Genomic DNA, 57,671 nt, shown 5'->3' with positions numbered 1-57,671 from the left:
GCCTACGAGGAGCTGGCCTATACCAGCGAGCACCTGCAGCTGACGCCGCCGCCGAAGCCCGGCGCGGTGACGGTCCCGGCCAGCGCCACCCCCGAGACCACGGGCGGCGTGGTGAAGGCCGTGCCGGACATGGCGCCGTAAGCACCACCGCGCTCTCCTCCCCACGGATCTCGGGCTTGCCCGAGATCCGTCTCTTACTTGCCCAGATCGGGCAGGCCCGATCTGGGTGGGGAGGAGTTGGAGGTGGGGGTGGTTCAGGATGGAGCGCCGAGCTTCATCCGGCACCACCCCCACCCCTGACCCCTCCCGCAAGGGGGAGGGGAAAGGTCGGCGTCTCATCATAAATCAGCCGCGTTGTGCGCCGCATGATCGGCGCTTCGGGCGTTTGAGGCCCGCTCGCTCCGGGTTCCCGCGCAGGCTCGATGAACGCCATCCTGATCAAGCTGTTTGCGACCGCGCTGACGCTGAGCCAGGTCACGACGCGGCCTGATGCCATGCGCACCCAGTTCGACCCGGGCAAGGACGGGCCGGAGGTGGTTCGCATCCTGCGCGACGGCTGCGCGCATATGCGCAAAAGCTTCGACATCGAGGACATCAACCTCGACGAGCTGATCTCCACGGCGATGGAGGACCCGAGCGCCGTCGCGGGCGACAACGCGCCGAAAATCCTGCACGGGCTCGATCTGTCCGAGCTGAACACGAGCTACAAGCAGTTCTGCAAGGGCGAGAACCCGGCCAATTCCCCGTTCGAGCCGGGCGCGGTGATCGCGTTCTACAACAACGCCGTGAAGGACCTGCCCTCGGCGGAGGCGCTCCGCGACATCAAGCTCGCCAGCGCCAGCGTGATCCTCGATGCCGCCGGAAAACCCTATTCCGAGACCTTCGAGCCGAACGGGCGCCGCCTCGTCGTGCCGATCGAGGGCGTGCCGGACCTCGTCCAAAAGGCGTTCGTCGCGGCCGAGGACAAGCGCTTCTACCAGCACCACGGCATCGACGAGCGCGGCGTGATCCGCGCCTTCGTCGGCAACCTCGCCTCGCCGGGGCGGCCCGCGGGCGGCTCGACCATCACGCAGCAGGTGGTGAAGAACCTGTCGGTCGGCGACGACGTCACCTACGAGCGCAAGATCCGCGAGATGATCGTGGCCTCGCGCCTGGAGCGGCTCCAGACCAAGCCCAAGATCCTCGGGCTCTACCTCAACGGCATCTATCTCGGGCGCGGCGCCTACGGCATCGAGATGGCGGCGCGCTCGTGGTTCGGGAAGTCGGTGGGCCAACTCACCGTGCCGGAGGCCGCCCTGCTCGCAGGGCTCCCCAAGGGCCCGAACTACTACAGCCCCGACAAGTACCCCGACCGCGCCCGCGAGCGCCGCGCCTACGTGCTGACCCGCATGAAGGAGGACGGCGCGATCACCGAGGAGCAGATGAACGCGGCGCTCAGGAGCGACCTCGGCATCAAGCCTCCGGACACGGCGCGGCGCGATTCCGGCTTCTACCTCGTCGATCATCTGGCGCGGGAATCGCGCACCTTCGCCGGGCTGGAATCGCTGACGAACGCCTCCTACACGGTCCACGCCACGGTCAATGCCGGGCTCCAGAGCGCGCTCGAGGGCGCGATTCAGGAAGGGCTCTCAACCTACGAGCGCGGCACCGGCCGCGCCCGCTACGAGGGGCCGGAACTGAATCTGGCCGAGGCCGTGAAGCGCTTCGAGAGCGCCGCGCCCGCGCCCGAGCCGGAAGCGCCGCCCGCGGTGCCGCAGCCCAAGGGCGTGAAGGGCAAGGCCCTGCCGGTGCCGGCCGCGAAGGCGCCGGCCGTGAAGCCGGCGTGGCAGCGCGCCCTGGAGACGGCCCGCGCCCCGCTCTACGATCTGCGCTGGCCGCTCGCCGTCGTGCTCCAGACGGGCAAGAACGGCATCCGGGTCGGCCTGCCGGACGGCCGCATCGCCAGCCTCGACCCCGGCCCGGCGCGGGCGAAGCTTCAACTCTACGATGCCGTGCGGGTGCGCCTGCGCGAGGGCAAGGGCAGCCTGCGCGCCGACCTGCGGGTGCGCCCGTCCGTCCAGGGTGCTGCCATCGTCTTGGAGAACCGTACGGGAAAGATCCTGGCGATGACCGGGGGCTTTTCCTACCCCCTGAGCCAGCTCAACCGGGTGACGCAGACCGTGCGCCAGCCGGGCTCGACCCTGAAGCCGCTCACCTACCTCGCCGCGCTGAACGCGGGCCTCCAGCCCAACACCCTGGTGATGGACGCCCCCGTGACCCTGCCGCCGATCGGCGGCATCGGCGCCTCGTGGTCGCCCAAGAACTACGACGGCGGCGGCGCGGGCGCGACGACGATCCGGCGCGGCCTGGAATTCTCGAAGAACCTCGTCACCGCCCGCCTGCTGGAGGGCGGCATCGCGAAAAGCGCGCCCCAGAGCCTGCAACGGGTCTGCGACATCGCCCTGGAGGCCCAGCTCTACGCCGAGTGCGAGCGCTACTATCCGTTCGTGCTCGGCGCGCAGCCGGTGCGGATGATCGATCTCGCGAGCTTCTACGCGGCCATCGCCAACGAGGGTGCGCGGCCCTCCGCCTACGCCCTCGAATCGATCGAGCGCGACGGCAAGCCGGTCTACACGCGGCCCGCCAAGGCGCCGGTGCGGATCGGCTCGGCGGATCGCGTCGCGTTCTATCAGCTCAAGACCATGCTCCAGGGCGTGACCCAGCACGGCACCGCCGCCGCGCTCTCGGGCGTCTCGGCCTATGTGGCGGGCAAGACCGGCACCTCGGAGAACGAGAACGACGCGTGGTTCGCGGGCTTCTCGAACGAGATCACGGTGGTGGTCTGGGCCGGCTACGACAACGCCGACGGCGTGCGCAAGACGCTCGGGCGCGGCCAGACCGGCGGCCACGTCGCGGTGCCGATCGCGCGGGCGATCTTCCAGGCGGCCTGGGCCAACGGCGTGCCGCGCACGCCGCTCGCGCCGCCGTCTCCGGAAGCGAAAGCCTACATCGCCGACCTGCCGATCGAGCCCCGCAGCGGCCAGCGGGTGGCGGGCGGCGGCTTCATCGAGCATTTCCGCCTCAAGGACGGGCGCGTCGCCGACACGCAATACGCGCTGGTGCCGCGCGAGACGCTCTACGCCATGCGGCCCGATTCCGAGGACGGCGACGGGGCCGGCGCCGAGGACGGGGCGGATGTCGCCGGCGACATCCTCGGCAACCTGATGGGCGGCGGACGGCGCGACAGCTACGACCCGTTCGGCCGCGACCGGCCGGACGCCGACCCGCGCTACGCCGACCCTCGCTCCGTTGATCCTCGCTCTGTAGATCCTTGGGGCCAGCGCCGCGACCGCCGCGAGGGAGAAAACCCCTGGCCCGGCCGCGACCGCTACGGGCAGGCCAACCCCTCGCCGTTCGGCTCGCCCTTCGAGGACGAGCAGCCGCGCGCGCGCCAGCGCCGCCGCGATCCCGACTACCTGTTCGGCGAAGACCCGCGCTACTGACGCGGGCGCTCGCCCCATCCCCCGATCCGAGGTCCGTCGTGCCCAGGCATCTCCCGGCCGCCCTTCTCGTCGCCGTCACAATGGCCGGCCCGGCCCTCGCGCAGGAGGCCAAGGAGCCCGCGAAGCCGGCCGCGGTCTCCGACCGGGTGAAGGACGTGGCGGCGCTCAACCCCACCGACGCCGCGACGCTCAAGCCCGGCACGGTGCTGTTCCGCGATTCCCGCGAGAGCGCCTCGACGAATCCAGAGAACGGCCTGATCGCCTTCGACGCGTGGAAGAAGGCCCGGCCGGCCGAGGCCGCTGCGCTCATGCCCTGGCCCGGCTACACCGAGCCGGATTACGCCCAGACCCTCAACGGCGTGACCAAGCAGCGCCACGAGACCCTGAAGGTCTACGTCGCCGAAGGGCGGTTCGTGGTGGCCAAGCCCCCTTCGGCCATCGATCTCGCGGCCTACGCCAACCTCGACTTCCTGGCCAAGATGGACCCGGTGATCCGCCACAAGCGGCTGGAGCCCGCGGACGCCACCCCGAACAAGGACCCGGCCGCCGCCTTCGCCAAGCGCCCCGACCGGCCCTGGTGCGGCGCGGGCGGTTCCTGCATCGAGTCGCGCTACGATCTCGAAGGCAAGCTGCCGCTCGGCGTGAAGCTCGCCAACAAGCTCGAACTGGGTTCCTCCAAGAAGGTCGCCGAGTTCGTCTCGTTCCAGAGCGAGCTGCGGGTGCTGCCGCCCACGGAGGCCGCGAACCTTGCCGCGCTCACCCGGATCGAGACCCCGGTGGCGGGCGGGCTCGAACAGACGATCTTCTGGGTCAACCAGATCCTGCGTTTCGGCAAGTTCCTGGCGGTGATGCAGCCCGCGCCGAACGATCCGAACCGCACGGTGGTGACCACCTACATGGCGCTCGCCATCAAGGCCGACGTGCTCGACCGCAAGCAGGAATACGCCCGCGTGCCGGTGCTCAAGAACCTGCTGCCGGTGCAGGTGCTGATGGGCAATTCCTCGTTCAACACCGGCACCTCGATCAGCGCGGGCGTGCCGACCTACGCCCGCAACCGCATCGTCGCCTTCGCCGACGCACTGGCCAAGAACTGAGCCGTCCGTGGCGCGCCTGAGCATCCGCGTCGATCTCGGGCCCGACCACCGGCTCGGCCCCGGCAAGGTGCGGCTGTTGGAGGCCATCGCCGAGCACGGGTCGATTTCGGCAGGCGCACGGGCGCTCGGCATGTCCTACCGGCGCGCCTGGATGCTGGTGGAGGCGATGAACCGCGGCTTCGGCGCGGCTTTGGTCGAATCGCAGGCCGGCGGCCGGGCCGGGGGCGGGGCGCGGTTGTCCGAGCTCGGCACCGAGGTCGTCGCCGCCTACCGCGCGCTCGAGCGGGCGGCGGAGGAGGCCGCGGCCCCGGCCCTGCGCCGCCTCGCGGCCCGCTGCCCGGAGGCGGACCCACGCACGAAAACGTGAGAAATCGTGCCGGATGTTACCCGCGGCGGTAGACGCGTACTGGTATATTGCATACCCTGCCCGGACTCGTTCCTGAGACCGCGAGCACCTCGACCGGCGCGCCCGATGATGGGCGCGCCGTTTTTGTTTGTTTCGGTTGAATGGGTTGGCGGTCCCCTGGTTCGGCCTCGCAGCGGGTGCCGGACATGCCGCGCGTTTCCCCTCCCCCTTGCGGGGAGGGGTAGGGGTGGGGGTCGGGCAGAAGGCAAAGCTCCCGTCTCATCCTGCACCACCCCCACCTCCGGCTCCTCCCCGCAAGGGGGAGGAGAGGCGTCCGTTCCGTTCGCGCGCGGGTGTGAGGACGGCCGTTCGCTCGGGTGGGAGCGCCCCCCAAAAGGAATCAATCCGGCTGGAGCCAGGGCAGGCCGGTGCGCACCAGCATGGTCAGCCCGGCGGCGAGCAGGGCCGCGCCAAGGCTGGTCTCGAACGGGTGCGCGTAGCCGACCCGTTCGAGGGCGGTGCCGGCCGAGGCGATGGCAAGGCCGATGCCGAGGGGGAAGAGGGCGGTGGGCAGCGTGCTCATGGGGCGACCCTACGCCAGCTCGCTTGCGCGAGCATGGCGCGGATCGTCGCCCCGTCGTGAGGATCGCAAAAGGTTCCCTGGTGCGATCGAATTTTTTCGCGTGCTATCGGGCCTGCGACGGCACCGCGATGCGCGGCGTCTGCTGGTGCTGCACCACGCGCCATTCCTCGGGTGCGAGGCGGCGATAGGTCGAGGTGCAGTGCGCCTCGTAGGTCTCGTCGCCGCGCGAGGCCTTCACCCCGTAGGCGATGACGATCAGGCCCTCCTGCGGCCGGGCGATGCGACCGTCCTCGATCTGCACGTTCTCCCAGCGCGGGGTGTCGGCCACCGCCTCGATCGCTTCGGCCCCGCCGAGCACGAAGGGCGGGTGCGGCAGGGCCATCAGGCATTCGTCGTCGACGAGTTCGCGGTAGCGGTCGGCGCCGCCCTCCCACAGGCTCTTCTCGAACGACCAGACGCGATTATCGTCCACTTCCACTCTCCCGATCCGGCGGCGTGACGAGAGAAGACCGCTCCGCACCGATCGTTCCGGCCGACGCGACGGGCCGCCTGCGGCACGGGCGCTCGTTGATCGCCGGCCGGATCGCTCCCATCTGAAGGTCTGCCGCCCTATTCCCCATCGCCGCGGTCGAGCCGTCACCGGCTCCCGTGTGCGAGCGCGCCGGCCGCCGTGTTCGCCCCGTTCACGCGCGGCCGGCGCGTCCCCGCCCTTGTCCGGAGAGGCCGCATGTTCACCCACGTCATGATCGGCAGCAACGATCTGGAGCGGGCGAGGGGCTTCTACGACGCCACCTTCGCGGCGCTCGGCGGCCGGCCCGGCCGGATGGATGATCGGGGCCGGCTGATCTACGCCCACGAGGGCGGTCGGCTGATGATCACGACGCCGATCGACGGGCGGCCCGCGACCGCGGCCAATGGCGGGACGATCGGCATCATCGCGCCGAGCCGCGCGCATGTGCTGGCGTGGCACGCGGCGGGCATCGCGCAGGGCGGCGTCGCCATCGAGAGCCCGCCGACCGAGCGGCCGAACGGCGCCTTCGTCGCCTATCTGCGCGATCCGGACGGGAACAAGCTCACCGCCCGGACAGCGCCGACGCGCTGAGGTCTCGGACGTAAAAAAGCCGCCACGCGAGCGTGACGGCTTTTCAATTCGCTTGAGTGGAAGCGTAGAAAACTTACTTGATCTTGGCTTCCTTGAACTCGACGTGCTTGCGGGCGACCGGGTCATACTTCTTCATGACCATCTTCTCGGTCTGCGTGCGCGAGTTCTTCTTGGTGACGTAGAAATAGCCCGTGTCGGCGGTCGAGACGAGGCGGATCTTGACGGTGACGGCCTTGGCCATGGCTGGCGCTCCCAGTGCGGGTTGTCGGACACGATTCGCGATCGTGGCGGCGCCCACGCGAAACGCAAAAGGCCGGGACACCCCGGCCGAATTCCGCGGGGTGAATGCCTGACGGGGGCTGCTTCGTCAAGGTGGAAGCGTGCGGCAGCACCGTGTGGCCGGGCGCGAAGAGCGCCCTGCGGAGCGGCCTCGGCTTGAGCCGAGGCGTCTAGCGGAGCGAGAAGCCTAAGGCCGCGGACGTGGGCGCCGGCGCTTGAGGCCAGGAAGGAAAAGGGGCCATCGCCGCAGGCGTTGGCCCCGACGCGTTGCTTCGGGATACGCGTGCATCCTATAAGCGGCCCTCCCGACACACCCCGCGCGTGGCGTCGAGGATCCCGTAAACGGGAGCCCTCCGCCCCCGGCGAACGAGAAGAAGAGGTCCCGCCATGGCCGGGCATTCCCAGTTCAAGAACATCATGCACCGCAAGGGCCGCGTCGATGCGGTCCGCTCGAAGCTGTTCAGCAAGCTCGCCCGCGAAATCACGGTGGCGGCCAAGCTCGGCACGCCCGATCCGGCGATGAACCCGCGCCTGCGCGCCGCCGTGCTCGCCGCGCGAGCCGAGAACATGCCGAAAGACAACATCGAGCGCGCCATCAAGAAGGCGACCGGCGGCGAGGGCGAGAACTACGAGGAGATCCGCTACGAGGGCTACGGCCCCGGCGGCGCCGCGCTGATCGTCGAGGCGCAGACCGACAACCGCAACCGCACGGCCTCCGACGTGCGCTCGGCCTTCACCAAGTCCGGCGGCAGCCTCGCCGAGACCGGCGCGGTGGCGTTCATGTTCGACCGGGTCGGCGTGATCGCCTATCCGCCGGAGGTCGCCGACGCCGACGCGATGCTGGAGGCCGCCATCGAAGCGGGCGCCGACGACGTGCGCTCGGACGCGGACGGCCACGAGGTCACCTGCGCCCAGGACGCCTACGGCGAGGTCTCGAAGGCGCTGGAGGCCCGCTTCGGCGAGCCGCGCCGCACCGGCCTGATCTGGAAGGCGCAGAACGCCATCGACGTCGACGACGAGACCGGCGAGAAGCTGATCCGCCTCGTCGAGGTGATCGAGGACCAGGACGACGTCCAGAACGTCTACGTCAACTTCGCCCTGTCCGAGGCGCTGATGGAGAAGATGGGCGCCTGAGAGGCCCATCTCGTTTTTTTCAGAACAACCGTCGTCATTCCGGGGCTCGCCGCAGGCGAGAACCCGGAAGCCACCCGTGATGCGACGCTGAACGATGAGTTGCGGCCAGTCGTGGATTCCGGGTTCCGCTCCGCGGCCCCGGAATGACGGCCGCGGGTCTGAAAGCTCCGGTCGTCATCCGCCGTCGAAGCACAACTCCCGAAAAGATGGTGCGCAATTTGTCGCGCGGGCCCCGTTCGTCCCGCGCTCTATCTGCTGCCACCGCCGCAGCCTCGCGGCGCGCGAAGGCCTCCTCTCTCCCACGATGCACGACGATCCGGTCATCATCGGCATCCATGGGCTGGCCAACAAGCCGCCGCGGGAGGAGAAGCAGGCGTGGTGGCGCCAAGCCATCGAAGAGGGCTTGCGGCGCAACCTCGGGCGCGCGCCGCCCGACGTGCCGTTCGAGTTCGTCTACTGGGCCGACCTGCGCTACGACGCGCCGGTGACGCCGGAGCGCAACCGCGAGCCCTATTACCCGGCCCGCGGCCGAAAGCCCTTCCCGAGTCCGAACGGCAAACCGCCCGGGCCGAGCCTGACCGACCGGTTCTACCGCGCGCTGGAATGGATGCAGGAGAAGACCGGCCGCCTCGTCGTGGACGACGCCTTCATCGAGTACCGCCTCGACGACCTGTGGGGCTACTACAAGGACGCCGCCTTCCGCGCGGATGCCCGCGACCGCCTGCGCGCGGTGCTGGCGCGCCACGAGGGCCGCACCCTGATGCTCGCCGCCCACTCCATGGGCGGGCTCATCGCCTACGACGTGCTGCGCCTGACCGAGCGCCAGGGGCCGCGCCCGCGGGTCGCGCATTTCGTCACCATGGGCTCGCCGCTGGGGCTCGCCGAGATCAAGCACCGCATCGGCGCCGAGCACGGCGATGTGCGGGTGCCGAGCGCGGTGGCGCGCTGGACCCATCTCGGCGACCGCGACGACGTGGCGACCGTGGGCACCGATCTGGCCGAGGCCTACGCGCCGAACCCGGACGGGGTCCGCGTGGTCGATTGCCCGGTGATCAACGCCTACCGGCGCCCCCGCGGCGGGCGCAACCCGCACAAATCCTACGGCTACCTGCGCACGCCGGAGTTTTCACGGGCCGTGGCCGATGTCCTCGACGGGGCCACGGCATCCCGAGGCGTCGAGGCCGACGCCTCGGCGTGAGAAAAACCGCTAGCGGTCGGGAAACTTCGCATCCCCCGTCGGTTTCGGGGGCAGACACCGTCGGCGCGATCCGCCGACGCGACCCGTTCTGCCCTTGGCCTGCTTGTGTCGGCTAGTAGACGCTCGCCTGCGATTTTGACGCATCTTGTTTTGAGAAACTCGGTATTCCCTTCGTGGAACGGCGCCTAAGGCCGGCAATCCCGGGACGAAGAACAATTTATTGCGGGAGAATTCGGGAACTTAATTTTCCTTAATCGCTTTCCCCGGTCGAACCGGTCGCGCGACCGGCAAGACAATCCCGGAGGATAGCCACGTGACGCTCACCAAGACCCTTGCCGCCGCCACCGCGCTCGCCTTCATGGCCGGTTCCGCCTTCGCCGCGCCGTGCAACACCGGCAGCACCGCCAAGGCCCCCGACCAGAACTCCAAGGCCGAGAGCAGCACCGCCAAGGGTGCCGACGCCGGCTCGAAGAACCTCGCGGGCGGCCAGCAGCCGGCCTCGCCGGGCACCGTCGGCGCGATGAACAATGTCGGCGCCGGTCAGGGCGTGGGCGACAAGCCCGGCTCGGAGCAGACCGCCATGGCCAAGAACAACGCCGGCGGCAACCAGCCGGCCGCCCCGGGCACCGTCGGCGCGATGAACGCCACCGGCGCCGACCAGAAGCTCGGCGACAAGGGCGGCAACGACTGCTGATTCTTTTGGGTTTCGCGTTCGCGCGAGACCGGTCGAGAGCCCTCGCACCGCATGGTGCGGGGGCTTTCTTATGCTGGCAGGTAACGAAGCGATCCACTTCCCGGCTGATCGCTGCGAAGGCCGCTCCTCCCCTCTCCCCGCACGCGGGGAGAGGGTCGCGACGACCCTGTCGTCGGCGCGACAAGCGGTAGCGGGGGTGAGGGGGACTCGACGGATGAGGCTCGTCCTGAATCGCCCTCTCACCTTCGGCTGCCGCCTCGCTTTATGCCCCGACGAGGGGGCATGAAGCCCTCTCCCCGCACAGCGGGGAGAGGGGATGCACGCTGCCGGCGTGATTCACTGAAAAACGCCCGCTACTTCTCCTCGCCGTTCCCCCGAAACAGCTGGCCCGCCACGTCGTTGACGGTCGGCGGCGTCGCCCGCACGAAGGGCAGGGGGCGGCAGACCGCGATTGCCGCGAGGCCGAAGCGGGCGGTCATCAGGCCGTTGAGCACGCCCTCGCCGAGCTTCGCCGAGACCCGCGCGGCGAGCCCGAGGCCCAGCACCTGATGCAGCATGCCCTCGCCCACCGCCATGCCGCCGGTGACGGTGAGGTGGGCGAACGCGGCGCGGGCCAGCCGCAGGAAGCCGAGGAGGCCGGGGCGTCCGCCGTAGATCGCCGCGATCCGGCGCAGCAGGCGGGCGGCGGAGTAGACCACGAAGGCCACGTCCACGATCGCCCGCGGGCTGAGCGCCGTCACCGCCGAAACCTGGCTCGCCGCCTGGGCGATGGCGGCCTTGGCCTGACGGTCGAGGGGGCTCAGCAGCTCGCCCTCGGCGAGGCCGAGCCGGTCGTCCACGTCGAGGATGGCGTCGCCCACCGCGTCGAGGCGCTTGATGCCGGCGCTCAGCGCCGGACGGTCGGCGTAGAGGCCGCGCAGCTCCTGTACCACGCCCTGCGCCGCGGTGTGGTCGCGGGCGGTGAGCGCTGCCAGCGCCCGCTCGCGGAGGTGCTCGATCTTGCGCTCGCGCCAGACGCCGAGCGCCTCGCGGCCGACGATGGCGAGAAGCGCCACGCCCGCGATGGCCACGAGGGCGAGCGCGACCCAGCCGAGCCAGGGCGCGGTGGCGAACAGGTCGGAGATCAGCCGCTCCAGCGACAGCCCGACGCCGATGGCGACGAGGCTGCCGAGCGCACTGAAGAAGATCGACAGCCAGGGCGGGCCGCGCCGGGTCGCGACCGGCACCGGCACGCGGTCGGCGGCCTCGACGATCTCGAACGGCTCGTCGACGAAGCGGATGTCGGGGGCCGGCTTGGGCGGCGCCTCGGTCCGAGTCTCTTGCCGCGGCTCGGCGGACGCCGCGGGGGCGGGCTCGGTGCCGGGGAGGCGGAAGGCGCGGGGGCGCGGGCCTTGGGGGCCGGGAGGCGTCGTCACGTCAGCTTGTCCCCGATGAGGAACTGCATCGCCCGGTCGAGCCGGATCTGCGGGAGATGGCCGGGCCGGCCGATGGCGTCGGGCTTCGCCACCGGCGGGCGGAAGCGCGGGAAGCGGAACGCGCCCGGCGGGATCGCCCCGTCGAGCACGCTCTGCACGTCGGTCGGCAATTCGCCGGGAAAGATCGCGGCCTCGACGAGCCCGTCGAAGGTGTCGTCGCCGATGGTCTCGCCGGCCTCGGGCGTCCCCGACACCGCGCGCAGAATCTCGCCGCCGTCGTGGACGGTGGTCTCGCGGGTCGCCCGCACCGAGGCCAGCGCCACGGTGCCGACGCGGGCGCCCGCGGCCTCGGTGCGGCGCATGGCGCGGGCGACGAGCAGGCGTAAGAGCGCGTCGAGCCGGTCGTGGCTCGACTGGTGCAGGTGGTCGGCCTTGGTGGCGGCGAACAGGATGCGGTCGGCCCGCGGCGCGAAGAAGCGCGTCAGCAGGCTGTTGCGCCCGACCCGGAAGGCGAGCAGCACGGCGTCCAGCGCCTCTTCCAGTTCGGCGAGCGCGGCGGGGCCGGCATCGACCGCCGAGAGCACGTCCACCAGCACGATCTGGCGATCCACCCGCTGGAAATGCTCGCGGAAGAACGGCTCGACCACCTTGGATTTGTAGGCCTCGAACCGGCGCTCCATCAGGGCGCCGAGGCTGCCGGGGGCCTGCACCTCCTCCAGCCGGTCGAGGGGAGCGAAGGTCAGCATCGGCGAGCCGGCGAGATCGCCGGGCATCAGGAAGCGCCCCGGCGGGGTCGTGGCGACGGATTCCGCGCCCGCGCGAAGGGCCGAGAGATAGGTCTTGAAGGCGTTGGCGGCGCGCTCGGCCACCACCTCGTCCAGCGGCGCGGCCGGATCGAGCCCGGCCATCTCGGCGAGCCAGGGCGCGGCGATGGCAGCGCGGCCGGCCCGGCGGGTGCCGAGGATCGTGGCGCGCGACCACGCGACGTAGCTCTGGTCGAGCAGCGCCAGATCGAGCAGCCACTCGCCGGGATAATCGACCACGTCGAGCATCAGCGTGCCGGGCCCGGTGCGCCAGCCGCCCGCGCGCTCGTACTCGATGGCGAGCCGCAACTGGCTGATCCGGTCGGTCGAGCCCGGCCAGCGCCGCGCCTCGGTGAGCGCGGCAAAATTCTCCTCGAAGGGAAAGCGCGGCACGTCGTCGTCGGGCTGGGGCACGAGGCGGGCCCGGCGCAGGCGGCCGGCTTGCGCCGGCTCGAAGGCCGGCAGCGCGTGGCCCTCGACGAGGTGGTGGACGAGGGCCGTGGTGAACACCGTCTTGCCCGAGCGGGCGAGCCCGGTGACGCCGAGCCGCAGCGTCGGCTGGATCAGGAGATCGCTGGAGGCTTCGGCGAAGGCCTTGATCGCGGAACCCGCCTGGGCGGCGTAGTCGAAGAGGGGCAAGGCGGGAGGCTCGGGGAGGCGGGATGAAGCTCGTCACAGGTGGCGCGGGGTGGGGCCGATCTCAAGGGTATGGGTTTCCCTCCCCGTCATTCCGGGGCCGCGTCAGCGGAACCCGGAATCCACCCGTGATGCGCGGTGCCCGACTGCAGACGGACCGTCGCGGCCAGTCGTGGATTGCACGCCTCCGGCGCGCCCCTTCGGGTCCGGGTTCCGCTTCGCGGCCCCGGAATGACGGGCGTGAGAAGCTTACGCCGCCCGCAGCGCCCGAATGGTCCCCAGCGTGTCGCGGCGCAGCGCCGAGAAATGGCGGATCAGCGGGAGGACGTCGCCGCCGCTGCGACAGGCGGTCTCGATCTCGCGGCAGAGCGAGGAGATGCCGACGAAGCCGAGCACGCCGGCCGCCGCCACCATGGCGTGGGCGTCGTAGGCGAGTTGGGTGCGGTCGAGGTCGGTCTCGGCCAGCGCGGCGGCGGCGGCGAAGCGGTGGTCGAGTTCGGCCTCCAGCAGGCTCAGCAGGGCGAGGATGCGCTCGCGGCCCATCATGTCGCGCACGGTGGCGTAGGTCTCGTGGTCGAGGATCGGCACCGCGGGGGCCGGGGCGATGGCCTCGCTCGTGCGGCGGGCGGCGCCCTGGCCGCGCCAGCGCTCGATCACGGCGTAGAGGTGGGCGCGCTTGAACGGCTTGCCGACATGGTCGTCCATGCCGGCCTCGATCAGCTCGCGGACCTGCTCGTCGAGGACGTTGGCCGTCATGGCGACGATCGGCACCCGCGCCATCGGGCCGGGCAGCGCCCGGATGCGGCGGGTCGCGGTCAGCCCGTCCATCACCGGCATCTGCAGGTCCATGAGGACGAGGGCGTAGGGGTCGTCGCCCTCCGCCTCCAGGGCGGCGACCGCTCGGGCGCCGTCACCGACGATGTCGATCCGGTAGCCGCGGGCCTCCAGCACGGCGCGGGCGAGTTCTTGGTTGAGGATCACGTCCTCGGCGAGCAGCAGCCGGGCGCCGCGCTTGGCCGAGGCCGGCAGCGCGGCCTGCTCCGGGGGGGCGGAGGGCACAAACGGCGCCGGTTCGGCGCGGGGTTGGGCCAGTGGCAGGGTCAGGGTGAACCAGAAGGTCGAGCCCGCGCCCTCCCGGCTCTCGACGCCGATGCTCCCGCCCATCATCGTGACGAGGTCGCGGCAGATGGCGAGCCCGAGGCCCGAGCCGCCGAAGCGCCGGCTGATCGAGCCGTCCACCTGGCTGAAGCGCTTGAACAGGCGGCTCTGCTGGGCCTCAGCGATGCCGATGCCGGTGTCCTGCACCTCGAAGCGTAAGGCCTCCGCCGCCTCGCCGGTGGGCAGGCGCACCGGCCCCTCGGCCCGCACGGTGAGCGTCACGGAGCCTGCGGGGGTGAACTTCACCGCGTTGTTGAGCAGGTTGAACAGCACCTGCCGCAGGCGGTCGGCGTCGCCCTTGAGGGATTCGGGCAGGCGCGGATCGAGGCGCGCCTCCACCGTCAGCCCGCTCTTGAGCGCGCCGCCGCGCATGATCGCCACGGTGTCGTCGACGAGGTCGCGCAACGAGAACGCCACCGGATCGAGTTCGAGCCGGCCCGCCTCGATCTTGGAGACGTCGAGCACGTCGTTGACGACGGTGAGCAGGGCCTCACCCGAGACGCGGATCAGCTCCAGGCGGCGGTGGTCCTCGGGGTCGTGGTCGGTGCGATCCAGCAATAGGTCGGCGTAGCCGAGGATGCTGTTGAGCGGCGTGCGGATCTCGTGGCTCATCAGGGCCAGGAACTCGCTCTTGGCCGCGCTCGCCCGCTCGGCCTCGGCGCGGGCGGCCTGGGCCTCGTCGGTCAGCGCGCGCAAAGCCGCCTCCGCCGCCTTGCGCTCGGTGACGTCGAGGTTGAGCCCGATCATCCGGTAGGGCCGGCCGTTCGCATCGTAGAGGGTGCGGCCGGAGGCGTAGAGCCATGTGGGGCCGACGCGGAACTCGGCGATGAGGCGACCCTGGCTGTCGATGGCGCGGTGGATGCGGTCCCAGGTCTCGACCACGTCGTCTGTGTTCACGGTCGCGGTCCATTCGGCCGTGGTCAGGCCGCGGGGCTCGCCCGCCTCCGGCAGGCCGTAGAGGCGCAGGCTCTCGGGCGAGAGCGTCATCGTGCCGGTGCGCATGTCCCAGTCGAAGGTGCCGGCGCCCGCGCCCTCCAGCGCGATGCCGAGCAGCCGGCCGGTCTCCTCCACGGCGAGCCGCGCGGTGACGATCTCATCGACGTCGAGCGCCGTGCCGATCCACTCGATCACCGTGCCGTCGGCCGGGTGGTGGACCGGGGTCATGGTCAGCTTGTGCCAGCGATAGCTGCCGTCGCGGCCCCGCAGGCGCCACTGCCCGTCATAGCCCCGGCCGGTGGCCCGGGCCGAGCGCCACGCCGCGTCGAGGAGCGGCGCGTCGTCGGGGTGGTTGCGCGCCACGCGCTCCAGCCGGTCGGGGCCGATCGGGCCGTAATAGCCCTCGAACCGGGCGTTGGCGTAGGTGGCCGCGCCGTTCTCGGGATCGACGGTCCAGACCAGCAGCGGCAGGGTATCGGCGAGGCTGCGGTAGCGCAGTTCGCTGCGGCGGATCTCGGTCTGGATGCGCCGCCGGTCGGTCACGTCCATCAGGAGGCCGAACAGCCCGATGATGCGGCCCGCCTCGCGCTTGCAGGTGCCGCGCAGCATCACGTCGCGCGCGGCCCCGTCGGGGCGGGCGAGCCGGGCCTCGAACTCGAAATCGCCGCCCCGCTCCAGCCCTGCCGCCAGCGCCGCCTCGACCGCCGCACGGTCGTCGGCGTGGAACAGCTCCGGCAGGCTCGGCGGCGGCGCGTCCGGGTCGAGGCCGGCGATGCGCAGCAGGCTGTCGGAGTAGCGCGGTCGCAGCTCGGCGAAGTTGACCCGCCAATGGCCGACCTCGGCCACCTGCTCGGCCATGCTGAGCAGCGCGTTGGCGGCCCGGCGCTGCTCGATCTCGGCGCCCTGCGCCCGGATCGTGCTCTCGTGCCCGCGGCGCAGCTCGGTCTCGCGGGCGAGCGCGACGTTGTCCCGGTGCAGCCGCAGATGCGCCGTCACGGTCTCGGCGAGGTCGCGCAGAGCCGTCTCGTCCTCGGCGGAGAACAGGCGCGGGTTGGGGTCGATCAGGCAGAGCGAGCCGATCCGCAGGCCGGGGCCGAGGCTCAGCGCGATGCCGGCGTAGAACACGATCCGCGAGGCGCCCTCGCCGAGGTCGCCGCCGGCGAAGCGCGGGTCGCGGCGGGTGTCGGGGATGACGAGCACCCCGTCCTGCTCGATCGTGTGGGTGCAGATCGAGCCCTCGCGGGGCCGCTGCGGCGGCAGGACCATGGAGCCGGTGCAGGATTTCAGCCATTGCCGCTCGGCGTCGATCAGCGAGACGTAGGCCGTGGCGACGCCGAACAGGCGCTGCGCCGTCCGGCAGACGGCGTCGAAATGCGCCTCCGGATCGGTGTCGAGGATGTGCAGCGCGTGGAGCGCCGCGAGGCGCTCGGCCTCGCTCGCCGACGGGGTGCTCACGGGCTCCGACTCTCTCCAGTCGCCGCCCGCCCGTGCGGGTGCGACGCACCAGCATAACCGTTGCCGTCCCGGCCGTCCCCTGCCGCGGCCGCATGCGTCGCCCGGGGCACCGCATCGTGATCACGACCGCGTGATTCCCAGCGCAGGCGCGCGGCCTCCAGCGCCCAGACCATGCCCAGCATCATGTAGACGTGGCGCCACTTCTCCACGTCGATCTGCATCGCCTGGACGAAGAACATCAGCAGCGCCGGGAACACGATCTGCGCGTAGGGGCGGTAGGGCGAGGCCCGCGCCATCAGCCGGAAGCCGACGAAGCTCGTCGCGGCCACCAGCGCGATGAAGACCGCGCCGCCGAGCCAGCCGCCGTTGGCGAAGCTGCCGATGTAGGAATTGTGCGGCTCCAGCCCGAAGATCTGGCGCCAGCGCAGCGGGCCCATGCCGAGCGGCTCGTCGAGCAGCATCGACATGCCGCGGATCTGGTTGCCGAAGCGCCCGGTCTCGCCCTCGTCGTAGTCCTGGGTGACGGTGGCGCGCGACTCGAAGGTCTTGGCGACGCTGTCGATCGACAGGAGGCCGACGAGCGCCGCCGCCCCCAGGCTCGCGGTGACGAGGCCGAGCAGCACGATGCGCCGCCGCATCGCCCGCGACCGGCTGGTGACGAAGACGAAGCCGACCATCAACCCGGTCGAGACCAGGGTGGCGCCCCAGGAGCCGCGGGAGAAGGACAGGAGGGTGCCGGCCAGGATCACCAAGAGGCAGGCGAGCGCCAGCACCGGATGGCGCCCGCGGCCCGTCAGCAGGCCGTGGGTGAGGGTGAGGGTACCGAGTATCAGGTAGGAGCCGAACACGTTCGGGTCCTGGAACGTGCCCGAGGCGCGGCCGTAGCGCGAGAACAGGTCCTCGATGCCGAGCAGTTGCAGGTAGCCGACGATGCCGAGCCCAGCCGAGAGCACGCAGCTCGCCGTATAGGCTTTCAGCGCGAGGTCGAGCCGACCTTGCGTGTCGTCGGCGTAGAGCATCGCGAAGAACACGGCGGTGATGACGAGGTAGCCGAGCTGGATCGTCCACGTCAGCGGCAGCGGCTCGCTGACATAGGGCAGCAGCGCCACCACGATCGCCGAGAGGTAGAGGGCGAGCAGGAACACCAGCGGCACCGCCCCCCGGTGCAGCCGGACGCCGAGCGCCAGCCACAGCAGCATCGTCGGCAGCGCTATCAGGTCGTAGGGCGAGGCGTCGGAGAAGGCGAAGCAGGCGAAGAAGATGAAGGCGGCATGCATCGCAGCTGCGAAGCCGTGGATCACCCGGATCGCGGGGATGCCGGCCCAGGCTCCTTCGCGCCAGCGCGGGAGCGGGGCGGCCGTGAGGCTCGCTGTGGTCATCGACGCCGACGAAAACTCCGGGGCGCGGGCCACTCTACGCCGGTCCGCCGCCGGGCCGGATCACACCACCGAAAGGTTGAGGTTTGCCCAACGGGCCGGCCGGGGCACGCGAGAGACGCGTGTTCCAAGTCCGGGAAGACGAGGAAAAATTTAATCCGCGTCGGCGCGTGCGGGGAGACACGTCATGCCGGCAAGGGGCGCCCCATATCCAGTTCATCGAAGACGACACGGCCCGGACGACCGGGCCAGCCTCTCACCGGAGACTGACAAACCATGAAGACCCGCATCGCCGCCGCCGTCGCCGCCCTCGTTCTCGGCGCCGCCCCGCTCGCCGCCACGGCCCAGACCTGGGGCGGTCGCTACACCGGCTACGCCGCGCCCTACGATGTCGAGACCACCGGCTCGATCGTCCGCGGCTACGGCTACGGCCCGGCCTTCGCAGCCCCGAGCTGCCCGCAGAGCTCGGCCGCCGAGGGCAACGCCAACCAGCAGCACTTCCCGGTCAAGCAGTACGGCCAGACCTCGGGCGGCTACCGCTGCTGATCGGATGCGCGAGACAAGCAGCCGGCCGATGCTGGGGACAGCGTTCTCCTACGCGATCACCGGCATCTTCGCCTTCGGTCTCGCGACCACGGCAGTCGGCACGGCCCACGCGCTGCTGATCCCCTGACGGCACGACTCCCTGGTAAGATGGGCCGTCACACCATGAGCAAGGGCCGCCGAGAGGCGGCCCTTTTCCCGTCGAAGGGCCCGCCGTTCCGCTCCGAGCCGGGCGGACGCGCCGTCACAGCAGAAGCAGCAATCCCCCCAGGACGACGAGTGCCACGAGGCCGGACAGGAGGACGATCCGGTCCACCGGTACGCCCCCCGCGGCCCGCTCCGATGCGGCGGGGGCCGCGGCCCCCGCGCCGCCCGTACCGCCCGCGCCGTCCGGCGTCCCGACCGGCACCGGGGTTACCGCCGCCCCGCGCTCCGGGACGGGCAGGTCCGGCACGGCCGTCACCGGGCGTTCGCCCCGCGGGCCGAAGGCGTCCGGCTCGACGGAGACGCCCGCGGCGTCGAGTTCCAGCATCACGAGGACGAGGGCATCCACCTCCATCGCGTCGATCGGCAGGACGCGCTGGAGGTCGTCGGCGGTCAGTTCGCCGCGCTCCCGGCCCATGGCGATCAGCCGGTCGAGGGTGGCGCGGTCGATCGGCGTGCTCATGCGGGCCCCGTTGCTTCCCCCTCACCTGTGCCGGGCGGCGGCCTTCTCCAAGTGGCGCAACAGCGCGGCGGCCTGCCGCGCGCAGGCCTCGGGGCCCTCGCCGCCGCGACGCCAGACGACGCGGTTGTCGCGAAGGGTGATCTCGTCCGAGACCCCCATCGTCGGCGGCTTGCGGTCAGGGTGGAAATCCGCCGCGATCCCCTGCGGGCCGCCGCTGAGGCGCACGATGCCGAGCGACAGGCAGCCGATCCGCAGGGCGGCCAATGTGAACAGCGCCTCGACCGCCTCGGGCACCGCCCCGAACCGATCCTCGACCTCGTCGCGGAGCGCATCGAGTTCGGTGCGGGCGCGCAGGCGCAGGAGGCGGGTGGTGAGGCTCAGCCGGATTTCCGGCTCCGGCACGTAGTCGGCGGGCACGCGGCCCGAGAGGCCGACGCGCACCTCCGGGCTCCAATCCTCCGCCGGCTCGCCCTTGGCCGCGCGCAAAGCCAGTTGCAGCAGGTGCTGGTAGAGCCCGAGCCCGACGCGGGCGACATGGCCGGCCTGGGCCTCGCCGACGAGATCGCCCGCGCCGCGCAGATCGAGGTCGCGCGCCGCGATGGCGAAGCCCGCGCCCAGCCGGTCGAGCGCCTCCAGCGTCCGCAGCCGCTTCTCGGCGGGGGCGCTCAGCGGCTTGTCGGCCGCCCCGAACAGCCAGACGCTGCCCCGCCGCTGACCGCGCCCGACCCGGCCGCGCAACTGGTGCAGCTGGGCGAGGCCGAAGCGTTCGGCATCGAACACCAGCATCGTGTTGGCGCGCGGCACGTCGAGGCCGCTCTCGATGATGCTGGTGGCGAGCAGCACGTCGCCCGCGCCGTCGGCGAAGCGGACCATGGCGGCGTCCATCTCGGCCGGCTTCATCGCGCCGTGCGCCGTCACCACGTCGAGGTCGGGCATCAGGGCGGCGAGGCGCCGCTGCATCGGCGCGATGTCCTCGATGCGCGGGCAGACGACGAAGCTCTGGCCGCCGCGGGCGTGCTCGCGACCGAGCGCGGCGCGCACAATCTCGTCCTCGAACGGCGCGATCACCGTGCGGATCGGCCGGCGCACCGCGGGCGGCGTCGCGATCACGCTGAGGCTCTGCAGGCCCACCATCGCGGTCTGGAGCGTGCGCGGGATCGGCGTGGCCGAGAGCGTCAGCAGATGCGCGTCGCCCGCCGCTTTGCGGAGAGCGGCCTTGGTCTTGGTGCCGAAGCGCTGCTCCTCGTCGATGATGACGAGGCCGAGATCGTGGAAGCGCACGCCGCGCCCGGCCAGCGCCTGCGTGCCGACGACGAGGCGCACCGAGCCGTCCTCGATGCCCTGCTTCACCCGCCGCGCCTCGGCCGGCGCCACCAGCCGCGAGAGCTGCGCCACCTCGATGCCGAAGCGGGCGAAACGTCGCGTGAACGTCTCGGCGTGCTGGCGCGCCAGCACGGTGGTCGGCGCCATCACGGCGACCTGCCGCCCGGCGAAGACGGCCGCCGCCGCCGCGCGCAGCGCCACCTCGGTCTTGCCGAAGCCGACATCGCCGCAGACCAGCCGGTCCATCGGCGCCTCGCCCGAAAGATCGCCGAGCGCCGCCTCGATGGCGCGTACCTGATCGCCGGTGAGCGCGAAGCCGAAGCCGGCGGCGAACCGCTCCATCTCCCGCGCGGGCGGGACGAGGCGCGGAGCGCGGGCCGTGCGCCGTTCCTCGGCCGCCTTCAGCATGACGCGGGCGGCCTTGGCGAGCGCGGCTTCGGTCTCCAGCCGCCGCCGGGCCCAGGTGCCGCCGTCGAGCCGGTCGAGGGAGACCGCTTCTTCTTCCGAGCCGTAGCGCCAGATGCCGTCGGCTTGGGAGGCCGGCACCATGCGGATGGCGTCGTCGGCGAAGCGCAGGCGCAGGGCGTCCTCGTCTCCCCCCGGCATCGCCTCCAGCCCCTCGAACACGCACAGCCCGTGGTCGCGATCGACCGCGACGTCGCCGATGCGCAGCTCGACCTCGCCGATGGGGAGCATCGCGACGGGGCGCGCCGCGCCCGCATCCGCGCCGCCGAACAGGTCGGCGGCGGCGATCACCGTGGCGCCGGCCTCCGGCACGCGAAACCCCGCCTGGATCGGCGCTTCGAGCGCCAGCATCGCGCCGGGGGCGGCCTGCGCCACCTCGCTCCAGCCGTCGATGAGGCGCAGATCGCGCCCGTCCTGCTCGGCCGCCGCCCGTACGAGCCGGCGTAAGGGCGCCTTGGGGCCGGTCAGCACGATGCGGTCGCCGGCTTTCAGGCGTTCCTTCAGGATCTTGGCGAAGGCGGATTCGGGCCGGCGCTCGCGCACGAAGGGCGAGAGCGCAACCTTTTCAGCTTCCTCGGTGCTGGCGGTGGCGAGGCCGTGGCGTTCGACCAGGGCCGTCCAATCGGCAGGCGTGAGATAAAGCTCTGCCTCAACAGAACGAGGCGCCTCTCCTCCCCCTTGCGGGGAGGAGACAGGAGGTGGGGGTGGTTCAGGATTTGGCGAAGCGGTGCCTTCTGAACCACCCCCACCCCTACCCCTCCCCGCAAGGGGGAGGGGACCGCGCGGCGCCGACGCACCCCCCAAAGAATCCTCGCGCGCTTCCTCCAGCTGCTCGAAGAAGGCGGCGACGCGCTCGTCCGTGCCGGCCTCGACCACGAGGCGGGCGTCGGGGACGTAATCGAGCACGGTCGAGAGTTCGCGGTAGTGGCGCGCCAGCCGGTGCTCCTCGCCGGTGAAGGGCGTCAGCGTGCGCTCGGACCCTTCATCCGGCACGATCTCGGTGGCCGGATCGATCACCAGCCGCTCGGTCTCGGTGCGGGAGCGCTGCGAGACCGGATCGTAGGCGCGGATCGCGGTGACGCGGCCGTCCGCGTGCTCGATGCGGCAGGGGAGGGGGGCGGCGGCGGGAAACACGTCGATGGTCCGGCCGCGGATCGCGACCTCGCCGGGCTCGTCCACCCGGTCGTCGAGATGGTAACCGAGCCGGGCGAGCTGCGCCGTCAGCGCCTCCGGGTCGAGCCGGTCGCCGACGCGGATCTCGACATGGGCCGTCGCCCAGGTCTGGGCCGGCGGCACCCGCTGCAGCAGGGCCGGGGCCGTGGTGAGAAGAAAATCGGGCAGCGCGTCCCGGTCGGTCAGCCAGCGCAGCACACCGGCCCGCGCGCCCATGACGCCGCGCGAGGGCGAGGCCCGGTCGAAGGGCAGGCAATCCCATTCGGGATAGACCGCGACGCTCCGTTCCGGCGCCAGCGCCCGCAGGATCGCGGCGACCTCGTCCAGGCGGCGCCCGTCGCGGGCCACGTGCACCAGCGGCCGCGCGCCGTCGCACAGGCCGAGCAGCGAGACCGCGAGCGCCCCGGTCGGGACCAGCGGGACGGCGCTCGGCTCCGGGGCAGACTTCTTGGCAGTCTTCTTGGCGGCCATCGGGGGTCCCTGGTGAGCCGGTTCAGGACCGGCGCACTGAGGAACCGCGCTCAAGGCCGCCGGGTCCCGCCCGCGGCACCGTGGTCCACAGCCGGCTTCACCCCGCTTTCATCGAGCGGCGCGCGAGCTCCACCACCTCCTCCGGGCGCGGCGGGTTGGCCGGGTGGTGGCTGAGGCAGAGCGGAGTGCGGAGCTTGGCAGGTTTCCCCGAGCCTTCCGTGGCGAAGTAGAACTCGCCCGCCCCGAGCTTGCCGATGTCGGCGGCGCTGCCGCCGCTGGCCGACAGAATCTCTTGGGCCGCCGCGATGGTGGCGGGCGCACTCTGGCGGCCGAAGAACTGCGTGGTGCAGTTCGAGACGACCTGATTGTGGATGCCGCGGGGCACCTGCGTCGCCACGATCATCCCGAGCCCGTACTTGCGCCCCTGCGCCACCAGCTTGATGCCGCTGCCGAGGCTCGGGCCGGACCTTTGCGACGGCAGGAAGCTCTGCGCCTCGTCGATGACGTAGAGCATGCCGCGGGGCGACGGGTGGCGCTTGATCCAGCCGAACAGGGTCATCTGCAGCCGGTTCACGAAATCCTCGCGCGCGGCCTCCGAGGCCAGCCCCGACAGGTTGATCACCGAGATGCGGGTGCGGGCCGGGTCCGCCCCGAAGAACAGGTGGCGCGGATCGAGCACCGTGCCCTCGACCTTCAGGAGCGGATTGGTCGCCAAAGCCGCGTGGAGCTGGTCGGCCATGCCGGCAGCGAGTTTGGCGGCGTTGCCGATCCGGCTCACGTCGTCGGGCAGGTCCGCCAGCAGGTCCATGAAGGCGGAGAGCTTGGCGCCGCCCCGATCCACGAAGCGTTCCAATGCGTTGGCCAGAACGCCGCGCTGAATCTGAGTCTTCGCGCCGGCCAGCGGCCCCAGCGTCTCGGCGGCCATCTCGATTGCCTGCTGGCGCTCGTCCCGGTCGTCACCCAGTTCCGAGAAGTCGGGCAGGACCGACAGGAACAGCGGGTTGCCCGCGTGCAGGCCCGGCGTCCACACGGTCACCTCGACCCCGGCGCGGTAGGCCTCCGCCTTGCGCGCGTCCTCGTCGGAAAACCGCTCCGGCCGCTCGGGCCAGGGTTCGCCGAGGCGCGAGAGGTCGTTGTTCGGGTCGATGACGATGGCCGGGATGCCGGCCAGGGCCGCCTCCTCCACGAGGCGACGCAGCAGCACGGTCTTGCCCGAGCCGGAGCCGGCGATGATCGCGGTGTGGCGCGGCAGCAGGCGCAACGGCAGGCTCACGCCCGGCGCGTCCGGCGTGAGGCGGTGCCCGACCGGGATCGCGTCCGGCGCCGTTTTTTGTGGGGTTTCCTTCGGCGCGGGCGGAGCGGGGGGCTTCGCGACGGGGGCGGGGGCCGGCTCCGGGATGGGCGGGGGCGGGCTCACCGGCGGCGTCGTTTCCGTTTTTCCCGGTCCGTGGGCGAGGGCCGCGTCGCGAAAGAAGTCCGTGTCCATCAGCGGCTGCTCGGCCCGGAGCCAAGCCACGAACCGGTCGGCGGCGCCCTCGGCCTGCGCCCGCGCCCGCAGGTCGCGCAAGCCCACGAACACCCGCAGATCGTTATCGGAAGGATCGAGCAGACGCCCCCCGGCGGCCGCGAAAAGTTCGAACAGCTGCTTCGTCTTGGCTCCGCTCGGCATCGCCCCCCGGCGCACCAGCAGCAGCGCTCGGTCCGGGATGCGCGAAGAGATGCCCGAGGCGGTCAGCGCCGCCCGCAGCCGCGCCTGGAACGCGATGGCGTTCTGGTGCTGGAGCGCGCGGTAGCAGACGTGCCGCTCACGATCGTTCTCGTTGCGGTGGATGAAGATCAGCCGGCCGTGCAGCGGTGGAATCCGCTGGTCCGGCTCGCCCTTGCTCGCCACGTCGAGGGCGTCGTCGGGGTCGTCCTCCAGAGCGTAGAGGTCGAAGGCGTCGCGCAGGACTTGGCCGAGCCAGCGGTCGTCCTCGGTGTGGATGCCGTCGATCTCGGCGGCGCGGCAGGCCGCGGCGAGGTCGAATTTTGTGGCCTGAGGTGGCGCCACCGCGGTCGGCGTGGTGACGAGGCTGTCGCAGACGCTCGCCGCCCCCACTGCCAGGCAGCGGCGGCGGAAGGCGTCGCAGCGCATCAGCAGCGTGCGCGGCATGATGGCGGACGCCGCGGCTTCAGAGAGGGCGCGCTCGGTGAACGGCCAGGTCGGGAAGGGCGGCGTGAAGCCCGCCGCCGCGTAGGCCGGCGCCAGCCGCCCGGCCACCAGCGCGAGGGTCGCCTCCCGCTCGTTCATGCCGACGAGCACTTGCGGTTCGGTGAAGCGCTGGAGCATCGGCTGGAGGCTGCGGGCCGAGAGGCGGTCCCAGGAATCCTGCAGGCACGCGACCACGCTCATGCTGCGGTCGCAGACGATGTTGAGTTCGAGCAGGCCCGCGGCCAGCACCTCGGCGAGGCCCGCTTCCGCCTCGATCCCGTCTTCGGCGGCGAGCCGGCTGGTCTCGATGATGCCGTCGATCTGATCGACGGCGATCAGCGTCGGGCCGCTCAGCGCCATGATCCAGCACATGCCGCGCACGAGTTCGACCGGCGCGGGCGGCGGCGTGCGGAAGCCGAGAGCCGCGCGCTCGGCCGGGTCGGCCTCGTAGCCCTGGAGCCACGCATGGGCGAGCCCGACCACGCCGAAATCCTGCGAGCGCAGCAGGCACAGCGCCCGGAACACGTCGAGATGCTTGAGGGCACGCGAAGCATCGACCCGCATCAGCGCCTGGACCAGCACGTCGACGATCCGGCGGGCGTCGATGTTGGGCGTGTTGAACGCCGCCTCCACCTGCACCTCGACCTGGAAGCGGCGGGCGACGCCCGCCAGCACCGCATCCGATTGGCGCCGCCCGTCGGGCATCGCCTGGAGCAGGGCGGTGACGAAGCTGAGGGCGGCGCTGCGCCAGAAATCGGTGAGCCCGAGCACGTCGAGGGGCACAAACCAGCCGCCTCGGCGCCACGCCTCCTGCCGCAGCTGGCCAACCAGATGGGTCTTGCCGACGCCGGATTGGCCGACGAGGACGCGGCCCATCGCCCGGTCGGAGGGCTGGCGCGCCTTGTCGTGCAGCTCAGCGACGATCTCCGGCACCAGCCGCTCGTTCGGGGCCCCGGTCGGGGCGGTGTCGATCCAGATGCTGTCGAGGGTGCGGACCCAGTCGAAATCGACCCGGCGCAGGGCGTCGAGGGGCTCGCTCATGACTGGATCCAGAGGATGTGGAAGGGCTCGCCCGCGGGGCTGAACGCCGCCGCGCGCTCCGCCGCATCGAGGGATTTCGGATCGCTGAACTGGCTCAGCCGCGCCGTCTTGTCGCCGCTCAGGATCGCGGCGAGCCCGGCGTCGACGGTGGCGCGGTCGAGGTCGGCGAGTTCGGTGCGCAGGGCGCTCAGGCGAACTGCCTTGGCGCGCTCGCCGCCCGTCAGCGCGAGATAGGCCTTTTCGATGCGCGCACGCAGTTGCTTCGCCGTCGGTTTTTTCGGTTTGGGCGCAGCCTTTTTCTTGGTCGGCGCGGGGGGCGGGGCCGGTTCCTCGGGCGCCGGGCCGACGAGTTCGGCGAGCGTGCGCCCGTTCGCGGCGAGGTCGGCGCCGATCCGCTCCAGCCAGTCCTGCAACACCCGAAAACTCGGCGGCAGCGGCGCGCGCAGGTGCTCGCCGGCCCAGTTCCAGCCGCGGTCGGTGACGGTGAGGCGCAGCGAGCGGCCCTCCTTGGTCGCCTCGACGTAGCGGCCCGCCAGAAGCGCCTCGCGGTCGGCCTTGTCGATCTTCGGCACCAGCGCGCTCTGGAGGGCGCTGCCGTAGCGGCCCAAGAGGCACCACAGGATCAGGGCCTGCTTCGGCGTTGGCGTCCCGCTCATCGCTCCCCTCCCTCTGTCCTTCGCCGCAGGTTCACCACGGCGCGGATTTTTTCGATGCACAGGCTCAGGTCGTCCGCGACCTGCCCGTTCGTCAAGCGCAGCACGAGGTAGCCCGCCGTCAACAACTCGTAGTCCCGGTGGCGGTCGTTGCCGAAGTTCGGCTCGCCGCGATGCTCCGGCCCGTCGAGTTCGACCACGACGCGGTGGGCCCGGCAGAGCAGATCGACCCGCGCCTGCCCGCCCCAGGCGCCGACCGGCACCGCCGCGTTGCAGGCGAACAGGCCGGCCAGCTCCGGGTCGTGCTCCAGGGCCGCGGCGACCCGCCGCTCGGTGGCGCTGGCGTGGTGCGGGCCGGCGGGCGCGATGAAGCGGGCGACGGCCGCGGGTTCCGTGCGGGCGAGGGCGTGGGCGCCGTAGAGCAGCCGGTCGTAAGGCGCGGTCTCGGGCGGCGCGACCGGCAGCACCGCGACGATGGCCGCGCCGTGCCGGGCGCACCATTCCATCGCCTCGATCACCGGGCGGGCGCGGTGCGCGGAGGCCGGATCGACCTCCCAGATCAGCGCCGGGCCGTTGGGCCCGAGCACGCCGAGGAGGCGCACGAGTTCGATCTCCCGCGCCATCCGGCGGAAGCGCGGCGTCAGCCCGAGCGCGGCGCGCTTGGCCGCCGCCTTGCGCCAGGGATCGGGCGAGGGGGAACCGCCGTCCGGCCAGTCCGGCCAGCGATCCAGCGCGAGTTCGGCGAGGTCGTCGAGCAGCCGCCCGATCAGAACCGGTGCGGTGAGCGGCACATCGCAGGCGACCGGCAGCGCGCCGCGGGTGGAGCCTTGCGCGAGCAGCCGCCCCACGCCCTCGCGGCCGATGCCGAGCACCACGAGGCGCTCGCCCGCGCCCAAGCCGTCGATCCGACCGGGCAGTTCGCCGGCCGTGAGGGGCGGGCGGGCGGTCGCTTCGGGATCGGGGAACGCGCACACGCCGGGGAGAACCATCGAGCCGGAACGGACGAGGCTGCGCCTCACCCGTGTTTTTCAGCACGGCGTTGCGCCCCTGGCTAGAGCACGATGCGGAAAAGTGGAATCCGGTTTTCCGGAATCATCGTGCGATCATAAAGAGATAGAGCGTGCTGCTGTTTCCATGAAACAGCAGCACGCTCTAGAGAATCCGCATCCTCAGGTTGCCGCAGGCCCGCCTTTCCGCAGCACGACGCAAAGATTGTTGGCCGGCATGGCGATGCGCTCGGACAGATGCAGGCCGTGGCCGGCGGCGGTCGCCAGCACCGCCTCGAGATCGCGCACGCCCCATTCCGGATCGCGCATCCGCAAATCCGCGTCGAAGCGGGCGTTGCTCTCGGCGGTATGCACGCCACTGACGCGGAACGGGCCGTAGAGGACGAGCGGCCCGCCCTCCGGCAGCAGGCGCCCGGCGCCCGCGAGCAGCCCCGCGGTCGCGGCGGGCGGCGCGATGTGGATCATGTTGATGCAGACCACCGCCTCCGCCCGCGCCACCGGCCACGCCTCGGCGCAGGCATCGAGTTCGAGCGGCAGTAGGAGGTTCGGCAGGGCCGCCGGGCGGGCATGGGCCGCGATGCTCCCCAAGGCGCGCCAGTCCGGGTCGCTCGGCTGCCAGCGCAGATGCGGGAGCGCGGCGGCGAAGCGCACGGCGTGCTCGCCGGTGCCGCTGGCCACCTCCAGCACCGTGCCGGCGGGCGGCAGCACGGCCCGCAGCACGTCGAGGATCGCCGCGCCGTTGCGGGCGGTGGCGGGGGCGAACAGGGCCTCCCCCTCGGTGGTCTCGCCGCTCACGCCGCCCTCTCCGGAGTCCTGCCCTGCATCCGGCCCCGTGCCTGCGCCTCCCTCTCGCCCCAATCAAGCTCTGTCTGGGCCGATCCCGTGCCGTCCCGCCGACCGCCGGGACGCGCCCCATCCGAGGCCATCCCCTTGAACGTCACCCCTCGCGTCGATGTCCCGGCGCGCCTCAGCCCGGAGCAGATCCGCTCGATCCTCATCGGCCTCGTCGCCGCGATGCTGCTCGCCGCCCTCGACCAGACCATCGTGGCGACCGCGCTTCCGACGATCGGCCTCGAACTCGGGGACGCGGCGAACCTCCCCTGGATCGTCACCGCCTATCTGCTCGCCTCGACCGCGGTGACGCCGCTCTACGGCAAGCTCTCCGACATCCACGGGCGGCGGATCATGCTGCTCATCGCCATCGTGACGTTCAGCCTCGGCTCGCTGCTCTGCGCGCTGGCCCCCAGCATGATCGCGCTGGCGCTCGCCCGCGGGCTCCAGGGCGTCGGCGGCGGCGGGCTGATCGCGCTGGCGCAGACGATCCTGGCCGACATCCTCACGGCCAAGGAGCGGGCGCGCTATCAGGTCTACATCGCGGGCGTGTTCGCCGTGTCCTCGGTGGCCGGGCCGCTGCTCGGCGGCTTCTTCGCCCAGCACCTGCACTGGTCGGCGATCTTCTGGATCAACCTGCCGATCGGGCTCGTCGCCTTCCTGCTCACCAACGACAAGCTGAAGCTCCTGCCGCGCCACGAGCGGCGGCGCAGCGTCGATTATCCCGGCGCCGCGCTGCTGGTGGCCGGCTCGACCAGCCTGATGCTGGCGCTCAGCTGGGGCGGCGTGCGCTATCCCTGGGCTTCCGCCCCGGTGCTCGGGCTTCTCGCCTTCGGCAGTTTGAGCGCTGCCGCGTTCGTCGCCCGCCTCGCCACCGCGGCCGAGCCGCTGATCCCCTTAAGCGTGTTGCGCGACCGCGTGGTCGCGGGCGCGACGCTCGCCGCCTGCTTCGCCATGGGCACGCTGATCGGGCTCTCGATCTACGTGCCGATCTTCCTCGAAGGGGTGATCGGGCTCGATCCGAGCCGGTCGGGCCTCGCCATGGTGCCGCTGATGGTCGGCACGGTCGTCGGCGCCACGATCTCGGGGCGCTCGATGGTCCATTTCCGCCACTACAAGCGCCTGCCGCTGGCGCTCCTGAGCCTGAGCGTCGCCGCCTGCGCCGCTTTGGCCTTCCTCGGCCACCGGCTGCCGCTGTGGGGGATCGAGGGGCTGTTCGTGCTCCTCTCGATGGGGATCGGCACGGTGCTGCCGCTCTCGACCATCGCGGTCCAGAACGCGGTGCCGCTGCCGCAACTCGGCATCGCCACCGCCTCCATGAATTTTTTCCGCGCGCTCGGCGGTGCGTTGATCGTGGCGATCTTCGGCACGCTGGTGCTCGGCGGGGCCGGCGAAGGGGCGGTGCACGACATGGCCGCGCTGATCCGCGGGGCGGATGCGGCGCAGCTCGGCCAGACCTTCCGCCTCGTCTTCCTCGCCGCCTGTGTCGGCCTCGTCCTGGCGCTGGCCTGCCTCGCCCTCGTCGAGGAGCGCCCGTTGCAGGATGGGGCTGCGAGGAAGCCCGCGGGCTGAGGACGCGGCTTACGAGCCTGCGTGCTCCTCCGATTCCTCGCCCGCCGGCTTCCCGTCTTCGCGGGCGCGGTGGAGGATGAAGATCGCGATCACCATGGTCAGGATCAGGCCGGCGAGCACCGCGAGTTCGATCATCGCGGCCTGGAACAGCGCCTGCTTCTCCGGCGACCAGTCCTTGGAATGGGTGATCTCGGAGGATTGCAGGGTGATCACCAGCACCCGCCGGATCGAGGCGATCAGGCCGACGATCAGGAACGGCTCGCAGGTGAGCCGGCCGGAGCGCATCGACACCCTGACCGTGTGCAGGATTTCGATCAGCATCAGCAGGAACAGCAGGCGGTCCACCACCTCCAGGATCTGGGCGGCGCCGCCGAGCGCCAGGATCGCGCTCCACGTCAGTCCCGCGGCGTCGATCAGTGCCACGAGGGCGGTCAAGGCCAGAAGAACGCCGAGCGCGGCGTAGATCGCGTGTTCCGTATGCAGAAAAACGAAGCTCGCCGCGCGCGTGAGCCGGCCTTGATCGTCCTCGTCCTTGGTCATCGTTCGCCCCCCGTCAGTGTCCGCAATCAGACAGGAACGGGGGGCGCGCGTCCAGCGTGCGGCGTGATCAGCTTTGCCGCGGAGGGGCGTTTCGAAAGCCGGTCGCGATCTTGTCAACCGGTGCTTCTATCCGGCCCGATGCGCCGGGGCCGCCGCGTTGCCGTGGATCAGGTCGAGGCCGGCGTGGATGCCGCCGACGATCTCCAGATCGAGGCGCTCCGCGTCGCGGCGGCGCACCTCGGCCATGATGTCGTCGGCCGTCTCCGGGTCGGCCCCGACCGTCAGCAGCGCCCGCTCGCCGAGGCTGAGGGCCGAGGCGACGGTCTCGCGGATTTGGTAGGCGACGCCGGCCTCGATCAGCGCGATGGCGTGCTCCCGGTCGCGGGCGCGGGCGAGCACCGGGACCAGCGGGAACTCGGCCCGGGCGATCTCGGCGATGCGCCGCGCCGTCTCGGGCTCGTCGATGCAGATCAGGATCGCGTGGGCCGTGGCCGCCCCGGCCGCGCGTAAGATGTCGAGGCGGGCGCCGTCGCCGTAATAGACCTTGAAGCCGAAGCCTTCCGCGAGCCGGATGTTTTCCGGGTTCACGTCGATGATCGAGACCGAGCAGCCGCGCGACAGCAGCGGCTGGCTGGCGATCTGGCCGAATCGGCCGAAGCCGACGATCAGGGCGCTGCCGACGAGGTCTTCCGGCGCCTCGACGCCGTCCAGCGACGGGACCGCCTTGGGGCCGAGGCGGTCGAAGGCGATCACCATCAGCGGCGTCAGCGCCATCGACAGGATGACGGTGGCGGTCAGCACCGCGTTGGTGGTGGTGTCGATGAGGCCGACATTCGCCGCCGCCGCGTAGAGCACGAAGGCGAACTCGCCGCCCTGCGCCATCAGGGCGGCGCGCTCCAACCCTTCCGCGTGCGACGCGCGAAGCGCGCGGGCCACCGCGTAGATGATCAGGCTCTTGACCGTCATGTAGGCGGCGACGCTCGCCAGGATCAGGCCCCAGCTCGCCGCGATCACGGTGAGATCGAGGGACATGCCGACGCCGAGGAAGAACAGACCGAGCAGGATGCCGCGGAACGGCTCGATGTCGGCCTCCAGCTGGTGGCGGAAGCTCGATTCGGAGAGCAGCACCCCGGCCAGGAACGCCCCCATCGCCATCGACAACCCGCCGAGCTGCATGGCGAGCGCGGAACCCAGCACCACGAGGAGGGCCGCCGCGGTCATCACCTCGCGCGCCTTGGCGGCGGCGAGCAGGCGAAACAGCGGGTTGAGCAGCCAGCGGCCCGCAGCCACCAGCGCGGCGAGCGAGGCCAGCGCGATGGCGATCGCGACGAGGCGGTCCCATCCGCTCGTCTCGGCGCCGCCCGGCGCCAGCAGGGCGACGGCGGCCAAGAGCGGCACGATGGCGAGGTCTTCGAGCAGCAGGATCGCGACGATGCGCTGGCCCTTCGGCGTCGAGAGTGCGCCGCGCTCCTCCAGCAGCTGCATCACGATGGCCGTCGAGGTCAGGACGAAGCCGGTGCCGGCCACGAACGCCACGGGCAGCGAGAAGCCGAGCGCGAGGCCGACCCCCGTGAGCGCGGCGATGCAGGCGCCGACCTGGGCGAGCCCGAGGCCGAAGATGGCCCGCCGCATGCCCCAGAGGCGGGAGGGCTCCATCTCCAGGCCGATGATGAACAGGAACATCACCACGCCGAGTTCGGCCACATGCAGGATCGCGTGGGCGTCGGTGAACAGGCGCAGGCCGAACGGGCCGATGGCGAGCCCGGCCAGCAGGTAGCCCAGCACCGAGCCGAGCCCGAGCCGCTTGAACAGCGGCACCGCGACGACGCCCGCCGCCAGCAGGGACACGACCTGCACGAGTTCGCTCGCGGCGCCCGTTGCTTCAGCGGCCATGGCGGATTCCTGTTTTTGGGGGGACGCGAGACGGGGGCGCTTACGGGTAGCGGACCGGCGGCGGGTCTTCGGGGAGGGGGATGAACTCGGCATCGTTCGGCACGGTGTCGAACCGGCCCTGTCGCCAATCCTCCTTGGCCTGGGCGATGCGCTCGGGCCGCGACGAGACGAAGTTCCACCAGAGGTGCCGCGGCCCGTCCATCGGCTCGCCGCCGAGCACCATGAAGCGCGAGGCCTCCGTCGCCCGCACGCTGATGCGGTCACCGGGGCGGAACACGAGGAGCTGGCCCGGCCCGAAGCCGTCGCCCGCGATCTCGATGGCGCCCGACACCGTGTAGATCGCCCGCTCGTCGTAGGTCGAATCGAGCGGCAGCACGGCGCCGGCCTCCAGCGCCACGTCGGCATAGACCATCGGGCTCGATGTCCGCACCGGCGAGCGCGCCCCGAAGGCCTCGCCCGCGATCAGCCGCACGGTCTTGCCCTCGCCGGTCAGCACCGGCAGCGCGTCGGCCTCGTAATGCTCGAAGGCCGGGGCGGTCTCCTCGTCTTTGGCGGAAAGCGCGACCCAGCTCTGGAGGCCGAACAGCGTCGAGCCGGTCCGCCGCAGGTTTTGTCCGGTGCGCTCCGAATGGGTGATGCCGCGCCCGGCCGTCATCCAGTTCAGTTCGCCCGGCCGGATCGGCAACTCGGTGCCGAGGCTGTCGCGGTGCATAATCTCGCCCTCGAACAGGTAGGTCACCGTCGAGAGGCCGATATGCGGGTGCGGGCGGACATCCATCCCGGCGCCGAGCACGAACTCGGACGGGCCCATCTGATCGAAGAACACGAACGGGCCGACCATCCGGCACTCGGTCGAGGGCAGGGCCCGGCGCACCGCGAAGGAGCCGAGATCGCGCGAGCGCGGCACGATCAGGGTCTTGATCGCGTCGCAGCTGAAGTGATCGCCCGGAACGGGATCGTCGGCGCCGTGCCAGCTCATCGTGTGCTCCTGTTGCGAGGGATCGACGGCGCCGCCCGATCCGGCCGGCGCCTCAAGCCTGCGGACACCATGCGGCAGGCGCTTATTGATGAAAACGGAAACGATCGAAACGCATCGTTTCTGTTTGGGGCGTCAGCCCTTCACGAACGCCAAAATATCGGCGTTGAGCCGATCCGCGTTCAGCGTCAGCATGCCGTGCGACAGGCCCGGATAGGTCTTGAGCGTGCCGTTGCGCAGGAGCCTAATCGACTTCAGCGCCGAGGGACCGATCGGGACGATCTGGTCGTCCTCGCCGTGCAGCACGAGGGTCGGCACCGAGATCGCCTTGAGGTCTTCGGTCTGGTCGGTCTCGGAGAAGGCCTTGATGCCCTCGTAATGCGCCTTGGCCGAGCCCATCATGCCCTGGCGCCACCAGTTCCGGATCACCCCCTGATGCACCGTCGCGCCGTCGCGGTTGAAGCCGTAGAACGGGCCCGAGGGGACATCGAGGAAGAACTGGGCGCGGTTGTCGGCGAGCGCCTTGCGGAAGCCGTCGAACACGGCGATCGGCAGGCCGTCCGGGTTCGCCTCGGTCTTGAGCATCAGCGGCGGCACCGCGCTCACCAGCACCGCCTTGGCCACGCGCCCCCGCGGCTCGCCGAACCGGGCGACATAGCGGGCGACTTCGCCGCCGCCGGTGGAATGGCCGACATGGACGGCGTTTTTCAGGTCGAGATGCTCGACCAAGGCCGCGGCGTCGGCGGCGTAACGGTCCATGTCGTGGCCGTCCGAGACCTGCGCTGAGCGCCCGTGCCCGCGCCGGTCGTGGGCGACCACGCGGTAGCCGTGGCTCGCGAAGAACAGCATCTGCGCGTCCCAGTCGTCGGAGGAGAGCGGCCATCCGTGATGGAACATGATCGGCTGCGCGTCCCGCGGACCCCAGTCCTTGTAGTAGATCTCGGCCCCGTCCTCGGTGGTGATCGTCGGCATGCCAAAGCTCCTCGCGATGGGATGATCCTGCGGCATCGTCCCGGATACGTTCCTCGAGTCAATACTCGAGGTCTCAGTGCCGTCGTCGTCTTCCCGAACGGCGAGGGTGCCGGCCGAAAAGCCTTCGGCGTTTCGTGCGAGGATCATGCGTCCGCCGCGGCGCGCTGAAAATGGAAACGATGGAAATACATCGTTTCGAAAATCTCTCTCTATGGTTTCCGGCCGATCGCTTCGGGCGCCGCTCCGCCTCGCAATGACGGTGTGAGCCTGCGGCCGACGTGATCGGACCGGAACCGTCCCATCGAACAGGCCCGCGATTCGAAGCATGCCCCACGCGCCCCGATCGGCTATACCGGGCAACGGAGAGGGAAAAATCGCACCGGTCGCTTGCGTGACCACATTTTATAATTCAAAATTCAAAAACTCGGACGCACGGGTCCAGGGCTGCCGGCAGCCCTGGACCCGTCGCAGGCCGCCCGCTTCTCGACGCCGGATCGCCGGAGCGTGCTCCCTCAATGGAGCCGCCCGGAGGTCACGAGAAGCTTGGGTCGGTGTCCCGATACCCATAAAACGATCGAGTGCCGAAACGAGCACCGTGGGAGGAACGCCATGAAGACCATCGTGCGCAGCGTGATCGCGTCCCTGTTGCTGCCGGTTGCCGCCGCGCAGGCCTGGGAGCCGACGAAGCCGATCGAGATCATCGTGCCGTTCCCGCCCGGCGGCGCCTCGGACCAGATGGCCCGCACGATCCAGGGCGCGATCCAGAAGAACGAGCTGGTCAAGCAGCCGATCATCATCGTCAACAAGCCGGCCGCTGCCGGCGGCGAGGCGATGCTCGACATCCAGAAGTCGGCCGGCGACCCCCACAAGCTCATCACCACGTCGAGCGGCATCTACATGACGCCGCTCTCCACCAAGCTCCCGGTGAGCTGGAAGGACTTCACGCCCGTCGCGATGCTGGCGCAGGACGTGTTCGTGCTGTGGGTCAACAGCGCCAAGCCCTACAACACCGTCAAGGAATTCCTCGACGCCGCCAAGACCGCGACCCCGCCGCTGAAGACCGGCGGCAACGGCTCGAAGCGCGAGGATCACCTGATCTCCGTCACCATGGAGCAGGCGGCGGGCGTCAAGATCACCTACGTGCCCTACCAGGGCGGCGGACCGGCCTCGGTGCAGCTCGCGGGCGGGCATATCGACGCCAACATGAACAACCCGGCCGAGGAGGTGTCGAACTGGCGCTCCGGCGCGGTGAAGCCCCTCTGCGCGTTCTCGGCCAAGCCGATGGAGTACACCCAGAAGGTCACCGCCGATAAGGCGTGGTCCGACATCCCGACCTGCCAGTCGCAGGGGCTCGATGTCACCTACCAGATGCTGCGCGGCATGTTCATGCCCGGCAAGGTCACGCCCGAGCAGCAGGCCTTCTACGTCGATCTGTTCAAGAAGGTCGTCGAGACGCAGGACTGGAAGGCCTATCTCGAGCGCAACGCGCTGGTGCCGGACTTCCGCTCGGGTCAGGGCTTCGTCGACTTCCTCACGCAGGACGAGCAGAAGCACAAGGACCTGATGACCAAGGCCGGGTTCATCGCCACCAACTGATCTTTTTCGACGATGAAGCGGTCGCCGCTTCATCGAAACGGCACGTGCCGGCGCCGGACCCCGGAGCCGTCGGTCCCCCTGCGGGAGCGGCGGCGCCGAGGCCGTGCCCGGTCAAGCGCATCTCTCGCCCGGAACGCCCCGCCATGACCGAAGCCTCTCCCCCGATGCCCGAGGAGCGCGGCGTCTCGCGCCGCGTGGTCGAGATCGTCGTGGCGCTGCTGCTCTTGGCCCTCGCGGGGCTCGCCCTGTGGGATTCCTACGGGCGCGGCATGGGCTGGGACAACGGGCCGGAGAACGGCTTCTTCCCCGCCCGCGTCGCCGTCATCCTGGCCATCGCGGCGGTGGCCGCGCTCGTCAGCGCGCTCCGGCGCGAGGACAGCGTGTTCGTCACCTACGGCCAGCTCCGGCTCGTCGCGCAGGTGTTCGTGCCGCTGTTCCTCTACGTGCTCGGCATCGCCTATCTCGGTATCTACGTCGCCTCGGCGCTGTTCATGGCGATCTTCATGATCATGCTGGGCGAATTCCGCTGGTGGCAGACCGCGCTCGGCGTCGTCCTCGTGCCGCTGATCTCCTTCTGGGTGTTCGAGCAGCAGTTCCGGGTCCCCCTGCCGAAGGGACCGATCGAAGCCTTCCTCGGCTACTGACCGGCCCGCGGCCCCGGAGAGAGACGAAATGGACGATCTCAACCAGCTCCTGCTCGGCTTCCAGGTCGCGCTGTCGTGGCACAACGTGCTGTTCATGGTGGTGGGCGTGCTGCTCGGCATCGTGGTCGGCGTGCTGCCGGGCCTCGGCGGCCCCAACGGCGTCGCGATCCTGCTGCCGCTGACCTTCGGCATGGACCCGACCTCGGCGATCATCCTCCTGTCGTCGATCTACTGGGGGGCGCTGTTCGGCGGCGCCATCACCTCGATCCTGTTCAACATCCCCGGCGAGGCGTGGTCGGTCGCCACCACCTTCGACGGCTATCCGCTCGCCCAGCAGGGCCGGGCGGGCGAGGCGCTGACGGCGGCCTTCACCGCCTCCTTCATCGGCGCGCTCTCGGGCGTGGTGCTCATCACCTTCGTGGCCCCCTTGGTCGCCAAGTTCGCCCTGCGCTTCGGCCCGGCCGAGTTCTTCGGCGTGTTCTTCCTCACCTTCTGCTCGTTCGTCGGCATGGGCCGGGAGAACAAGGCCAAGATCGTGGTCTCGCTGGCGCTGGGCTTCCTGCTCGCGGCGGTCGGCATGGACACGATCTCGGGCGACCTGCGCATGACCTTCGGCGCGACCGAGCTGATGAAGGGCTTCGACTTCCTCGTCGTGGTGATCGGCCTGTTCGGCGTGTCCGAGATTCTGCTCACCATCGAGGAGGGGCTGCACTTCAAGGGCAAGAAGGCCGTGATGGACCTCGGCGTGGTCCTGCGCACCTGGGCCTCGCTGCCGCGCTACTGGGCGACCCTGATCCGCTCCTCCATCGTCGGCATGTGGATGGGCGTGACGCCGGGCGGCGCCATCGCGGCCTCGTTCATGGGCTACGGGCTGGCTCGCCGCTTCTCGCGCCAGCCGGAGCAGTTCGGGCGCGGCGACGTCGAGGGCGTGCTCGCCCCCGAGACCGCGGCGCATGCCGCGGGCACCTCGGCGCTGCTGCCGATGCTGGCGCTCGGCATCCCCGGCTCGGCGACCGCGGCCGTGCTGCTCGGCGGCCTGATGATCTGGGGCCTCCAGCCCGGCCCGATGCTGTTCGTCGAGAAGAAGGAATTCGTCTGGGGCCTGATCGCCTCGATGTATCTCGGCAACCTCGCCGGGCTCCTGATCGTGCTCGCCACCGTCCCGGTCTTCGCCGCGATCATGCGCATCCCGTTCGCGCTGGTGGCCCCGATCATCCTCGTCGTGTGCGCCATCGGCGCCTACACGGTCGAATCCTCGCGCTTCGACATCTGGCTGATGCTGGTGTTCGGCGTCGTCGGCTACGTGTTCAAGAAGCTCGACTACCCGCTCGCCCCCCTCGTGCTCGCCCTCGTTCTCGGCGACCGGGCCGAGGACGCCTTCCGCCAAGCGCTGCTGGGTTCGGGCGGCGACCTCTCGGTGTTCTTCTCGAACGGCCTCGTCTCGTCCCTGATGGCCTTGGGCGTGCTGCTGCTGTTCTGGGGGCCGGTGAGCGACCTGCGCCAGCGGCTGATGGGCAAGGGCCGCCCCGGCCGCTCCGCGACGGCCGCGTCCTAGAGCATCGGCCCGAAAGGCGGGGACCGGCTTTCGGAAAAAAGCCGGTTCTGCGTGACGAGCGCCCCCACGATGGCGTCCGTCCGGCGACGGGTGGCAGCGGCCATGCAGCAGCCTCTCGCTCCGCTCCGCCCTCGGCGTGAAGCCGGACCCGACCCTCCTCGGCCGGACCTTCGAATGCCACGACCGCGGGGCGATCCTCGTCGGCGCCGTGTTCGACGGGTTCTACCGCACCTACGAGGGGCGGATCGCCGACCTCCTGCGGATCGCCACCAACGGATCGGGCGAGCTGCCTGCCGGGCACCTTCATCCCGATCTCGTTGAGCGGGTGGCGAACGAGGCCTCCGTCCTGGCCGACCACGTGCTGCGCATGTGCCTGCGCGCTTTCGATTATCTCCCGCCGGTGGACGTGACGTTCGGCGACTTCCTGCGGGCCCTGGTCACGGCGGACCTTGACGTGAACTCCGAGGATCGCTTCGAACTGCGCTTCAACATGATCGAGGCCTTCCGGATCCGCGGCATCTTCCCGGAGGGCGTGTTCTCCCTCGTCGAAGAATCGCTCACGCTGCCGACCTGCGACGATCCCGGCCTCGACCTCGATCCGCATCTCGTCGAACTGGTCCAGCTGCTGTTCGCGATCAACGCCCGCGCGCTCGACTGGGCGGGGCGCGTCGTGCAGCGCACGCGGCCTTCGAGCGGCGGCCTCGCGGCGTTCCAGAGCGTCGTCCGAGAGAGCGACGAGGACCCGGACGACGCGGACGAAGAGGGCAGCCTGCTTCCGAGCGAGAGGGGCCTCAAGCGGAAGATCGGGCAGGGCCTCGGACATTACGTGAGCCAGCGTGCGGCCGCGCTCGGCTTCGAGCCCGGCAAGCCGAGCGCCGTCGTCAGCTTCCATCCCGTTCACCGGATCGGGCTGGACCAGCGCGTCCTCGTCGAGTTCGTCGTCCAGTTCGTCCAGACCGACGAGACGCGCTCGGCCGAGTTCGGAGGGATTCCGATGCGTGCCGGATTGACCGCGATCTTCTCGGCCGACGGCCGGCTGCGAACCGTCGTGTCGCGGCCGATGCCCCATCCGGGCGTGACGGAGCCGTTCGCGGCGGCCGCGGGAGCCAGGGCGGATCGGCAGCGCGCTTTCGTGGAGGCGATCGATCTCGGCGATCCGCGGCTTGCCTGGGGGCCGGACGGCTACGAGGCCGTACGCATGAAGGATCGCGAGACGATCCTCGACATGAACCCGCCTTCGGGCGAGGGATATCTCGCGCTCCTCGGCATGCGCGCGGCCTCGCTCGCGAAGCCGGGGGCATCGACGGCTCCCGAGCCGTTCGGCAGGCAATGGATCGATCCCACGCCGAGCCGCCCGCTCGACGCCGCCGCCCGCAGCAAGCTGCGCGATCTCAACCGCGACCTGCCGCTGGAACTGGCGACGGCCCTGGACAAGGCGATCAACAACACGAGCCTGATGCTGCTGTTCTCGATCGGCGACGCGCACCTTCTGTTCCCCGGCGATGCGCAGTGGGGCACGTGGCGCGAGGTGCTGAAGGACCCCGAGCTCTGTCGGCTGCTCGAGCAGTGCTGCTTCTACAAGGTCGGCCACCACGGGAGCCACAACGCGACGCCGATCTCGTTCGTCAGCCGGCATCTCGGGAAACAGCGGCAGGAAGTGTGGGCGATGGTGCCGGTGACCTCCTATTCCAAGTGGCCGGACATCCCCCGCGCGCCGCTCATCGACGCGCTGAAGGGCAAGGTGACGCATTTCGTACGAAGCGACGGCGACCGGCGGGCCGATGCGGGCTTCCGCTGGCAGGGAGATCTCTACGTCGAGGCGGCGATTCCGGTCGGCTGAGCCCCGGCCGTTCGATCCCGACATTTCAAGATCGATCGACGGATCGCGAATTTTTTTGGACCGAATCGACTGCTCATCTCTTCTGGCGACAATCACGACATGGAGCGGACGCTCGCCGCCGCGTAAAATAAATGGCTGGCCTGTGGTTCGATGATATCTCTTGCAATAATCCGAATTTATTCGCGTCCGCCGATCGGCGGTCGACGGAAAAGGCGCGACGGTCTCGAAGGACCGAGCGATATTTTTGATTCATGTCGCGCGATGAGTGTCGGAGCGAATTCGGTCACCGCAGTCGAGATCATGGCCCTCGCCTCCTCGCTTCGCGATCGGGGCATGGCGGTCGGGATCGCCGACGTCGTCGCGATGACGCGGCTCGTTCAGAGCCACGAGGCCTGGGAACGCGACGAGCTGTCCCGGGTCCTGTCGGCCATCGTCGTCAAGGGACCGGAGGACCGGCGCATCTTCGACGGTGCGTTCGCCATCGTGTTCGGGCCCGCGCCCCCGGCAACCGTGATCGAGACCAGCATCGTCGATGCGGTCCGCGGCACCCGGCGCGAGGTGGAGGGACCGCCCGGCCTCTCATGAACGCGCCGGATCGGGCGACGGCGAACGGCACGAGCATCGCCTTCGTCGTCGAATGCCGCGGCAGGGCCGCGCTGTTCGGCGCCGACGCGCATCCCGACGACCTCGCTCACGCGCTCGCGCGTTACCGCGGCGGCCCCGAGGGTCGCGTTCCGTTCGATCTGATCAAGGTGCCCCATCACGGCAGCGCCAAGAACAACACCTCGCCGTTGATCGACATCGTGTCGAGCCCGCTCTGGCTCGTGTCCAGCGACGGCAGCCGGCACCAGCATCCCGATCCGGAGGCCATCGCCCGCATCGTTCTGGCTCCCGACCGGGAGAAGACGATCGCCTTCGACTATCGCACCGCCTTCAACGAAGGATGGGACGAGGACGGGATCAAGACCGCGTTCGGTTACACGACCCGCTACGGAAGCCTGTCGCATCCGCTCGCTTTCGACTTGTTGTCGAAATGACGCGATCGACGCGGTCGCGATTCGAAACGGCCCCGCCCGTGACGGCGATACGAAGGATGGCGTCGTCGCTTAAGAACGCGATGTCTTGTGACGAATGCGCATGTAGATTATAGATATTATAAAAATGAAGATATTTATTAAAAAAACTTCTTTAGACTTGAAATATATCGAAATCGCCGCAAGCAGAAAGCTCAATCCGAGAAGGCCCGCCAGCATCCACAGCATTCTCTGCGACGCGCGCAATTCATCACTGGCGTCGATCGAAGATTGTTTGGCGTCGGTGACATGCCGACGCGGCTGGGCGGGATCCTGATCGGCGAACTGAACCACAGGCCACCCTTCAACGCATGGTTACAAACGAAGCGCACACGGCACTTGCACGGAGCAGAAGGAGCAGCGCCTGAGCCGCAGCGGTATCGATACGATATGGCCGCAACGGGCGAAATTTCCAGTCAGAGCGCTTTCCGCAGAAGTGGATACCGGCTCGTCGAGGGAAAGCGCGTCAAAACAAAAACCTAGAGATGCGTCCCGACCCATCAGGATCGGGCGCGGCTCTACAGGTAGGGGAGGGGGGCGGCCATCAGGAAGGCCAAGAGGCCCACGAAGACCATCAGAAGGACGTGGTTGCGGTTCAAGCGGAGTTGGTCAGGGCTACAGTCGGCACCGTGAATGTCCACACGGCGGAAGCGGCGTTCCACGGGGCAGAAAACCTGTTGGACCCGATAGAGGGAACGGCTGCCGCGCTTGTTGAGGCTGACGATCACGAATCGGGCGATGGTCAGGCAGCAAAGGACCAGCAGGCACATCGCGATGGGAGCGCGGTGTTCCGCAATCGGCAATGACAGCCCCAAAAGGGAGGTCTCCATTGCAGGGCTGACTCTCTCCTCAAACAAAGCGGTCTTGGTAACCCTTCCGGTGTGGAACAAAGTCGCGAAGTAAGCCCCGGTCACCATCGGGCTGCCAACGTTAAAGTCGTTACAGGTAAGCGGGCGGCTAAGATCGTCAGGTATGTTTTCGATGTACGCCTTGCTCAAGTTGTCCTGGATGCCGAAGAGAACGGCGATCAAGACCGTAATGGGGTAGAAGTGGTGGGTGAGGATGCTCAGAAAAACCTCGAAAGCCACAAAAACCTGATCCGCCATGCCCCTCTCCTATTGATAAGAGGACTACGCGCGAAACGCTTCCGTTTTTAGAAGCGCTGAGAGATTCCGGGCAATTTCGAATGTGCAGGTGGAATGGCACGAGCTCGACGGCCCGATGGGCCGCGAGTACTTATCGTGCATTCGCGCCAGCAAATCGACTCTGGCCGATTCTGACAATGCGACAACGATCCAGTCGGGCGCTAGTTCCCTCGAATTCCGGCATTGCGTGGGGCTTGTACTGTTGTCAGAAGAGTTGTTGTGTCGTTGTGAGCCGGTCAATATTTCATACGACTTGCTAAGTCATGTTCAGGCGTCGAAGGCAAGAGGCCGAGCTACCATCCGGTAAATCCAGATCGTACAAGTTTTTGGGTTGAATTTACGCAATCTTCATCTTGTTATTGGTCAATGTGGTAAAAATCCTGCTGCGGTTGCTGGCGGGCGCTGTAGGGAAATTACATATCCAGCGAGCGAGTACTTGCTGACGATAAATATTTTCAAGACCTCCCGCTGATCGACGAGTACGTAAATGGCTCGCTGTCATTAAAGAAAGCTCTTTGAGGTTGCGGAAGCGTTGGCGTTGCTGCATGCTGCACGGCAACAAGGAACCGACGGTTCGATGCCGGCAGATCAAGCAATGCGGTGCCCCGGGCGTCGACGGACTTCAGTCGTCGCAGCGTCGTTCCTTGTCTTCGGCATGTCGGCGGCCGTGTCGCAAGAGGTCACCATTCCGAACGACGCGCCGTTCATGCGCATCGTCTTGGTCGAGCGCTCGTATTTCGGCGGCGATGACGGCCGGAGAGAGCGGCTTCTGCGCTATGTCCGGGCTTCGGCCGATCAGAAGATCGCGTGGCTGTCGATCATACCGCTGGAAACCGGGCGTCCGATACAGATCAAGAGGCCGGATTCGGCGGACGGCCCGGAGGACGTTGCGGCGGCGCTCGATTCGCTGCTCGACCGTCAGACGCAGGATCCCCCCCAGCTGCAGCGGGCCTACCCGACGCTCGCGCAGATGCTCGCGAGCCATCGCGATGCCAAGGCGGCCTATGCCCGTACGGTCTGCCGGCGCGGCGGCGAGGCCTGCGAACGCTACCTGAGCCGGATCGAGGTGGTGGTCGCGGGCGCTACGTTCCACCGTGATCCGAACGTCGATTTCAGTCTCGAAGTGCCGGCCGTGGGCTGCTTCGTGGCCCCGTCCCAGGCTTATCGGACGCTGACCCACCCCGATGGGATCCAGGCCGAGACATGGCCGGCCGAGGGTTCGATGCCGAGCCTCCGCCAGGACGTGCGACTCACCGTCGCAGTGGATCGGAGCGGTGGACACGACGCTCGGCCCGGGATCGTCCGCTTCTTCGACCGTCTGGCGGCGACGCAAGGCTATACTTGGAACGGCGTCGCCGACATCGGCAGCCCGAACGCGCCTCTGCGTTACCTGAAGTTGCCGGACGAGCCCGCGGAGGCCTGCGGGCGCGTCGCAGCGGGTGAGCCTGGCGCTCTGCCCGACCTCACGGTCGCACAGCTGCCGAAGCCGGGCGTGACATCGCCGCCCATTCCGCCCGCCCCGCCCGCGAGGATTCCGTCGCCGCCCGCCGTCGAGGCCGGGACGCCGCAGCCCTCCGCCGTCGAAGCGAAGCCGCCCACCGTTGAGGCGAAGAGGCCGCAGCCCTCCCCCGTCGAAGCCAGGCCGCCCGCCGTCGAGGCGAGGAGGCCACAGCCCTCCGCCGAGGCGCCGCCGCCCCCGCCGCCCTACCTCGATCCGCTGGCGGTCCCGGAGGTCGGCGAGCCGGTCGTGACGGTGCCGGCGCGGCCCACCCCTCCGCCGCCCCCGACCGGTGCCGTCGCCTCGGCGCCGCCCGTCCCGGCGCGGCCGGAGGCCGGGAGCGTCTCGGTCACGGGCGCCGTGGCGGATCTCGGCGCGAGCCTGGCGGCGCCGCTGCGTCCGAACGACCTCTCGGTCACCCTCCGCTGGTCCACATCCCCGAACTTCGATCTCGTCGGGCGTGCCACCTTGACCGATCTCAAGTCGGGGAAGCCGGCCGAAGACGTCGAACTCACGACCTACGGCTTCACGCCGAAGCCGGAATCCGGCGCCGCGAGGTCCGCGACCGGCCGCTTCGTCGTCGGCCGATCGCGCAACCGTGAATTCGCCGTCGGCCTCAAGGTGGAGAACGGACAATGCCGCGACGGGGGGCCGCGCTTCGCCACGGTCGAGTTCGCCGCGGGCAGCGCCGTTTCGATCACGCTGCAGGTCAACGGCCGGCCGGCGGAGGCGCGGCGCGGGACGCGTCTGCGCCTGACCTGCGCGAACGGCCGGCCGCAGGCCGGCGGCGACAGCATCCTCGTCAAGGTCCGGTGACGCCGATGAGAGGCTTGATTCTCTTCCTGCTCGGACTCGCGGCCACAGCCTTCGCTCAGCCCTGTCCGGCGGCCGGACCGGCCGAGACCGGGGATCGCCCTCGTCCGGGTCTCGTCGTCATCTACGATGGGTCGCGCAGCATGTGGACGCCGATGCCCGCCTTCGGCTACGCCATCGATCCCAAGTCGCGGCGCTACGCCGTCGCCGCCGACTTCGCGAAAGGTCTCGTCGACCGGATCGCCGCCGCCGCGCCCGGCTACGATGCGGGCCTCTTCCAGTTCGGAACCAAACGTCCCGGAGATTGCTCCGATCGCGGGCTCGCCGTCGGCTTTGGGCCGATTGCCGATCCGCTCCAGCGCACCCGCATCAAGGATGCGATGTCCGAGACGCGGCCGACGGGCATCACGCCGATCGGGGCCTCGATCGAGGATGCGGCCGACCTGCTCAAGGGCTATTCGCCCGCCGTCATCTTCCTCGTGACGGACGGCGCCGAGGAATGCCCTGAACTGGGGAAGGATCCCTGCGACACGGCCGCGGCGGCGAAGCGGGCCGCGCCGAGCCTCGTCGTCCACGTCGTCGGCCTGGATTTGGCGGAGGGCATCCTGAAACGCGTCGCCTGCGTAGCCGAGCTTTCCGGCGGAAGCGTTGCCGTCATCGAGAAGCCGGGCGACGTGGAGCGCGTCGTCACCGCCCTGACCACCGCGATCGTCCCCCCCTCCGGGACGATCGTCGCCCGCGCCGACGTCGCGCCCGCGGCCACGTTTCCGGCGATCCGGCAAGCGCCGAAGATCACGCTCGTCGACGAGCGGACGGGTCGGGCCGTCGCCTCCGAGGCCGGCACGTTGTCCCGGAACGTCCCGGCGGGCGCCTACAGGGTCGAGTTCCAACTCGGCTCCGTCGCCCGCTCGAGCCGGCTCGAGACCGGGTCGATCGACGGCGAGGCCAAAGTCACGATGACCTTCCCCTTCGGCGTCCTCAAGGTCGAGCCGACCCTGCCCGACGGGCGCGCGTTCGAGGTCGAGCCGCGGATCGCATGGACGGTCGAACTGATCGAGACGGCCGACGGCCGAACCTACCCGCGCGGAAGTCAGACCGTCACCTATCAGGCGCCCGCGCTGCGGCTCTCCGTCCCACCGGGCACCTACCGCGTCACGGCCGATTTCGACGGCCGGACCTTCGACGGCGGCGAGCCGATCCCGGTCGCCTCGGGCGCCGAGACCGCCCGGTCGATCAAGGTGCAGTGATCCGTACGTCCCTCTTCCACCGCGGCGTAGAGGCTGGAGCTTTCCATGATCACCGTGAAGCGCCCGACGATCCTGATCGGCGTCGGTGGGACCGGCGGCGTGATCGCCGATCGCGTGCTCGCCAAGGCCCAAAGCGCGGGGCTGCGGGAGGACAGCCGCGTGATCGTCGTCGGGATCGACACCCATCTGCGCGATCTGCGCGAACTCAAACATATCGAGAGGCGCTTCCGCATCCAGACGTCCGATCAGAGGAGCGTGCGGGAACTCCTGCTCGAACCGAGCTGGTCTTCGATCAAGACCTGGCATCTGCCGATGGAGAGCTTCAACGAGGATACGCTGTCGAAGACCCTGCTGTCCGGTGCCGGCCAGATCCGGATGCTGAGCCGGCTCGCGACCTACCTCACCTTCAAGGACGGGAACGCGCGTCAGGTTCTGCTCGAAGCGATCAGCCGGGTGACGCGGCTGCGGACCCGCGACACGAATGCTCCGGAAGTGCAGGTGGTGATCGCCTCGAGCCTTGCCGGTGCCACGGGATCGGGGTCCTTCATCCAGATCGCGAGCGCGATGGACCAGTTGTGCAAGGAGGCCGGCGTCTCGGGGCTGGTGCGGGGCGTCTTCCTGATGGGCGACGTGTTCGTGCGCACCAGCACGCTGCCGATCGAGCAACTCGTCAACGCCCAGTTCAATACCTACGCGGCGCTGGCCGAACTCAACGCCTGCAACGCCTTCGCCTCGGGGCGCAACGCCCCGGTCGGCTTCACCTTCGAGGTCGCGCCGGAGATGCAGATCAAGGTCGGCGTGCCGCCGCTCCAGACCGTCACGCTGATCGACTACGAGAACGACATTGGCGGCAATCTCGGCGTCGATCGCGAGGCCTATAACGAGATGGCCGTACGGGCCGTCTACCAATACGTGTTCACGCCGATCGGCGAGCGCCTCGACGGCGTGATGATCAACGACCAGCGCGCCAAGCAACGGGCGGAGGAGGCCGGGCGCCGGCCTCTATATTCGGGCATCGGCGTACACGCGATTCGGTATCCGCGTGAAGACGTGGAAAGCTACGTGGCGAGCGCCTATGCTGCCGAGAACCTTCGCGGTGAATGGCTGGCCCTCGACGATCTCTACGATCTTGCCTACCGCGACTACGAGCTGCGCCGCCAGACGGACCCTTCTGCGGTGCGGCCGGATGTCGGCGAACTGTTCCTGCGCAACTTCGAGTTGCTTCGCGGCGAGTCGAGCTTCATCAAGCTGCTGCACGCCACGCTGCATCCCGGCGGGGTCGACCTCGACGGGAATCTCGCGAAGCCGGCCCACAGGCGCTATCTCGAAGCGCTCGAAGCGGAGATCCTGCGACAATACTGGGAGCTGCCGCCGCTGCCGACGCTCGTGAAGGGGATCACGCGCGTGACCACGACGCAGCTGGAGGACGCCGACGACATCTCCGGCATGGTCGTCAACATGGAGACCGCGCTCGACCGCGCTTGGCGGGCCGTCTCCGTCACCGCGCCCACGCAGCCGACCGACATCTTCCGGACCGTGTTCTCGACGGGCCTGGAGCCGGAGCGGCTCGGCGGCTATCGCGACCACCACCTCAAGCGCTGGCTGGTGGCCGACAAGCTTCACCTCGTTGCGATTCGCTGGTTCCTGTACGCCCTGCGCAACGACGTCAGGGCCGCCCGCGCGACCCTGCGGGCGGACGACATCCAGCGGGCGATCCTGAACCTCGGCAACCAGTTCAATCCGCCGCCCGAGCGCGGATCCTCCCCGTCGCCGGCCCCGGACGGCGGCCAGCGCGCCCGCAGCAATCCGGAAATCCTCGAACGCGCACGGCAGGCGCAACGGCGCGGCTGGTTCAGCAAGCGCAAGGCCTTCGCCGCGCAGGTGACGAAGTACTATCAGAACAGCATCCTCAGCATCGAGAAATGGGCGGTCACGAAGGCCCGCGAGCAGATCTACGACAACCTGCTGCGCGAACTCGACGCGATGATCGCCCTCGTCGAGCTGGCCTTCGACCGTGTGAAGGATCTCAAGCGCGGCCTCGACCGCGACCTGTCGGAGATGGCCGGCGCCCATTCGGCGGCGCGCGGGCGCGGCCTGTTCGACGGCATCCGCTACGTGCTCAGCGAGCCGAGCGACAAGGAGCGCATCGCCGCGACCGCGATCCAGAACGCCACGCGCACCGTCGAGGAGGGGGCCGAGACCAACGCGGCGATCGGCCAGCTCGTCCTCAGCACCTATCTCGATGCGCGCAAGGCGAACCCGATGAACCCGCGCGAGCCGATCGCGCGCCTCGACATCCGGCAGGTCGATCACATGCTGCGCGAGCGGCTCGTGGATCGGGACGCGCGCGCGGCCGTCCAGGGGCGCCTGCGGCCCTATTACGACTTCTCCGTCTGGGGGGCCGTGCAGCGGGATTGGCTGGCGCGGCGCGAGGAGGCCGGCATCGAAGCGCAGTCGGGCGGGGGCGTGGGCTACGCCGTGCCCGACTCCCCCGAGAAGTATCTCGAACTCCTCGTGCAGGAGGTGCGCGGGCACGCGCAGCCCTTCATCGACTATACGACCGCCGGCGTCGGCCAGTCGATCATCTTCTGGTCGATCAATCCCGCCGTCGTCGAGGAATTCGAGGAGCGCGAGCGGCTGCTCGACATCCTGAAATCGGGCGACGGCGAGAACATCGACGAGAACGAGGCGCACCTGAGGACGGAGCTTCTCTGCACGCATGTCCGCGCCAACCTCGACCTGTCCGATCTCAGGAAGCTGCATCCCGGCGACGGCTCGGAGCACGCGCGCGGCGCCTCGACCGGCGCCTATCGCAAGGCCTATCTCGAAGAGGTCGCGCCGCTGCGTCGCCCCGGCGGCGCCTCGGGCGGTCGCATCACGCCGCATATCGACCGCAACTGGCACAAGGCCGGCATCCTGCCGGAACTGTTCCCGCAGTCGCAGAAGCAGTTGAGCGACGAGATCGACCGCGCGATCGTGCTCGCCATGGTGCTCGGCATCCTGCTGAAGACCACGCCCGCCGGGCGCGGACCCGTCACCGCGATCGACCTCTCGCGGCTGCCCGGCGGCGTCGGAAGCCTGCGCGAAGTCGCGACCTCGCACGACGACTGGACCATCGTCAGCGCGCTCCGGCGCAACAGCGACTACACGCTCGCCGCCGAAATCCTCTGGGACGAGCAGCTGAAGTCGCTCCAGGCCGCCGACGCCGCGCTCACGCGGCCCGCCGGCCTGGCGGCGCAGGCCCGGACGATCCTCGCCATGGCCGTCCCGGTCAAAGACCGGGAGCAGCGTGCGGCGGCGGTGGAATCCCTCCTGCTGCGGCTGCTCGAAATCCTGGCCCAGGTCGTCGCGCGGCTGATGCCGCAGCAGACCTCGTTCGCCCAGGCCGCCTACGTCCTTCAGATCGCACGAGAGGCCTTCCCGGCCGCCGCGCAGGAACTCGCGGCCGAAGAGGGGCTCGAGAGCGCCCGGGCGAAGGATCTCGACGTCATCTGCGATCGCGTCCTGCTGTCGTTCGAAAGGACGACCTGAGGGTCGCGCGGCCATGCCGGTACTTCTCGCCAACGCCGATCCGGCCTTTCCCTTCGTCGACTGCGTCCGCCGTCAGGCCTGCGACCTGTTTCCGGCGCCCCCGGCCGCGAAGTCGTTCGTCATCGACTTCGCGGGTGGGGGCCGGGTCGAGGGCGCGACGCCGGAGCAGTTGGACGACGCCCTGATCGAGCGCGAGGTCTGGGGGTTCTGGCCGCCGGTACGGGGCGGCAACGCCATCCTGATCCGCGATGACCTGTCCGACTTCGCGACGCTGGCCGCCAACGCGCCCGACGACTCGTCCTGGGCGCTGATCCTGATCGACGCCGCCGCCCTGACCCGCTTCGGCAGCGACGGCGCCGCGGGGGTGTTGACCCGCGACATCCTGACGGGGCTGAGCGCCAAGAAGCGCGGCGGGACGCCCGGGCGGACGATCCGGATGTCGACGGTGACCACGCGCAACCTCTACATGCGCCGCATCCTCGTGGTGATGTCCGGCCTCGAAGGGACCGGCCCCGCGGTCGAGGCCGCCCATGCGCTCGTGCGCGAGGACCTCGTCGACAACGTGGTGTTCCTCGCCGCACGCGATCCGTCCGACCCGCAGCGCCATGCCATCTACTTCGCCGGCCTGCGGCTCCTGGAATCCCTCGCCGCGGTCAAGGACATCGAGAAGCGGTTCGAGGATCCCGGCGGACGCCAGAAGTTCGCCGGCGTCGTCCGGCTGACCATCGACCGGGCGCTGCTCTCGGCACCGACGCTGGCCCACCGCCGCCTGTCGATCGTCCAGCGCATGATCGAGCATCTCAAGCAGATCGAGCAGTCCGGCGAGCGGAGGGAGAGCGTGCGGCAGGTCGCCGACGAGATCCGCGAGATCCGCGATACGATCGAGAGCCGGCATAAGGCCATGGGGCGGTCGGCCTGGACGAATCCGGGGCCCGAGCGGATGCCGGAGGTTCTGAAACCGCACCTGTTTCACGTCAAAGGGGGACGCCGCCGGACGCTCGCCCACGCGGAGGCCAACGTCGCCAGACTCGACGAGGCCGCGCGCCGACAGATCAATCGCTCCGCCGTCATCGCCGACCCGGTCGAGCCCGGGTCGGACGACGAAGCCGTGCGGGAATCGCCGTCGGCCGCGAGGATGCAACTCACCAAGGAGGCGGGCGACGACGAGGAGATCGCCCGCAAGATCCGGGACATCCAGTCGGGCCTGTTCCGCAACCTCGATCCGGGCGAGCGCGATCTGGTCCAGCACGGCCGCCAACTCGACGAGATCATCGCCAAGCATGTCGCGCGGCAGCGCTGGCACCGCGCGGCCATGGCGGACGAGGCGGACGGGGCCCGCTTCGTCTTCCTCCCCGCCGAGGCGCGCGTCGAGGCCCTGGCGAGGCCGGCGCCCCTCGCGCTGGGCGGCGATCGGACGGGCCGCTCCTTCGTGGCGCCGGTCGCGCGGGAACTCGCCGACTACGCCCACGCCGCACGCCTGGCCGGGGAAGCCGAGGGCGGTCTCCTCCGGTGGGGCGGGCTGATCCTCGTCCTGGCCGCGATCGTGACGGCGCAACTCGTCCCGGCCTCGCGCGCGACGAGCGTGACGGTATGGCACCTGTGGGAGGCCGTCACCTTTCAGGACTTCACCTGGGGGCTGTTCATCTATGCTTTTATCGCCACCACATTCGTCGCTGCTCCGCTGATGGCATTCTGTTGCGCGAAAAACGCGCATCAGCGCGCCGTGACCCGGATGGCCCGCAGCCTGGGGGCGGAGGCGGACTCCGCCACGCAGCCGAGCCTGCTCTCACGCCTCGGCCGGATGTTCGAGGACGCCCATCGTTTCCGCGGGACGCACCTGACCCTCGGCCGCCTCACCCTGCTCCGACGGCGGGTGAAGGAACTCGGCGATACGCTGCAGAAACTGGAACGGGTGCAGCTCATCCAGGACAGGATCGCGGCATGGCCGGCGCCGAAGGACCTGCCCGGCACCGATCCGCTGCCCGGCCTGCGGACCAAGCTCGACCAGGAACTCGCCAGGGTTCCGCGGGAGCGCTGGATCACCCATCTCCTGCGCGTCGAGGATCACGACGCCCCCCTGGCCGTCGCCCTCTACACCTTCGACAACGAGACCCCGGCGCGCGAGTTCAGATCGACCGTCTTCCTCGCCGGGCGGGACGAGGGGGAGACGATCACGCTGGAGCGGCTCGAGCGCGAAGCGGCGCCGGACGCGTCGGGAACCGTTGCGTGATGGCGCGAACCCGCGGCTCCCGCGCCCCGCTCGAGCGGCATGCCACGCCGCTCTTGATCATCACCGGCCTCGCCGTCGTGGCCGCCGGCCTGAGCCTGTGCGCAATCCTCTCCGACCCGTCCCTGTTCGGCGGGCCGTGGTGGGTCGTCGCTCTCTTCGCCGCGACCCTGGCGGCCGCCACCTCGGCGATCTTCCGGCAGTCCCGCCTGACGCTCATGCCGGGCCCGGGCCTCCTCCTCGGCGGGGCGGCCCTGTTTCTCATGACCACGCAGCGCGCCCTCGATCCGATGGCCGTGGCCGACCACCAGCTCGACGGCTTGGTGCTGGTGCTGAACGCGCTCCGGCTCGACGGCACCGGGATGAGGGAGCGCCTCGCCTCCCTGTTCGGCCAGACCGCCGGCCTCTCGCTCTTTCTCGGCAACCTGACGCTCGTGGTCGCCTACGCCGTCGTCCGGCTCTTCGGCATCGGCCTGCTCGGACTGCTGATGCGGATACCGGGGAGCGGACTCGCCGCCCGCTTCCTCGGCGGGCGATGGGACCGGCCCGACCTGGCTCGGATCTGGACGAACCGGACCCTCGCGATCCTCACCCTGACGGTCGTCGTCTCGGTCTATCTCCAACTCGTCGCCCTGGCCGCCTTCGCGGCCTGGAAGGGCCGGACCTATCTGTTTCTGGGCGATTTCGAACTCAGCCGGCTGACCTGGGCCGCGACCTTCGTGTTCCTCGTCGAGCTTGCCGCGGCCTTCCATCCCGAGCGGTCGCACATGGTCCAGCGGGACGTGAAGCCCGAACCGCTCCCGGAGCCGGACCTGCGCCTGATCCGCCAACTCTACGCGGCCCTCGAAGCCAGCGGGGTCTCGGGCTTCGTCTCGATCGAACCCGACGACCGCGCACCCGACTGGAACACGGTCGAGTCGAGGGCGGCGCGGGCGAACCTCGACGCGGATCCGCGGGTCGCCGACCTGCTTCGGACCGTCGAGCGAAGCCTCGCCGAACGCGACGATCCCTCGGCCGTCACCGATGCCGTCCATCGCTTGGCGGGGCCGGTGGCCGACTTCTACGCGTCCGATATCCGCGACTCCTCGGTCCTCGTCCTGGCCGAGACGATCACCACGACGCATTACCGGGTCTTCGGCCAGATGATCCTCTCGGCGCTCGATGCCGGAGGCGTGGTGCTCCTCGTCTGCCCGGACGGCCAGGACCGGGCGGTCCGCAACGAGATCGAGAACGTGTTCCAGCGGACCCGCGTCGGCCTGATGGCCGAGACGCTGCTGCTCGGCGAGACCTTCGACGAGCATCAGCTCTACGAGGTGCTGATCGCCTCCGAGACGGCCCTGGAGCACGAACTGCTGGCCAACGCCGACAGGCACCGGCGTGAACTCGACCGCCTGACGCTGATCATCGGGCTCGATCTGCACCGCATCGAGCTGTCGCGGATGAGCCTGATGCTGCGGCGCCTGCGCCGCGAGGCGACGTTCGACGAGATCCGCCTCGCCTTCACCCTCACCGACTTCGGTCAGCCGGAGAACGTGGTGCGGCAGATCTTCCTCGACGGCCTCCCGCGCAGGGTGGCGATGGCGCGGATCGGCTCGCACGCCTCCGAGGGGCTCTACCGCTTCGCGCTGCCGGACACGGCGGACAATCGCGGCGCCCTGCGCACCATGACCGCGACGATCAGCGGGCGGGACGCGCGCCCCGCGCAGAGGCGCTCGCCCCTCGAAGACGTCCGCGACAGCGCGGCGCTGATCGCTCTCGCCGCCATGCAGGTCGGGCTGCCGGTGGTGTTCCACGACCCGCGCGGTCGCCGCATCCCGGAGGGGGCCGACACCGTCGAACACCAGACCTGGTCCTTCGGCACGATGGCCGCCGTGGAGCGCTTCCTGCTCAGGGGGGAGGACGCGCAGCGCTTCCGGAACATCGTCGCGCGGCGCAGCCTGCCGACGAGCGACACGCTGTCCCGGTACGGGCGCGTGGTGATCGTCGAGGAATCGCTCAACGCGGACGCCGCCCTGACCCGGCCCTACGACTTCCTCGACCAGTACCCGACGCTCGTGGTCGTGCTGCTGCGGGACGCGCACCTGATGAGCGACAAGGACATCCTCGCGATCATGGGACCGGGCGGCCCGATCCTGCCCTCGACGCCGACGCCGGCCGTCGGCGCCCGCGGGATCGCCTACATCCTGGAACCGCGGCTGCGGACGGGCATCCGGGAGACGGAGCTGGCGCAGTTGCTGCGCAGCGTGCCCGACAAGGTCAAGACCGGATACGGCTTCGCCGCCAACCGCGCGGGTCTGGGGCGCCTGCTGACGAGCGCGACCCGGACGGAGGCCATCCGCTTCCGTCCCGACGAGATGGACGCCGGGACCGGCGAGCCGATCTTCCGCCTCGACGAGCCCTCGCCGCCGTCCGGACTGACGGTCGATCTGGACATCCGCCCGCGGGTCGAAGACGGGAAAGTGAGGATCGTGGCCAACGATGTCGGCCTGCGTTTCGTCGCCGGCGCCTACACGGCCATCCGCACCCCGTTCGAACTCGTGCGGAGCGTGTCGGGACTGGAGATCGACACCGAGGCGGCCCCGGCCGGCGAGTGCTCCTACGAGCAGCGCCGTTTCGCGCGCGTCTGCCCGGTCTATGCCGGCGTCGTCGGCGAAGCGTTCAAGGTGGAGGCGGGCCCCACCCACGCGCGTTCGCGGTCCGACAAGCCTCCCTACAACAAGTCCAGGACGACGCTCCACAGCCGCGTCACGCTGTTGTCTGGGCCGGTCCGGCGGAACGCGCGGCGGTGGTACGCCGAGGTCGAAACCGTCCCGCCTTTCAATACCGACGGGGCCTTCATCGGAACCAGCAAGGTCGTGGAAGCGAGCGAGGTCGTCACCGTGGAGCGTCCGATGCGGATGCTGCACATCGCCTGGATGCTCGACAGCGACATCGGTGCCAAGACGGCGGGCAAGCCGGCGGGCAAGCCGGTGCCCGAGCCGGCGCCCGGCCCGCCGCCGCCGCCCGATCCGAAGCTGATCGGAGAGACGGCCGTCGCCGCCGCGGTTCTGCTGAAGGAGGCCATCGTGGCCTGCTTTCCCGGCCAGGGACACCGTGTCTGGGTGACGTCCCCGCAGGCCGCGCGGCGGCTCGCGGCCGAGCCGGAGGGGGAGGACGGCGCCCGCTACATCGCGGACCGTTACGCCCTGGCTTCCACGATCGACGTGACGCCGTGGCTCGACGCGCTGTCCGGCGAGGAGGAGCGGCAACCCTTCGACCGCGAGGGAGCGAGCCGGATCGACCTGTTCGTGATCGAGGATTCCGAGTGGAGCCTGGGCGTCATCGAGCCGCTCGCGCGCCCCAGCGCCGACGTCTACCGCTTCATGCTTCGGGCCCTCGACAAGCCGCCGACCTTCGGCGCGCGTCAGCCTCCCCCTTACATGGGGCTTCAGTCTCTCCGAGCCTTCGTCGAGGTCTGGATGTCCGAGAGGCCGATGCGATGACGATGCGAGCCATCCTCCTCGGCCTCGTCCTCGCTCTGGCGATGCTGGGCGGCGGCCCGGCCCGGGCCGGCAAGCTGGTCGGCGTCGTGTTCGACGATTCCGGCAGCATGCAGGACGGCTACAAGCTGCCGCTCGCGGGTCTGCAGATGCTCGCGAGCACGCTCGACGGTCGGCCGGGGGGCGACCGGCTGCTCGTGACCCGGTTCGGCTGGTATCTGAAGACCGTTTCCGGCCAGGACGTCGGCCATCCGGTGCAATCGGCGCCGCCCTACATTCGCGACGTGCCGCTCGGGTCTCAGACCGCGCTGCAAGCCTCGGTCAGAGCTTTCTCCGGCTGGACGATTTCCCAGGCGACCGGCACGCCCTACCAACCGGTCCGAAGCATGCTCGAGACGCTCGCCGAGCAGGCGGAGGCCGAACAGGATGTCCATCTCGTCGTCCTGACCGATGGGGCATTCGAGACGAACCCGGAGTCCCGGCTGAGCGAGCCGTCGGTGCTGGTCCAGGAATACCAGCGGATCCGTGAAGAATTGGGGAGGAAGCACGCCCGCCTCACGGTGCATTTCCTGCTGATCCTCAACGGCCAACCGGGCCCGACCACCAAGGCCGTCTCGGAGCAGAAGGTCCGCTCGGGCCTGTTGGAGGTCTTCAACAACGCCAAGGATGCCGGCCTCGCCCCGGTCCAAGGGTTCGACGATCTCCGGAGCGCCATGCTGGCGATCATCGGGCGCATCTCCGAGACGGATGCACGCCGCTCCTCCTCGGTCATCGTCGGACGATCGGACGATGCGGTCCAGATCAAGCTCCCGTTCGCGGTGTCGCGCATCATCGCGCTCTCCACTGCCCAGGGCCAAACCAGGACCGTCATCGAGACGGCCGACGCCCTGCCCAGGCCCGTGCAGATACGGAAGACCGGGAGCGGCCCGGAGGCGGCGCTCGATGTCGATCGGCTCGACGTGTCCGGCGGCATGAACGAGCCGGACAGGTTGGAGGCCTGGAAAGCGAAGGGGCAACTGTTCTTCCATTCGACGCAGCTCACACCCCGGTCCTACCTGCAGCCCGGCCCGTACAAGCTCGCCTTCGACAAGCGGCCGCGCGACGATCTCGTCCTGCTGTTCCGGACGGACCTGAGCGTCGCTTGGTCTCTGCTCGACCGGGAGCGCGTCGTGGCCGGGAGCGAGCAGGCCGGGACGGTCACGGTGCCGGTCGCGCAGCCGCTCACCCTCGACATCAAGGTCCGGGACAAGCTCGCGGGCGATGCCATCGCGAACTTCAGGGACTTTCCTCAGGACGCCACATTCGAGGCGACGCTCGTCGATGGGGACGGCAACATCGAGAGACCGAAGCTTCGCCTGGATCGCGACAGGGCGACGGTGCGGGGCCCGGTGACGTTCTCGAAACCGGGGCGCTACAAGCTCAGCGTGGCGATGCGGGTCGCCGGCGCGCCGTCGAAATCCTCGGGCCTGTTCGAGATCGAGGCGCGCCGGAACGCCACGTTCGCGATGGCCGTCGATCCCGGCTCGGGGGGCAACGGGCAGTTCTCGGTCGACGTCCCGGCCGGGCCGGCGAGCGGCGACCCGCGCATCACGACCATCCTCGTCACGCCGGGCGGGGTCGCCGAGGGCGAGGCCCGCATCAAGCTGCGCGGCCTGCCGCCGGGCACCGAGGCCGTCCACGACGGTCGGCCGCTTCCGGCCGACGGCGAGGTCGTCCCCTTCAAGGAGGGCGAGCCGATACGCCTGGAGGTTCGGCGTACGTCGGCGTGGACGGGCCATGCCGACGGCCATGCGATCCGCGCCGAGACCGTCGTCGAAGTCGATGAGGTGGGCGGCGGCGGGAGCTTCCACGGCACGCTCGCGATCGCGACGCGCATTCCGCCCGCGCGCCTCGTCTATCGCGGCGCGAAGGACGAGGCCGGCGGCCTGATCCCGGTGCCGGTCTCGATCAAGGACCTCGCGGCCGGAAAGCCGTCCTTCGCCTTCGCCCTGGAGGGGGCGCTGACGCCGCCGACCGACGAGGACTTCGTCTTCCTGGCGCCCGAGGGGCTGACGAGCTGGATGGGAGCGCTGATCGGGGCGAAGCCGCGGGTGACGACGTCCGGCTCGGGTGCTCCGGCGGCGATCGAGGTTCGGCTCGAAGCGTCCGCGCTCTCCTGTTGCCTCCTGGGCTGGCTCCAGGGCCGACATGAAATGAGCTTGGCCTACCGCCCGAAATCCGCTGCGCAGAATGCCGCCGCGTCGGCGCCGTTCGACCTCAACGACGAGGGCCGGGCCTCGTACGCCGGCTGCTGGCTGCTGCTGGGGCTTCTGCTGGCCTTGGCCTGGCTGATCGGCTGGTTGGTGACCTGGGCGACCGCCGACCGCTTTCCGAAACGCGCCGTGATCGTGATCGAACGAGCGAACGCCTTCCCGGAACAGCGCGGCTTGGCCTACGTCAACTATACGGCCGTGAAGGCGATGGGGTGGCCGGTGTATTGGGTGCTCAATCGCCTGCATTGGCCGAGGCTGCGGGAGCAGCAGGTTCGCGAAGGGCTGCGATTGGTGGCGCGCCAAGGTGGTGTCGATGCACTCCCCGCGGGCTCGGCTTGGCCCGACTACAAGCTGGAACACACGGCGATGACCCTGGAGTTGGAGAGTCCCGTCGAGTCGGGCCGACCGCCCAATCCCGTCATGTTGCCCTGGGGATCGGTCCTGCTCGACGAGCGGCAGAAACGGATCATCAGCTTATGGCAGCGGCGAAGTGATTTCCAGGCGCGCTATGGCGATACTTTCGAATATTGAGTCTTGAAGCATCGTCCTGGATGCCGTGTCCGGATCGATGCTTTAAGTTAGTGTGATGCATCGGCTTTTTCCGAAAGCCGGTGTCCACCTTTCGGGCCGATGCTCTAGGTCGCGGACTCATAAAATCCGAAGCCAGATGCGGACGGCGGCGAGCTTGACGCTGGCAAGGAAGTTTTCCGGGTCCTTGTCGTATCGGGTCGCGACCGCACGGAAGTGCTTAATTTTGCTGAA

The 57,671-nt window shown here is 70.0% G+C and carries 40 protein-coding genes and 1 pseudogene (1 of these 41 running past the window's edge); 22 read left to right on the top strand and 19 right to left on the bottom strand.

Going from position 1 to position 57,671, the window contains the following annotated elements; translation table 11 throughout:
- The 4 genes from mqo to AAHG03_RS09190 form a co-directional block, all read left to right on the top strand.
- Positions 1-141: the end of a malate dehydrogenase (quinone) gene (mqo, locus tag AAHG03_RS09205; protein ID WP_342150327.1), read on the top strand. Its footprint begins 1,548 nt before the window's first position; only the last 141 of its 1,689 coding nucleotides appear in the window; its start codon lies beyond the left edge, outside the window; the stop codon is at positions 139-141.
- Positions 142-422: 281 nt separating this feature from the next.
- A complete protein-coding gene (locus tag AAHG03_RS09200; protein ID WP_342150326.1) occupies positions 423-3,482 on the top strand; it encodes a penicillin-binding protein 1A in 3,060 nt (1,019 codons plus the stop codon).
- Positions 3,483-3,520: 38 nt separating this feature from the next.
- Positions 3,521-4,576: a hypothetical protein gene (locus AAHG03_RS09195; RefSeq protein ID WP_342150325.1), complete on the top strand. Its 1,056-nt coding sequence runs from the start codon at positions 3,521-3,523 to the stop codon at positions 4,574-4,576.
- Between the two features lie 7 nt (positions 4,577-4,583).
- On the top strand, positions 4,584-4,943 hold the full coding sequence (locus AAHG03_RS09190) for a winged helix-turn-helix domain-containing protein (protein WP_342150324.1): 360 nt from the start codon (positions 4,584-4,586) through the stop codon (positions 4,941-4,943).
- Positions 4,944-5,322: 379 nt separating this feature from the next.
- Here AAHG03_RS09190 and AAHG03_RS09185 read toward each other — a convergent pair whose 3' ends face one another.
- On the bottom strand, positions 5,323-5,505 hold the full coding sequence (locus AAHG03_RS09185) for a hypothetical protein (protein ID WP_342150323.1): 183 nt from the start codon (positions 5,503-5,505) through the stop codon (positions 5,323-5,325).
- A gap of 103 nt (positions 5,506-5,608) precedes the next feature.
- Positions 5,609-5,977: a DUF4440 domain-containing protein gene (locus AAHG03_RS09180; RefSeq protein ID WP_342150322.1), complete on the bottom strand. Its 369-nt coding sequence runs from the start codon at positions 5,975-5,977 to the stop codon at positions 5,609-5,611.
- A gap of 255 nt (positions 5,978-6,232) precedes the next feature.
- Here AAHG03_RS09180 and AAHG03_RS09175 point away from each other — a divergent pair, with 255 nt between their 5' ends.
- Positions 6,233-6,607 (top strand): VOC family protein, encoded by a 375-nt coding sequence (locus AAHG03_RS09175; protein ID WP_342150321.1) that lies wholly within the window; start codon positions 6,233-6,235, stop codon positions 6,605-6,607.
- Between the two features lie 73 nt (positions 6,608-6,680).
- Here AAHG03_RS09175 and rpmG read toward each other — a convergent pair whose 3' ends face one another.
- On the bottom strand, positions 6,681-6,848 hold the full coding sequence (gene rpmG, locus AAHG03_RS09170; RefSeq protein WP_003602581.1) for a 50S ribosomal protein L33: 168 nt from the start codon (positions 6,846-6,848) through the stop codon (positions 6,681-6,683).
- A gap of 425 nt (positions 6,849-7,273) precedes the next feature.
- Here rpmG and AAHG03_RS09165 point away from each other — a divergent pair, with 425 nt between their 5' ends.
- From AAHG03_RS09165 to AAHG03_RS09155, 3 genes are all read left to right on the top strand, one after another.
- Positions 7,274-8,020 carry a YebC/PmpR family DNA-binding transcriptional regulator gene (locus AAHG03_RS09165; RefSeq protein WP_342150320.1) on the top strand — a complete coding sequence of 249 codons (747 nt, stop codon included), beginning with the start codon at positions 7,274-7,276 and terminating at the stop codon, positions 8,018-8,020.
- Positions 8,021-8,324: 304 nt separating this feature from the next.
- The gene (locus tag AAHG03_RS09160; RefSeq protein WP_342150319.1) at positions 8,325-9,218 is read left to right on the top strand and encodes an esterase/lipase family protein; all 894 of its coding nucleotides are present in this window, start codon (positions 8,325-8,327) and stop codon (positions 9,216-9,218) included.
- 313 nt (positions 9,219-9,531) lie between these two features.
- Positions 9,532-9,912 (top strand): exopolysaccharide production protein YjbE, encoded by a 381-nt coding sequence (locus AAHG03_RS09155; RefSeq protein ID WP_342150318.1) that lies wholly within the window; start codon positions 9,532-9,534, stop codon positions 9,910-9,912.
- Positions 9,913-10,265: 353 nt separating this feature from the next.
- Here the strand turns inward: AAHG03_RS09155 and AAHG03_RS09150 are convergent, their stop codons facing one another.
- The 4 genes from AAHG03_RS09150 to AAHG03_RS09135 form a co-directional block, all read right to left on the bottom strand.
- Positions 10,266-11,327, bottom strand: coding sequence for a YcjF family protein (locus AAHG03_RS09150; protein ID WP_412759732.1), 1,062 nt, complete (start codon positions 11,325-11,327; stop codon positions 10,266-10,268).
- Positions 11,324-12,769: a YcjX family GTP-binding protein gene (locus tag AAHG03_RS09145; RefSeq protein ID WP_342150317.1), complete on the bottom strand. Its 1,446-nt coding sequence runs from the start codon at positions 12,767-12,769 to the stop codon at positions 11,324-11,326. Before AAHG03_RS09145 ends, AAHG03_RS09150 begins: the two co-directional genes overlap by 4 nt.
- Before the next feature lie 246 nt (positions 12,770-13,015).
- Positions 13,016-16,315 carry an ATP-binding protein gene (locus tag AAHG03_RS09140; RefSeq protein ID WP_342150316.1) on the bottom strand — a complete coding sequence of 1,100 codons (3,300 nt, stop codon included), beginning with the start codon at positions 16,313-16,315 and terminating at the stop codon, positions 13,016-13,018.
- Positions 16,312-17,694 (bottom strand): O-antigen ligase family protein, encoded by a 1,383-nt coding sequence (locus AAHG03_RS09135; RefSeq protein WP_342150315.1) that lies wholly within the window; start codon positions 17,692-17,694, stop codon positions 16,312-16,314. The genes AAHG03_RS09140 and AAHG03_RS09135 overlap by 4 nt, the downstream gene beginning before the upstream one ends.
- A gap of 273 nt (positions 17,695-17,967) precedes the next feature.
- On the opposite strand from AAHG03_RS09135, the gene AAHG03_RS09130 reads away from it, so the two are divergent.
- Complete coding sequence (locus tag AAHG03_RS09130) at positions 17,968-18,237, top strand: hypothetical protein (protein WP_342150314.1); 270 nt, start codon at positions 17,968-17,970, stop codon at positions 18,235-18,237.
- 241 nt (positions 18,238-18,478) lie between these two features.
- Here the strand turns inward: AAHG03_RS09130 and AAHG03_RS09125 are convergent, their stop codons facing one another.
- The 6 genes from AAHG03_RS09125 to AAHG03_RS09100 all read right to left on the bottom strand — a co-directional run bounded on the left by AAHG03_RS09125 (position 18,479) and on the right by AAHG03_RS09100 (position 28,020).
- On the bottom strand, positions 18,479-18,901 hold the full coding sequence (locus tag AAHG03_RS09125) for an RNA polymerase sigma factor region1.1 domain-containing protein (RefSeq protein ID WP_342150313.1): 423 nt from the start codon (positions 18,899-18,901) through the stop codon (positions 18,479-18,481).
- Positions 18,902-18,922: 21 nt separating this feature from the next.
- Entirely contained in the window at positions 18,923-22,333 is a 3,411-nt protein-coding gene (locus AAHG03_RS09120; protein ID WP_342150312.1) for a helicase-related protein, read from the bottom strand.
- Positions 22,334-22,430: 97 nt separating this feature from the next.
- A complete protein-coding gene (locus AAHG03_RS09115) occupies positions 22,431-25,565 on the bottom strand; it encodes a helicase HerA domain-containing protein (RefSeq protein ID WP_342150311.1) in 3,135 nt (1,044 codons plus the stop codon).
- Positions 25,562-26,221 carry a hypothetical protein gene (locus tag AAHG03_RS09110; RefSeq protein WP_342150310.1) on the bottom strand — a complete coding sequence of 220 codons (660 nt, stop codon included), beginning with the start codon at positions 26,219-26,221 and terminating at the stop codon, positions 25,562-25,564. Before AAHG03_RS09110 ends, AAHG03_RS09115 begins: the two co-directional genes overlap by 4 nt.
- Entirely contained in the window at positions 26,218-27,237 is a 1,020-nt protein-coding gene (locus AAHG03_RS09105; protein ID WP_342150309.1) for an endonuclease domain-containing protein, read from the bottom strand. The genes AAHG03_RS09110 and AAHG03_RS09105 overlap by 4 nt, the downstream gene beginning before the upstream one ends.
- Positions 27,238-27,387: 150 nt before the next feature.
- Positions 27,388-28,020 (bottom strand): DUF938 domain-containing protein, encoded by a 633-nt coding sequence (locus AAHG03_RS09100; RefSeq protein ID WP_342150308.1) that lies wholly within the window; start codon positions 28,018-28,020, stop codon positions 27,388-27,390.
- Positions 28,021-28,155: 135 nt separating this feature from the next.
- On the opposite strand from AAHG03_RS09100, the gene AAHG03_RS09095 reads away from it, so the two are divergent.
- Complete coding sequence (locus AAHG03_RS09095) at positions 28,156-29,628, top strand: MDR family MFS transporter (RefSeq protein ID WP_342150307.1); 1,473 nt, start codon at positions 28,156-28,158, stop codon at positions 29,626-29,628.
- 9 nt (positions 29,629-29,637) lie between these two features.
- On the opposite strand, the gene AAHG03_RS09090 is transcribed toward AAHG03_RS09095, so the two are convergent.
- From AAHG03_RS09090 to AAHG03_RS09075, 4 genes are all read right to left on the bottom strand, one after another.
- Entirely contained in the window at positions 29,638-30,168 is a 531-nt protein-coding gene (locus AAHG03_RS09090; RefSeq protein WP_342150306.1) for a phosphate-starvation-inducible PsiE family protein, read from the bottom strand.
- 126 nt (positions 30,169-30,294) lie between these two features.
- The gene (locus tag AAHG03_RS09085) at positions 30,295-32,061 is read right to left on the bottom strand and encodes a monovalent cation:proton antiporter-2 (CPA2) family protein (RefSeq protein WP_342150305.1); all 1,767 of its coding nucleotides are present in this window, start codon (positions 32,059-32,061) and stop codon (positions 30,295-30,297) included.
- Positions 32,062-32,101: 40 nt separating this feature from the next.
- Positions 32,102-33,040 (bottom strand): pirin family protein, encoded by a 939-nt coding sequence (locus AAHG03_RS09080; protein WP_342150304.1) that lies wholly within the window; start codon positions 33,038-33,040, stop codon positions 32,102-32,104.
- A gap of 132 nt (positions 33,041-33,172) precedes the next feature.
- The gene (locus AAHG03_RS09075; protein ID WP_342150303.1) at positions 33,173-34,009 is read right to left on the bottom strand and encodes an alpha/beta fold hydrolase; all 837 of its coding nucleotides are present in this window, start codon (positions 34,007-34,009) and stop codon (positions 33,173-33,175) included.
- Between the two features lie 609 nt (positions 34,010-34,618).
- Between AAHG03_RS09075 and AAHG03_RS09070 the strand changes: the two genes are divergently transcribed.
- The 6 genes from AAHG03_RS09070 to AAHG03_RS09045 all read left to right on the top strand — a co-directional run bounded on the left by AAHG03_RS09070 (position 34,619) and on the right by AAHG03_RS09045 (position 40,681).
- Positions 34,619-35,605, top strand: coding sequence for a Bug family tripartite tricarboxylate transporter substrate binding protein (locus AAHG03_RS09070; protein WP_342150302.1), 987 nt, complete (start codon positions 34,619-34,621; stop codon positions 35,603-35,605).
- Between the two features lie 143 nt (positions 35,606-35,748).
- Positions 35,749-36,249, top strand: a complete 501-nt coding sequence (locus AAHG03_RS09065; protein WP_342150301.1) for a tripartite tricarboxylate transporter TctB family protein — start codon at positions 35,749-35,751, stop codon at positions 36,247-36,249.
- Between the two features lie 28 nt (positions 36,250-36,277).
- Positions 36,278-37,804 (top strand): tripartite tricarboxylate transporter permease, encoded by a 1,527-nt coding sequence (locus tag AAHG03_RS09060; RefSeq protein WP_342150300.1) that lies wholly within the window; start codon positions 36,278-36,280, stop codon positions 37,802-37,804.
- 136 nt (positions 37,805-37,940) lie between these two features.
- Complete coding sequence (locus tag AAHG03_RS09055) at positions 37,941-39,644, top strand: hypothetical protein (protein ID WP_342150299.1); 1,704 nt, start codon at positions 37,941-37,943, stop codon at positions 39,642-39,644.
- Positions 39,645-39,977: 333 nt separating this feature from the next.
- Positions 39,978-40,229 carry a hypothetical protein gene (locus AAHG03_RS09050; RefSeq protein ID WP_342150298.1) on the top strand — a complete coding sequence of 84 codons (252 nt, stop codon included), beginning with the start codon at positions 39,978-39,980 and terminating at the stop codon, positions 40,227-40,229.
- Positions 40,226-40,681, top strand: a complete 456-nt coding sequence (locus AAHG03_RS09045) for a ComEC/Rec2 family competence protein (RefSeq protein ID WP_342150297.1) — start codon at positions 40,226-40,228, stop codon at positions 40,679-40,681. The genes AAHG03_RS09050 and AAHG03_RS09045 overlap by 4 nt, the downstream gene beginning before the upstream one ends.
- Positions 40,682-41,235: 554 nt before the next feature.
- Here the strand turns inward: AAHG03_RS09045 and AAHG03_RS09040 are convergent.
- On the bottom strand, positions 41,236-41,823 hold the full coding sequence (locus AAHG03_RS09040; protein ID WP_342150296.1) for a hypothetical protein: 588 nt from the start codon (positions 41,821-41,823) through the stop codon (positions 41,236-41,238).
- A gap of 616 nt (positions 41,824-42,439) precedes the next feature.
- Between AAHG03_RS09040 and AAHG03_RS09035 the strand changes: the two genes are divergently transcribed.
- From AAHG03_RS09035 to AAHG03_RS09010, 6 genes are read left to right on the top strand one after another with little or no spacing between them, the layout of a single operon-like run.
- Positions 42,440-44,176 carry a hypothetical protein gene (locus AAHG03_RS09035; protein WP_342150295.1) on the top strand — a complete coding sequence of 579 codons (1,737 nt, stop codon included), beginning with the start codon at positions 42,440-42,442 and terminating at the stop codon, positions 44,174-44,176.
- Positions 44,177-44,181: 5 nt separating this feature from the next.
- A complete protein-coding gene (locus tag AAHG03_RS09030; protein ID WP_342150294.1) occupies positions 44,182-45,420 on the top strand; it encodes a vWA domain-containing protein in 1,239 nt (412 codons plus the stop codon).
- A gap of 45 nt (positions 45,421-45,465) precedes the next feature.
- The gene (locus AAHG03_RS09025) at positions 45,466-48,951 is read left to right on the top strand and encodes a tubulin-like doman-containing protein (protein ID WP_342150293.1); all 3,486 of its coding nucleotides are present in this window, start codon (positions 45,466-45,468) and stop codon (positions 48,949-48,951) included.
- Positions 48,952-48,964: 13 nt separating this feature from the next.
- A complete protein-coding gene (locus tag AAHG03_RS09020) occupies positions 48,965-51,181 on the top strand; it encodes a hypothetical protein (RefSeq protein ID WP_342150292.1) in 2,217 nt (738 codons plus the stop codon).
- The gene (locus tag AAHG03_RS09015; RefSeq protein WP_342150291.1) at positions 51,181-54,660 is read left to right on the top strand and encodes a hypothetical protein; all 3,480 of its coding nucleotides are present in this window, start codon (positions 51,181-51,183) and stop codon (positions 54,658-54,660) included. Before AAHG03_RS09020 ends, AAHG03_RS09015 begins: the two co-directional genes overlap by 1 nt.
- A 41-nt stretch (positions 54,661-54,701) precedes the next feature.
- A complete protein-coding gene (locus AAHG03_RS09010) occupies positions 54,702-57,440 on the top strand; it encodes a vWA domain-containing protein (RefSeq protein ID WP_342150290.1) in 2,739 nt (912 codons plus the stop codon).
- Between the two features lie 117 nt (positions 57,441-57,557).
- Here the strand turns inward: AAHG03_RS09010 and AAHG03_RS09005 are convergent.
- Positions 57,558-57,671 (bottom strand): annotated as a pseudogene (locus AAHG03_RS09005) (IS5/IS1182 family transposase); the annotation flags it as partial.

The sequence above is a fragment of the Methylorubrum subtropicum genome (assembly GCF_038442325.1).
Taxonomy (GTDB): domain Bacteria; phylum Pseudomonadota; class Alphaproteobacteria; order Rhizobiales; family Beijerinckiaceae; genus Methylobacterium; species Methylobacterium subtropicum.
The sequence above is the reverse complement of the archived record's forward strand: the minus strand, read 5'-3'. Positions and strand labels throughout refer to the sequence as shown.

What these genes read in the sequence shown, in the direction of transcription:
- AAHG03_RS09065 (WP_342150301.1), top strand. Translation starts at nt 35,749, where the DNA reads ATGACCGAAGCCTCTCCCCCGATGCCCGAGGAGCGCGGCGTCTCGCGC.
- AAHG03_RS09115 (WP_342150311.1), bottom strand. Translation starts at nt 25,565, where the DNA reads ATGAGCGAGCCCCTCGACGCCCTGCGCCGGGTCGATTTCGACTGGGTC.
- AAHG03_RS09175 (WP_342150321.1), top strand. Translation starts at nt 6,233, where the DNA reads ATGTTCACCCACGTCATGATCGGCAGCAACGATCTGGAGCGGGCGAGG.
- AAHG03_RS09020 (WP_342150292.1), top strand. Translation starts at nt 48,965, where the DNA reads ATGCCGGTACTTCTCGCCAACGCCGATCCGGCCTTTCCCTTCGTCGAC.
- rpmG (WP_003602581.1), bottom strand. Translation starts at nt 6,848, where the DNA reads ATGGCCAAGGCCGTCACCGTCAAGATCCGCCTCGTCTCGACCGCCGAC.
- AAHG03_RS09035 (WP_342150295.1), top strand. Translation starts at nt 42,440, where the DNA reads ATGCCGGCAGATCAAGCAATGCGGTGCCCCGGGCGTCGACGGACTTCA.
- AAHG03_RS09130 (WP_342150314.1), top strand. Translation starts at nt 17,968, where the DNA reads ATGAAGACCCGCATCGCCGCCGCCGTCGCCGCCCTCGTTCTCGGCGCC.
- AAHG03_RS09050 (WP_342150298.1), top strand. Translation starts at nt 39,978, where the DNA reads ATGGCGGTCGGGATCGCCGACGTCGTCGCGATGACGCGGCTCGTTCAG.
- AAHG03_RS09070 (WP_342150302.1), top strand. Translation starts at nt 34,619, where the DNA reads ATGAAGACCATCGTGCGCAGCGTGATCGCGTCCCTGTTGCTGCCGGTT.
- AAHG03_RS09160 (WP_342150319.1), top strand. Translation starts at nt 8,325, where the DNA reads ATGCACGACGATCCGGTCATCATCGGCATCCATGGGCTGGCCAACAAG.
- AAHG03_RS09045 (WP_342150297.1), top strand. Translation starts at nt 40,226, where the DNA reads ATGAACGCGCCGGATCGGGCGACGGCGAACGGCACGAGCATCGCCTTC.
- AAHG03_RS09040 (WP_342150296.1), bottom strand. Translation starts at nt 41,823, where the DNA reads ATGGCGGATCAGGTTTTTGTGGCTTTCGAGGTTTTTCTGAGCATCCTC.
- AAHG03_RS09025 (WP_342150293.1), top strand. Translation starts at nt 45,466, where the DNA reads ATGATCACCGTGAAGCGCCCGACGATCCTGATCGGCGTCGGTGGGACC.
- AAHG03_RS09110 (WP_342150310.1), bottom strand. Translation starts at nt 26,221, where the DNA reads ATGAGCGGGACGCCAACGCCGAAGCAGGCCCTGATCCTGTGGTGCCTC.
- AAHG03_RS09125 (WP_342150313.1), bottom strand. Translation starts at nt 18,901, where the DNA reads ATGAGCACGCCGATCGACCGCGCCACCCTCGACCGGCTGATCGCCATG.
- AAHG03_RS09010 (WP_342150290.1), top strand. Translation starts at nt 54,702, where the DNA reads ATGCTGGGCGGCGGCCCGGCCCGGGCCGGCAAGCTGGTCGGCGTCGTG.
- AAHG03_RS09015 (WP_342150291.1), top strand. Translation starts at nt 51,181, where the DNA reads ATGGCGCGAACCCGCGGCTCCCGCGCCCCGCTCGAGCGGCATGCCACG.
- AAHG03_RS09090 (WP_342150306.1), bottom strand. Translation starts at nt 30,168, where the DNA reads ATGACCAAGGACGAGGACGATCAAGGCCGGCTCACGCGCGCGGCGAGC.
- AAHG03_RS09080 (WP_342150304.1), bottom strand. Translation starts at nt 33,040, where the DNA reads ATGAGCTGGCACGGCGCCGACGATCCCGTTCCGGGCGATCACTTCAGC.
- AAHG03_RS09135 (WP_342150315.1), bottom strand. Translation starts at nt 17,694, where the DNA reads ATGACCACAGCGAGCCTCACGGCCGCCCCGCTCCCGCGCTGGCGCGAA.
- AAHG03_RS09200 (WP_342150326.1), top strand. Translation starts at nt 423, where the DNA reads ATGAACGCCATCCTGATCAAGCTGTTTGCGACCGCGCTGACGCTGAGC.
- AAHG03_RS09030 (WP_342150294.1), top strand. Translation starts at nt 44,182, where the DNA reads ATGAGAGGCTTGATTCTCTTCCTGCTCGGACTCGCGGCCACAGCCTTC.
- AAHG03_RS09165 (WP_342150320.1), top strand. Translation starts at nt 7,274, where the DNA reads ATGGCCGGGCATTCCCAGTTCAAGAACATCATGCACCGCAAGGGCCGC.
- AAHG03_RS09060 (WP_342150300.1), top strand. Translation starts at nt 36,278, where the DNA reads ATGGACGATCTCAACCAGCTCCTGCTCGGCTTCCAGGTCGCGCTGTCG.
- AAHG03_RS09085 (WP_342150305.1), bottom strand. Translation starts at nt 32,061, where the DNA reads ATGGCCGCTGAAGCAACGGGCGCCGCGAGCGAACTCGTGCAGGTCGTG.
- AAHG03_RS09075 (WP_342150303.1), bottom strand. Translation starts at nt 34,009, where the DNA reads ATGCCGACGATCACCACCGAGGACGGGGCCGAGATCTACTACAAGGAC.
- AAHG03_RS09120 (WP_342150312.1), bottom strand. Translation starts at nt 22,333, where the DNA reads ATGGCCGCCAAGAAGACTGCCAAGAAGTCTGCCCCGGAGCCGAGCGCC.
- AAHG03_RS09185 (WP_342150323.1), bottom strand. Translation starts at nt 5,505, where the DNA reads ATGAGCACGCTGCCCACCGCCCTCTTCCCCCTCGGCATCGGCCTTGCC.